Annotated in this window: 53 protein-coding genes, 2 tRNA genes and 2 pseudogenes (1 of these 57 cut by a window edge); 29 read left to right on the plus strand and 28 right to left on the minus strand. The window is 43.1% G+C overall.

The features are described 5' to 3' along the window. Nucleotides 1-334: 334 nt before the first annotated feature. The 6 genes from BACFIN_RS18210 to dnaN all read right to left on the minus strand — a co-directional run bounded on the left by BACFIN_RS18210 (nt 335) and on the right by dnaN (nt 7783). Nucleotides 335-2047: a serine protease gene (locus BACFIN_RS18210; RefSeq protein ID WP_032839089.1), complete on the minus strand. Its 1713-nt coding sequence runs from the start codon at nt 2045-2047 to the stop codon at nt 335-337. A 4-nt stretch (nt 2048-2051) separates the two neighbouring features. Next, the gene (gene rlmB / locus BACFIN_RS18205; RefSeq protein ID WP_007748020.1) at nt 2052-2795 is read right to left on the minus strand and encodes a 23S rRNA (guanosine(2251)-2'-O)-methyltransferase RlmB; all 744 of its coding nucleotides are present in this window, start codon (nt 2793-2795) and stop codon (nt 2052-2054) included. Between the two features lie 72 nt (nt 2796-2867). After that, complete coding sequence (gene recN, locus BACFIN_RS18200) at nt 2868-4529, minus strand: DNA repair protein RecN (RefSeq protein WP_007748022.1); 1662 nt, start codon at nt 4527-4529, stop codon at nt 2868-2870. Nucleotides 4530-4552: 23 nt separating this feature from the next. Then, entirely contained in the window at nt 4553-5770 is a 1218-nt protein-coding gene (coaBC, locus tag BACFIN_RS18195; RefSeq protein WP_007748024.1) for a bifunctional phosphopantothenoylcysteine decarboxylase/phosphopantothenate--cysteine ligase CoaBC, read from the minus strand. After that, complete coding sequence (locus BACFIN_RS18190) at nt 5770-6549, minus strand: 3'-5' exonuclease (protein WP_007748029.1); 780 nt, start codon at nt 6547-6549, stop codon at nt 5770-5772. Before BACFIN_RS18190 ends, coaBC begins: the two co-directional genes overlap by 1 nt. Before the next feature lie 109 nt (nt 6550-6658). Next, entirely contained in the window at nt 6659-7783 is a 1125-nt protein-coding gene (gene dnaN, locus BACFIN_RS18185) for a DNA polymerase III subunit beta (protein ID WP_007748031.1), read from the minus strand. A 152-nt stretch (nt 7784-7935) separates the two neighbouring features. Here dnaN and BACFIN_RS18180 point away from each other — a divergent pair, with 152 nt between their 5' ends. Then, nucleotides 7936-8310 (plus strand): DUF3127 domain-containing protein, encoded by a 375-nt coding sequence (locus BACFIN_RS18180; RefSeq protein ID WP_007748033.1) that lies wholly within the window; start codon nt 7936-7938, stop codon nt 8308-8310. A gap of 272 nt (nt 8311-8582) precedes the next feature. Here the strand turns inward: BACFIN_RS18180 and BACFIN_RS22475 are convergent, their stop codons facing one another. From BACFIN_RS22475 to BACFIN_RS18155, 6 genes are all read right to left on the minus strand, one after another. After that, nucleotides 8583-8741 carry a hypothetical protein gene (locus BACFIN_RS22475; RefSeq protein WP_007748034.1) on the minus strand — a complete coding sequence of 53 codons (159 nt, stop codon included), beginning with the start codon at nt 8739-8741 and terminating at the stop codon, nt 8583-8585. 26 nt (nt 8742-8767) lie between these two features. Continuing rightward, nucleotides 8768-10348 (minus strand): DUF3352 domain-containing protein, encoded by a 1581-nt coding sequence (locus BACFIN_RS18175; protein ID WP_007748036.1) that lies wholly within the window; start codon nt 10346-10348, stop codon nt 8768-8770. A gap of 82 nt (nt 10349-10430) precedes the next feature. Continuing rightward, nucleotides 10431-11189 (minus strand): MBL fold metallo-hydrolase, encoded by a 759-nt coding sequence (locus BACFIN_RS18170; protein ID WP_007748038.1) that lies wholly within the window; start codon nt 11187-11189, stop codon nt 10431-10433. A 6-nt stretch (nt 11190-11195) separates the two neighbouring features. Next, entirely contained in the window at nt 11196-12185 is a 990-nt protein-coding gene (gene murB / locus BACFIN_RS18165) for a UDP-N-acetylmuramate dehydrogenase (protein WP_007748039.1), read from the minus strand. 20 nt (nt 12186-12205) lie between these two features. Further along, the gene (locus tag BACFIN_RS18160) at nt 12206-13054 is read right to left on the minus strand and encodes a DUF4348 domain-containing protein (protein WP_007748043.1); all 849 of its coding nucleotides are present in this window, start codon (nt 13052-13054) and stop codon (nt 12206-12208) included. Next, nucleotides 13054-14007 (minus strand): NAD-dependent epimerase/dehydratase family protein, encoded by a 954-nt coding sequence (locus BACFIN_RS18155; RefSeq protein ID WP_007748052.1) that lies wholly within the window; start codon nt 14005-14007, stop codon nt 13054-13056. The genes BACFIN_RS18160 and BACFIN_RS18155 overlap by 1 nt, the downstream gene beginning before the upstream one ends. A 135-nt stretch (nt 14008-14142) precedes the next feature. Between BACFIN_RS18155 and kbl the strand changes: the two genes are divergently transcribed. Next, complete coding sequence (gene kbl, locus BACFIN_RS18150; protein WP_007748055.1) at nt 14143-15330, plus strand: glycine C-acetyltransferase; 1188 nt, start codon at nt 14143-14145, stop codon at nt 15328-15330. An 84-nt stretch (nt 15331-15414) separates the two neighbouring features. Continuing rightward, the gene (locus BACFIN_RS18145) at nt 15415-15828 is read left to right on the plus strand and encodes a DUF2721 domain-containing protein (protein WP_007748058.1); all 414 of its coding nucleotides are present in this window, start codon (nt 15415-15417) and stop codon (nt 15826-15828) included. Between the two features lie 110 nt (nt 15829-15938). Here BACFIN_RS18145 and BACFIN_RS18140 read toward each other — a convergent pair whose 3' ends face one another. From BACFIN_RS18140 to purU, 9 genes are all read right to left on the minus strand, one after another. Next, nucleotides 15939-16418, minus strand: a complete 480-nt coding sequence (locus tag BACFIN_RS18140; RefSeq protein WP_022276627.1) for a ferritin — start codon at nt 16416-16418, stop codon at nt 15939-15941. A gap of 141 nt (nt 16419-16559) precedes the next feature. Beyond that, nucleotides 16560-17720, minus strand: a complete 1161-nt coding sequence (lysA, locus tag BACFIN_RS18135; RefSeq protein WP_007748064.1) for a diaminopimelate decarboxylase — start codon at nt 17718-17720, stop codon at nt 16560-16562. Nucleotides 17721-17796: 76 nt separating this feature from the next. Continuing rightward, the gene (locus BACFIN_RS18130; RefSeq protein ID WP_007748065.1) at nt 17797-19116 is read right to left on the minus strand and encodes an aspartate kinase; all 1320 of its coding nucleotides are present in this window, start codon (nt 19114-19116) and stop codon (nt 17797-17799) included. Nucleotides 19117-19129: 13 nt separating this feature from the next. Further along, nucleotides 19130-19858, minus strand: a complete 729-nt coding sequence (locus BACFIN_RS18125; RefSeq protein WP_007748066.1) for a cell division ATP-binding protein FtsE — start codon at nt 19856-19858, stop codon at nt 19130-19132. A gap of 42 nt (nt 19859-19900) precedes the next feature. Then, a complete protein-coding gene (gene hisIE, locus BACFIN_RS18120) occupies nt 19901-20512 on the minus strand; it encodes a bifunctional phosphoribosyl-AMP cyclohydrolase/phosphoribosyl-ATP diphosphatase HisIE (protein WP_007748067.1) in 612 nt (203 codons plus the stop codon). A gap of 21 nt (nt 20513-20533) precedes the next feature. Further along, entirely contained in the window at nt 20534-21289 is a 756-nt protein-coding gene (gene hisF / locus BACFIN_RS18115) for an imidazole glycerol phosphate synthase subunit HisF (RefSeq protein ID WP_007748068.1), read from the minus strand. Nucleotides 21290-21420: 131 nt separating this feature from the next. After that, on the minus strand, nt 21421-22140 hold the full coding sequence (hisA, locus tag BACFIN_RS18110; protein WP_007748069.1) for a 1-(5-phosphoribosyl)-5-[(5-phosphoribosylamino)methylideneamino]imidazole-4-carboxamide isomerase: 720 nt from the start codon (nt 22138-22140) through the stop codon (nt 21421-21423). Nucleotides 22141-22220: 80 nt separating this feature from the next. After that, a complete protein-coding gene (hisH, locus tag BACFIN_RS18105; RefSeq protein ID WP_007748070.1) occupies nt 22221-22817 on the minus strand; it encodes an imidazole glycerol phosphate synthase subunit HisH in 597 nt (198 codons plus the stop codon). After that, nucleotides 22817-23674 carry a formyltetrahydrofolate deformylase gene (purU, locus tag BACFIN_RS18100; RefSeq protein WP_007748072.1) on the minus strand — a complete coding sequence of 286 codons (858 nt, stop codon included), beginning with the start codon at nt 23672-23674 and terminating at the stop codon, nt 22817-22819. The genes hisH and purU overlap by 1 nt, the downstream gene beginning before the upstream one ends. A gap of 442 nt (nt 23675-24116) precedes the next feature. Here purU and BACFIN_RS18095 point away from each other — a divergent pair. Further along, a tRNA-Asp gene (locus BACFIN_RS18095) sits at nt 24117-24190 on the plus strand. A 55-nt stretch (nt 24191-24245) separates the two neighbouring features. Further along, a tRNA-Asp gene (locus BACFIN_RS18090) sits at nt 24246-24319 on the plus strand. Between the two features lie 211 nt (nt 24320-24530). On the opposite strand, the gene BACFIN_RS18085 is transcribed toward BACFIN_RS18090, so the two are convergent. The 3 genes from BACFIN_RS18085 to BACFIN_RS18075 all read right to left on the minus strand — a co-directional run bounded on the left by BACFIN_RS18085 (nt 24531) and on the right by BACFIN_RS18075 (nt 26607). Further along, nucleotides 24531-25097 (minus strand): flavodoxin, encoded by a 567-nt coding sequence (locus tag BACFIN_RS18085; protein WP_007748077.1) that lies wholly within the window; start codon nt 25095-25097, stop codon nt 24531-24533. Between the two features lie 76 nt (nt 25098-25173). Then, nucleotides 25174-25740 (minus strand): sugar O-acetyltransferase, encoded by a 567-nt coding sequence (locus BACFIN_RS18080; RefSeq protein ID WP_007748079.1) that lies wholly within the window; start codon nt 25738-25740, stop codon nt 25174-25176. A gap of 42 nt (nt 25741-25782) precedes the next feature. Beyond that, on the minus strand, nt 25783-26607 hold the full coding sequence (locus BACFIN_RS18075) for a carboxymuconolactone decarboxylase family protein (RefSeq protein WP_081449057.1): 825 nt from the start codon (nt 26605-26607) through the stop codon (nt 25783-25785). A gap of 176 nt (nt 26608-26783) precedes the next feature. Here BACFIN_RS18075 and BACFIN_RS18070 point away from each other — a divergent pair, with 176 nt between their 5' ends. Both BACFIN_RS18070 and BACFIN_RS18065 read left to right on the plus strand, forming a co-directional pair. Beyond that, nucleotides 26784-27680 (plus strand): helix-turn-helix domain-containing protein, encoded by an 897-nt coding sequence (locus BACFIN_RS18070; RefSeq protein WP_007748083.1) that lies wholly within the window; start codon nt 26784-26786, stop codon nt 27678-27680. A 246-nt stretch (nt 27681-27926) separates the two neighbouring features. After that, nucleotides 27927-28160, plus strand: a complete 234-nt coding sequence (locus tag BACFIN_RS18065; RefSeq protein WP_007748087.1) for a PspC domain-containing protein — start codon at nt 27927-27929, stop codon at nt 28158-28160. Nucleotides 28161-28237: 77 nt separating this feature from the next. Here BACFIN_RS18065 and BACFIN_RS18060 read toward each other — a convergent pair whose 3' ends face one another. Then, on the minus strand, nt 28238-30094 hold the full coding sequence (locus tag BACFIN_RS18060; protein ID WP_007748090.1) for a DNA polymerase III subunit gamma/tau: 1857 nt from the start codon (nt 30092-30094) through the stop codon (nt 28238-28240). 158 nt (nt 30095-30252) lie between these two features. Between BACFIN_RS18060 and BACFIN_RS18055 the strand changes: the two genes are divergently transcribed. From BACFIN_RS18055 to BACFIN_RS18045, 7 genes are all read left to right on the plus strand, one after another. After that, the gene (locus BACFIN_RS18055) at nt 30253-30552 is read left to right on the plus strand and encodes an FtsB family cell division protein (RefSeq protein ID WP_007748091.1); all 300 of its coding nucleotides are present in this window, start codon (nt 30253-30255) and stop codon (nt 30550-30552) included. A 3-nt stretch (nt 30553-30555) separates the two neighbouring features. Next, nucleotides 30556-30900 carry a hypothetical protein gene (locus BACFIN_RS18050; protein WP_007748095.1) on the plus strand — a complete coding sequence of 115 codons (345 nt, stop codon included), beginning with the start codon at nt 30556-30558 and terminating at the stop codon, nt 30898-30900. Nucleotides 30901-31718: 818 nt separating this feature from the next. Then, entirely contained in the window at nt 31719-31985 is a 267-nt protein-coding gene (locus BACFIN_RS23130) for a hypothetical protein (protein WP_007748106.1), read from the plus strand. Beyond that, the gene (locus BACFIN_RS23135; RefSeq protein WP_050761233.1) at nt 31957-32580 is read left to right on the plus strand and encodes a hypothetical protein; all 624 of its coding nucleotides are present in this window, start codon (nt 31957-31959) and stop codon (nt 32578-32580) included. The genes BACFIN_RS23130 and BACFIN_RS23135 overlap by 29 nt, the downstream gene beginning before the upstream one ends. Continuing rightward, nucleotides 32573-32776 carry an aspartyl aminopeptidase gene (locus BACFIN_RS23565; protein WP_007748112.1) on the plus strand — a complete coding sequence of 68 codons (204 nt, stop codon included), beginning with the start codon at nt 32573-32575 and terminating at the stop codon, nt 32774-32776. Before BACFIN_RS23135 ends, BACFIN_RS23565 begins: the two co-directional genes overlap by 8 nt. 17 nt (nt 32777-32793) lie before the next feature. Then, nucleotides 32794-33399, plus strand: coding sequence for a zinc-binding metallopeptidase family protein (locus BACFIN_RS20415; RefSeq protein WP_255467645.1), 606 nt, complete (start codon nt 32794-32796; stop codon nt 33397-33399). Nucleotides 33400-33593: 194 nt separating this feature from the next. After that, nucleotides 33594-34520: a tyrosine-type recombinase/integrase gene (locus tag BACFIN_RS18045; protein WP_007748118.1), complete on the plus strand. Its 927-nt coding sequence runs from the start codon at nt 33594-33596 to the stop codon at nt 34518-34520. 67 nt (nt 34521-34587) lie between these two features. On the opposite strand, the gene BACFIN_RS18040 is transcribed toward BACFIN_RS18045, so the two are convergent. Both BACFIN_RS18040 and BACFIN_RS18035 read right to left on the minus strand, forming a co-directional pair. Continuing rightward, entirely contained in the window at nt 34588-34959 is a 372-nt protein-coding gene (locus tag BACFIN_RS18040; RefSeq protein ID WP_007748119.1) for a DMT family protein, read from the minus strand. A 3-nt stretch (nt 34960-34962) separates the two neighbouring features. Beyond that, nucleotides 34963-35709 carry an ATP-binding protein gene (locus tag BACFIN_RS18035; protein WP_007748120.1) on the minus strand — a complete coding sequence of 249 codons (747 nt, stop codon included), beginning with the start codon at nt 35707-35709 and terminating at the stop codon, nt 34963-34965. Between the two features lie 183 nt (nt 35710-35892). On the opposite strand from BACFIN_RS18035, the gene BACFIN_RS18030 reads away from it, so the two are divergent. The 4 genes and pseudogenes from BACFIN_RS18030 (at nt 35893) to BACFIN_RS18020 (ending at nt 39882) form a co-directional block, all read left to right on the plus strand. Further along, nucleotides 35893-37317, plus strand: coding sequence for a tetratricopeptide repeat protein (locus BACFIN_RS18030; protein WP_022276614.1), 1425 nt, complete (start codon nt 35893-35895; stop codon nt 37315-37317). Between the two features lie 12 nt (nt 37318-37329). Beyond that, a pseudogene (locus tag BACFIN_RS20420) lies at nt 37330-37801 on the plus strand (NfeD family protein). A 43-nt stretch (nt 37802-37844) separates the two neighbouring features. Further along, entirely contained in the window at nt 37845-38846 is a 1002-nt protein-coding gene (gene floA / locus BACFIN_RS18025; RefSeq protein WP_007748127.1) for a flotillin-like protein FloA, read from the plus strand. A 157-nt stretch (nt 38847-39003) separates the two neighbouring features. Then, nucleotides 39004-39882 (plus strand): nucleoside phosphorylase, encoded by an 879-nt coding sequence (locus BACFIN_RS18020; RefSeq protein ID WP_007748128.1) that lies wholly within the window; start codon nt 39004-39006, stop codon nt 39880-39882. Nucleotides 39883-39940: 58 nt separating this feature from the next. Here the strand turns inward: BACFIN_RS18020 and BACFIN_RS20425 are convergent. Further along, a pseudogene (locus tag BACFIN_RS20425) lies at nt 39941-41331 on the minus strand (histidine kinase dimerization/phospho-acceptor domain-containing protein). 130 nt (nt 41332-41461) lie between these two features. Here BACFIN_RS20425 and mnmE point away from each other — a divergent pair. The 11 genes from mnmE to BACFIN_RS17965 form a co-directional block, all read left to right on the plus strand. Further along, complete coding sequence (gene mnmE, locus BACFIN_RS18015; protein ID WP_032839092.1) at nt 41462-42859, plus strand: tRNA uridine-5-carboxymethylaminomethyl(34) synthesis GTPase MnmE; 1398 nt, start codon at nt 41462-41464, stop codon at nt 42857-42859. A gap of 271 nt (nt 42860-43130) precedes the next feature. After that, nucleotides 43131-44009, plus strand: coding sequence for a helix-turn-helix domain-containing protein (locus BACFIN_RS18010; protein WP_007748141.1), 879 nt, complete (start codon nt 43131-43133; stop codon nt 44007-44009). Nucleotides 44010-44397: 388 nt separating this feature from the next. Beyond that, nucleotides 44398-44961, plus strand: a complete 564-nt coding sequence (locus BACFIN_RS18005; RefSeq protein ID WP_005848474.1) for a helix-turn-helix domain-containing protein — start codon at nt 44398-44400, stop codon at nt 44959-44961. Next, nucleotides 44958-46247 (plus strand): site-specific integrase, encoded by a 1290-nt coding sequence (locus BACFIN_RS18000; protein ID WP_005848472.1) that lies wholly within the window; start codon nt 44958-44960, stop codon nt 46245-46247. The genes BACFIN_RS18005 and BACFIN_RS18000 overlap by 4 nt, the downstream gene beginning before the upstream one ends. Nucleotides 46248-46611: 364 nt before the next feature. Further along, nucleotides 46612-46989, plus strand: a complete 378-nt coding sequence (locus BACFIN_RS17995) for a helix-turn-helix domain-containing protein (protein ID WP_007748151.1) — start codon at nt 46612-46614, stop codon at nt 46987-46989. Next, nucleotides 46982-47620, plus strand: coding sequence for a BT4734/BF3469 family protein (locus BACFIN_RS17990; RefSeq protein ID WP_007748166.1), 639 nt, complete (start codon nt 46982-46984; stop codon nt 47618-47620). Before BACFIN_RS17995 ends, BACFIN_RS17990 begins: the two co-directional genes overlap by 8 nt. Then, entirely contained in the window at nt 47577-49454 is a 1878-nt protein-coding gene (locus tag BACFIN_RS17985) for a DUF3987 domain-containing protein (protein ID WP_005848462.1), read from the plus strand. Before BACFIN_RS17990 ends, BACFIN_RS17985 begins: the two co-directional genes overlap by 44 nt. 196 nt (nt 49455-49650) lie before the next feature. Beyond that, complete coding sequence (gene mobV, locus BACFIN_RS17980; RefSeq protein ID WP_007748177.1) at nt 49651-51684, plus strand: MobV family relaxase; 2034 nt, start codon at nt 49651-49653, stop codon at nt 51682-51684. 186 nt (nt 51685-51870) lie between these two features. After that, nucleotides 51871-52323: a hypothetical protein gene (locus tag BACFIN_RS17975; RefSeq protein ID WP_005848458.1), complete on the plus strand. Its 453-nt coding sequence runs from the start codon at nt 51871-51873 to the stop codon at nt 52321-52323. A 72-nt stretch (nt 52324-52395) separates the two neighbouring features. Then, on the plus strand, nt 52396-56280 hold the full coding sequence (locus BACFIN_RS17970) for an AAA domain-containing protein (protein WP_007748179.1): 3885 nt from the start codon (nt 52396-52398) through the stop codon (nt 56278-56280). Then, nucleotides 56277-57671, plus strand: the 5' portion of a protein-coding gene (locus BACFIN_RS17965; RefSeq protein WP_005848454.1) for a hypothetical protein. 1056 nt of this gene lie beyond the right edge of the window; only the first 1395 of its 2451 coding nucleotides appear in the window; its start codon is at nt 56277-56279; the stop codon falls past the right edge of the window. The genes BACFIN_RS17970 and BACFIN_RS17965 overlap by 4 nt, the downstream gene beginning before the upstream one ends.

Consider the following 57671-nt stretch of genomic DNA (forward strand, 5'->3'; position numbering starts at 1 on the left):
GAAAAGGTCGAAAAGTAAAAAAAAGAAAAGGCAGCATAATCGGACTAAAATAACAGGAAAAACAGGAGAGGTTTTAACTTCCCCTAAAAAAGACATGTACATAATGCATGGGTGGGAAGGAAAAAACAAGAATATGTAAACAATATTCTACAAAAAAGATAGAAGACTGGGAGAGTTGAACGAAAAAATCAAGAGAAAAGCTTTGCTTTACGTGAGCTTTTCTCTTGATTTTTTAGAAAGAGGAACATTTACTGAATATCCCTAATTAACGTCCCCAAATGAAAGGGGAAGGTTTGAAACCTTCCCCTTTTCCCTTTCATCAAAATCGAGGGTGTCAAAATGAACTGCAGTATTTTTGAATCAGCTCATCCACATTCGGATCTCCCAGTTCCTTAGCTTTCTTAAAGTTCCCGCAAGCCTCGTCCTTCTTCTGCAACTGTATCTGACAAAGCCCCAACAAGCGATAGGCTTCGGCATATTTCGGATCTGTTTTCAGTATGTCATTCAGAATACGAACCGCCTCTTCATAACGGCCTACGCGCAAATTCACCACTGCGTGTTCCGCCTGATAAGTCAAGTCGGCAGGATTCAGCTCGATAGCCTTAGCGATATCATCCAACGCACGCTGATACTGGCGGGCTTTCAGTGCCGCCTGCTCACGGTAATAATAGAATACATCATTCACTTGTCCTTTCACTGCGGTATGATAGGCGTCATAATCAAGCATGGCATTCCGTGCCTGACCGGCCGCCATATTCATTTGCGCACGTTCCAGCAGATAAGGAGCCAACTCAGCGGTTATCGGCTGCGGACAACGGGCAATGCAACTATCCATCAAGGTCAAGACCTCTTTCGGGTCGCTTTTCATCAATTCCTTTGTCTTGGCGGCACTGAAGAAGGTAGCGGGAGAAGCAAGATTGCTGGCGTTTACTTTCTCATAAGCAGCCAAAGCGCCTGCATAGTCTTGCTTGGCAAACAGGATATCGCCTTCCATCTGAATGTAAACAGGCAACGGATCAATAGCTATCGCCTGACGGACATTCTCCAAAGCGGTATCATACGTCCAATCCTTATACGTCTTTTCCGGCTTGGACAGTTGGTAAGAATACATCATCTTACCTATATTATAATATGCATCGTCTTTCTTCTGAGCCACCTTCAACGCGCGGTTAAAGTCGTCAACGGCTTTATCATACCAAGACTGGTCATCCTTGCCTTTGGCTATATAGTAATTCGCACGGCGGAGATACCCGTCCGCGTTGTTCGGGAACTGAGCGATAAAATCATCCAAGAGTTCTCCATAGTCGTCTCCCGACATCTGAGAGGAAGCCATAAACAAATAGACCAATGCCTGGTCTTCCGTTTCGGGCAATCCCTTCCGGATACCAATGCTTCTCAACGTTGCATCCCCCAGAGAAAGGGCATTGATCTTCTGCGCCATCGCAAAAGCCGCCCCTGCCGCATAACAAGTGGTTATCGTGTCCAGCCCCGATGACTTCTGCGCAATGCCGAACACCTGTCCTTCCTCGTTCATCACCGGACAGCTCACCATCTTGTCTTTCATCCGCATACTCAATGTATAATAATGGTGCTCTCCCGCCACTTTGGATACCTCCTTCACCTTGCCGGAAACGCAGGCGATACTCTTCTGCGTGGAATAAGGAAGCATCCACGCATCACTTCCCACTGCCGGAGCAGCAGTCGCCACCACCAGCGCAGGCACTTTCTTTTCAGTAATTCCTACACGGAACTTTATGACATCATACATATCATTCGCTCCCAATATCCGGCTGACCGGCATTTGCTTACCGTCCGCCGTCACGACCACCGCACGCTCCGCTCCCTTGAAAAGAGAAAAATCGGATAATGCCAGTCCGTCTTCGGAGACAAAAAATCCGTTACCGGTATTCAGCATTTTATCATTCTTATCGTAGGTCACGACCGAGAAGACCGCACGTTTCGCCTTCTCTACCCATTTAGGGGTCTGCGCCATGCTTCCCTGCACCAGAAAGAAAAGCGCCAAAGGTAGAATTAAAATCTTCTTCATAATATTACTCATTGTTTCTTTGTTTCACCGCCTCGTAAATCAAGATACCCGCAGCTACGGAGACATTCAATGACTCGATAGTGCCCAGCATCGGTATCTTCACCCATTCGTCGCAGAGCGCCAGGTTATCGTATGACACCCCTGTATCCTCCGCTCCCATAATGATACACAACGGTCCCGTATAATCAGCTTTCGTATAATCGTAATCTCCCTTTTCGGTAGCCGCCACAATACGGAAGCCACTGTCTTTCAGATACTGAAGCGTCGAGCGCAAGCTCTGTTCACGACATACGGGAAGCGTATGCAACGCTCCCGCCGATGTTTTCACCGCATCGGCATTTACCGACGCGCTGCCACGCGCGGGAATAATCACCGCATCTACGGCGGCACATTCGCAAGTACGGGCAATCGCGCCGAAATTGCGGACATCAGTCACTCCGTCCAACATTACAAAAAACGGATTCTTGCCTTGCTCAAACAGGAAAGGAACAAGATCCTCCGTCTTCTGATAAGTCACGGAAGAAATGAAAGCGATCACACCCTGATGATTCTTCCGGGTGATACGGTTGATACGCTCCACCGGAACACGCTGAACGGGTATCAGCGTACCTTTCAAAGCTGCAAAAAGCTCTTTGGAAAGATCACTCTGAATATCTTTCTTCACGAGGATTTTATCTATTTCTTTTCCAGCCTGAATGGCCTCTATCACGGCACGAACGCCGAAAATCATTTCACTTTTGTCAAGCATCTTATTTATTTACTATTGTACTATATTTACGAATTACTATTTATACATTACCGTAACGGCAATGACACACCGCTAATCGCTGTTCAACAGCGCCTTAGCGTTGCTGAGCGCGGCTTCGGTCAAAGTGGCGCCACTCAACATATGGGCTATCTCCTCCACCCGCTCCTCATCAGTAAGACGGCGGATATGGCTGTTGGTTTCCGTATCGCTATCTTTCTTGTACACCTTATAATGCGCCCGTCCACGAGCGGCAATCTGCGGCAGGTGGGTAATGCTGATCACCTGACGGTTCTGCTCGCCCATCTCCTGCATCATATCCGCCATGCGGTCGGCTATCTCACCGGAAACTCCGGTATCTATCTCGTCAAACACGATGGTCGGCAACTTCACGGCTCCCGCAATCATAGCTTTGATGGAAAGCATGACACGAGCTATCTCACCCCCCGAAGCCACAGAAGAAATATTCTGCAATGTACCGTTCTTGTTGGCGGAAAACAAGAAGCTGACCGTATCTTCTCCCTGCAATCCGGGTTCTTTCTTCAATCCCATCTCCACCTGGAAACGGACATTCGGCATTCCCAACGGAATCAGGCGGGTGGCCAACTGTTTTTCCACCTCACGGGCAGCCTTGACGCGGGCTTTGGTCAGCAAGGCAGCCTGCTGCTTCACCTGTTTGAACTGTTCCTCCTTGCGGGCGGTCCATTCGGCAATCCGTTCATCGTATGAAGTGATGTCGGACAGTTTGACACGGTATTCTTCCGTCAAAGCCAGCAACTCATCAAGCGTCTGTACCCGATGTTTCTGCTGCAAGGAATAAATCAAGTTCAGACGCTCGTTCACTTCCTCCAGCCGTGCCGGGTTGAACTCCACCGATTCACCCTGCGAAGAGATTTCATGCGCGATATCTTTCAGTTCGATATAAGCGCTCTCCATACGTTCCGCCAGTTCTTTGGCAGGCTGGTAGACTTTTTGCAGATTGTTCAGCGTGTTCAGATTGTCCTTCAGATAAGAAAGCAGTCCGCCTTCGTCTGAGGCGAACACCTGCTCCACCCGGTAAAGCCCTGCCTTGATTTCCTCCGCATGACTCAGTATTTCAGCTTCCTGTTCCAACTCCTCCTGCTCTCCTTCCACAAGACGGGCTTCTTCGAGTTGCTCCAATTGGAAACGGATGTAATCTTCGTCCGAACGGCTTTTCTCGGCAAGCGAGACTAAGTCCGCCAATTCACGTTCCGTCTGCTTCCATCCGGCATAACAGGTGTGGTATTTCTCCAACGCAGTGTCGTTATGCGCCAGAATATCAAGCACATTCAACTGAAAGCCTTCCTTGTTGAGCAACAGGTTCTGATGCTGTGAGTGCACGTCAATCAACCGCTCTCCCAACTCCTTCACCTGCGCCAACGAAGCGGGCGTATCATTGATAAACGCCCGACTCTTACCGGACGCCTGCACTTCACGACGCAAAATGCACTCTTCATCATATTCCAGCTCATTGTCTTCAAAAAACGGGCGCATCCCATAAGCCGATATATCAAAACGAGCTTCTATGATACATTTAGAAGCTCCGCGACGAATTGACTTTACATCGGCACGCTGTCCGAGCAGCAGCCCGATGGCTCCCAGAATAATTGATTTCCCGGCTCCCGTCTCACCTGTAATAACGGAAAAGCCGGTGTCGAAACTAATATCCAGTTTCTCTATCAATGCGTAATTCTGAATGTATAGTGAACGTAACATTTGAATAAGTTGAGAGTTGAGAGTTAAGTGTTGAGAGTTAAGTGTTTTAATTCATCAGACAGGCGGTCGATGATATCCCGTGCCACTTCTGTCTTCGACTTGAGCGGATAGTCGGTACGGCCTTTCCGGTCGATGATACTGATTTTGTTGGTATCATGACGGAAACCGGCTCCCGCGTCGTTCAGAGAGTTGAGCACGATAAAATCGAAATTCTTCCGTTCGAGTTTTCCTTCGGCATTCTGCTGCTCGTTGTTCGTTTCGAGGGCAAAGCCTACCAACAACTGGTCTTTTCTTTTGACAGCCCCCAGACTGGCGGCAATATCTTTGGTTGCCCGAAGATGCAGCGTCAGCTCTTCTTCTTTCTCGCGCTTGATCTTCTTGTCGGCCACCATTTCCGGACAGAAATCAGCTACTGCGGCACACAGTATGGCTGCGTCGGAATCGAAGAAACACGCTTGCGAAGCCGCATACATTTCCTCCGCCGATTCCACATCGATCCGGCGAATACGGGAGTGCCGCGTTTCCAGTTGCACAGGACCCGCAATCAACGTCACCTCCGCACCACGACGGGCGCATTCTTCCGCCAAAGCAAATCCCATCTTTCCGGAAGAATAGTTGCCGATGAAACGGACGGGATCAATCTTCTCGTACGTCGGTCCGGCTGTAATCATGACCTTCTTTCCTTTCAACTCACCGTTTGCGGCAAAAAACTCGTCCAATACCCGGATGATATTTTCCGGTTCTTCCATCCTTCCCTTCCCCACCAAGTGGCTGGCAAGCTCTCCCGTGCCCGGCTCGATGATATGATTGCCGAACGAACGGAGAATATCCAGATTCTTCTGGGTAGAAGGATGCGCATACATATCGAGATCCATTGCCGGAGCGACAAACACCGGAGCTTTGGCCGAAAGATAGGTTGTAATCAGCATATTGTCGGCTATCCCGTTTGCCATCTTGCCGATGGTAGAGGCGGTGGCGGGAGCAATCAACATGGCATCCGCCCACAGCCCCAAGTCTACGTGGCTGTTCCACGTTCCGTCGCGCTGTGCAAAGAACTCGCTGATGACCGGCTTGCTGGTCAACGCCGAAAGAGTGATGGGAGTAATAAATTCTTTTCCCGCCGGAGTAATCACGACCTGCACTTCCGCTCCCTGCCTGATAAGCCCACGAATGATGTAGCAAGCCTTGTACGCGGCAATACTGCCGGTAATTCCAAGAATTATCTTTTTTCCTTTTAGCATTATTTCGTTATCAGATTGCTCATTTCACGCAGACGGATTTTTGTCAATACCGCTTTCGTATTCAGCGTGAAATCACTATTCAAAATCCAACTGTAATATCCGGGATCTTTCTTCAAGACCTCAGCTACAGACATTCCTTTGTACTTTCCGAAGTTGAACACTTCCACTCCATTATCATCATAGACCATGCGACCGGCAAAGTCTACATTCTTGGAATAGCTGGAGTAGTCCGCCAAAAACGCAATATCGTTCTGCAACTCGTCATAGCGGTCGAGCTGCGCTTTCAGTACCTCATAAGTGGCACGTGTGTCCGCCTCCGCCGTATGCGCATCCTCCAGATTCTTTTCGCAGTAGAATTTGTAGGCTGCCGAAAGGGTGCGTTGCTCCATTTTGTGGAAAATCACCTGCACGTCCACAAATTTGCGCTTCGTCATGTCGATATCCACTCCCGCACGCAGAAATTCTTCCGCCAGCACAGGAATGTCGAAACGGTTGGAGTTGAATCCTGCCAAATCGCATCCTTCAATGTCACGGGCAATGCTCTTTGCCACTTCCTTGAAAGTAGGGCAATCCGCTACGTCCGCATCGTAAATGCCATGCACGGCGGAAGAGGCTTCGGGAATATGCATCTCCGGATTGATACGCAAAGTCTTGGATTCCTCATTCCCGTTCGGATAAACTTTCAAATAACAGATTTCAACAATACGGTCTGTGTTGATATTGGTTCCGGTCGTCTCAAGATCGAAAAAGACGATGGGATTTTTCAAATTTAATTTCATTTCTGGTTATTTTTTCGTTTCACCACAGAGGACACAGAGGACACGGAGGGTTGTTTAATAAATATTCAAAATTTTCCTCCGTGTCCTCTGTGCCCTCTGTGGTGAATAATTAATCATTCAACATCATCGGCATCAGCAACATCAGCAAGTCTTCGTTCTCTTCCTGCTCTACGGGAATGATTACTCCGGCTCGTGAGGGATCGGCCAATTCGATAATAACTTCGTCTGCGGAAATGTTGTTCAGGATGTCGATCAGGAACGTAGATTTAAATCCGATACTCATGGCAGCTCCCGCATATTGGCACACCTGTGTTTCTTCGGCAGAGGTGGAGAAGTCGATGTCCTGTGCGGAAATGACAATCTGGTTTTCCTGCATACGGAGTTTAATCAAGCTGCTTGCCTGCGAGGAGAAGATAGACACACGGCGCAAAGCTCCCATCAGCTGCTGGCGGTCTACGGTCAACTTATGAGGGTTATTTTGAGGAATTACCGAGTTGTAGTTCGGATAACGCCCTTCGATCAGACGGCAAACCATGCGATAGCTTTCGAGCATGAACACGGCGTTGCGTTCGTCGAATTCGATTGTCACCATGCCCTGTTCTTTCGGCAGAAGATTCTTGAGCAGCGTAGCCGGTTTCTTCGGCAGGATGAACGCCGCACGCTCGTTGCCTTTAGCCGCCAATGTCTTGCAACGCACCAGCTTATGACCGTCCGATGCGACCATCGTGATGTCTTCTGTCGTAATATCAAAATAAATACCGTTCATCACCGGACGGAGTTCGTCGTCAGCAGTTGCGAATACCGAGCGGTTGATACCTCCCAGAAGCACTTCCGCTTCCATCTCCACGCGAACTGCATTGTCTCCCAATGTAGCCGACTGAGGGAATTCGTCCGCATTCTGTCCCATCAGACTATATTTTCCGTTCTGATACTGCACCGTAATTTCATAATTGTCCGGGTTGACATCAAACGTCAATGGCTGTTCCGGAATCTCTTTCAGTGCATCCAGCAACGTTTTCGCCACTACGGCAAAACGTCCGTTCGTATCGCTTTCATTCACTTCTACGGTAGTAACCATCGTTGTCTCGCTGTCGGATACGGTGACAGACAATGTTCCATCTTCCAGTTCGAAGAGAAAACAATCGAGGATAGGCAATGCGTTTTTCGAATTGATCACGCGGCTTATAGCCTGTAAATGGCTAGAAAGAGCAGTACTTGAAACGATAAATTTCATATATTTTCGTGTATTTAAGTTTTAAATATTCTAACGCACAAAGTTACGAAAAAAGATTCGGGCAGCCCAATAAAACAAAAGAAAAAACAGTCTTTGTGTGAGGGATATTCCTAAAAAGTCGTAACTTCGCCGCAGAATTTAAATTAATCGCAATGGAATTTACAGGAAAAATCATCGCTATTCTCCCTCCGAGAGGTGGAGTATCAAGAACAAGCGGCAACGAGTGGAAATCGCAAGAGTTCGTTATCGAAAATCACGACCAATATCCGCGTAAAATGTGTTTCGACGTATTCGGCGCGGACAAAATCGAGCAGTTCAATATTCAGATGGGCGAAGAACTGACCGTATCATTTGATATTGACGCCCGTCAATGGCAGGACCGTTGGTTCAACAGTATCCGTGCATGGAAAGTCGAACGTGTAGGCGCAGGCGCTCCAATGGCTCCGGGTGCTCCCGTTCCTCCTCCGGCTCCGTCCGCTACTCCGGAATTTACTCTGGGCGACGCGAAAGACGATCTGCCTTTCTAAACAAAAAAATCAAGGCGTAACGATACGCACTGAAAAACTCCCGGTGAATTTGATTTCTGCCGGGAGTTTTTTTATGCCCGCACTTTGTAAAGATTCCGCCCACAGGTAAACACTTCTCAGCCCACAGATGAACAACACCCGGACACGGGCTCAGGGGAATAAGCCCACAGGTGAAAAAAGGTCAGCAATAACGTCGGCAACCAAAACCCAGAAATACTATCGCTGATAGTATTTCTATTCTCTTCTAATCTCTTCTTTTCTCTTCTCTTGGGTTATGGTTGGGTTATGGTTGGGTTTTTGCGCCCTGCCAGAAGGCGTTTCAGCGCTTTTAGTTTTTGCAAAAACAGTGTTTTTTCGCAGGTAGTTTTTTCACCTGTTTTTCCTCTTTTCAAATCCGGTTTTTCTCCGTTCGGAAATCTTTTTCCAATCAACCCGAAATGATTTTTCCAGCTTGTCTTTAGTCGGCTTTATACTTCAAAACGATGGTGGGATATGCCACTTCATCAGCACAAGTAAACTGAGCAAAAAGTATGAAATTGCGAAAAAATTCCGCATTGCGCACAAAGAAATCGGGCACGAAACAGACCTGTTTTTCCACTTGCCGGAAGAGGTGTTCGAAATCTGCCATCAGCATAAAATGATAAGAATCGGACAGGTTACTCATCCCCGCTTTATAGGTAACAGCACTGTCAAGCACTTCGCCTTTATCCAACCGGAGTATATAGTCCGACAGACTGTCTTCGTCCGGTGCTAATAATAAACGACCGGCATAAAAGGCAGCGTACAGCTCCGAAGCCGGCTCCACGAAACTAGAAAGTTGCGTAAACAACGTTGTCTGAGGCAGCCGGTAGACAGGATAGGCTTTATCCGCAGTATAACAAAAAGTTATACGGGGATTCTTATGCCTTTCTACAGAGGATGCCGTATTTGTCAGGGAGCGCATCATCCTCTCAGCCTCCGTCACATCGGGCACAGAAAGACTCAGCACAGACGCCGCGTCCCGCAATGTATCTTCCCGTTGGAAAAGACAGGTCACCAAATCATGCCCGGTGTTTTCCATCAGATAACGCGAGATTTCACGGTTTCTTTCCTGCATTCCGCTATCATCGTCCACCCCTGCCGGTATATATTCACGACTGTCGCCATAGGCAAGCAGAGAGTTCCAGTCCGTGACACTTTGTTTGCTAAAATAGAAAGTGGTGGAAGGCAACACTTCGCCCGGAAATCCTTTGACAGATTCTTGTTGCCGAAGCTGGTTGATAAAGGCGATACAGGTATCCGGATCATGACTGACACCTGTAAAATAGACATAATCGTCCTTCATCTTCATGTCAAACTCCGTCCACCCTATCATGCCGTTCACACGGGTATAAATGGTAGCGACCGCTCTGCTTTTTTTCGGTGCGTTTATCTGCATGAAAGCAGGATCATCCGCCAGAGAATCTCCCTTCTTGCAGGTATCAATGACTTCTTCTATCAGTTTTTTCTGGAAGCTCAACACCATGAAATCGGACGTGAGATAGCAAGCGAGGAAATCACCGTCCGCCATCGGGTAGATTATTATCTTTTCTCCTTTGTAATCGAAGGTTTTCGGCGGATAGAGTGATGAAATGTATTTTTGCACGAATCTGTCTATCAGCTCTTTATCACCTTCTCCCAATCTGCAATAGAGCACTTGGTCGCGTTCGCTGTCCGGAGCATGGAAACTTATCAGCATTTGATTCATTTGCCGACTCAATCCGTGGGGACTATCTTCGGAAAGTTCGTACAGGGAATGTTTTAAGTAGGAAAACAGCTTGGATACATACAGGTATTGCCGTTCTTTGCTGCAAGTCAGATTATCGGTTTCAGTCACAAACTCAAGCACATCATCGGTAGCAAACACTGCCGAAGTAGTGGCGGGAACCAGCTCGTAAAGATTGAAATTTCTCTGTCCGTCAGCCGCCGACAGCCTGAAAAAAGAGTACATGACGAAACCTGCGCACAGAAGTACAACAGAAGAAGTGACCGCTATTTTCACTATCGTACGAAGTTTCATAATATTTGCTGTTTATCTGCTCGGTGCAAAAATAATAATTTCTACAAAGAAAACAAAACTTTTACTAAAAAACCACCGGTAATTAAAGAAGGATTTCCAATCCGTCAAATGCCAGGTGAATATTCTCCGGAAGTCTCCGTTCAGCTTCGGCATGCAAGCCCATATCATGACTCATGTGTATAAAGTATGTCTTCTTTGCCTGAATGCGCCGCGCAACCGCCAAAGCCGCCTCCAGATTCTGATGTGTAGGATGCGGGGCTATGCGGAGTGCATTCACAATCAGAACATCCACGCCTGCCAATTGTTCATAGGATTCTTCGGGCATGGTCAGCATATCGGTGATATAACCGAGTTTTCCGATCCGGTATCCGAGAATCGGCAACCGCCCGTGCATCACACGCAGGGGAAGCACTTCGGTATGGTTTATGTAAAAGGGTTGTCCCGCCACAATCTCTTGCAAAGGAATATTAGGGACACCGGGATACGAATGTTCCACAAAACAATAGGGCATACGCGAACGCAATCCGCGTGCTACGTATTCTTCCGCATAAATAGGAACTGAACCAAACTGGCAGAACGGACGAAGATCGTCCAGACCGCCCACATGATCGTAATGCTCATGCGTAATGAGCACTCCGTCTATCTTCTCGAAAGGGAGATGCAGTACTTGCTCCCGAAAGTCGGGACCGCAATCTATCAATATGCGCGCATCTTCCGTCTCTACAATGGCAGAGGCACGCAACCTGTTATCTTTCGGATCGGCAGAAGTACAAACTGCACATGTGCAACCAATCTGGGGCACTCCTGTCGATGTTCCACTTCCAATGATTCTTACCTTCATACTTCATTAAATTACGTTTACTTCCGGGTGGATATCGATACCGAATTTATCGCGTACTGAAGCCCGCACCGCATCTGAGAGTGCGACAATGTCACTGCCTTTCGCTCCACCCCGATTCACCAGCACCAATGCTTGTTTATCGTGGACGGCGGCAGGTCCTAAGGATTTTCCTTTCCATCCGCATTGGTCGATCATCCATCCGGCAGGGATTTTCACACGCCCGTCAGGAAGCTCATAGTAAGGTATGCGGGGATAGTCCCGCTGCAAGGCTTCCAGCTTTTCTTTCGCCACAATGGGGTTCATAAAGAAACTGCCTGCATTTCCCATCACTTTCGGGTCGGGCAGTTTACTTTCGCGAATCTCAATAATCACTTTACGGACAATGGGCAACGTCGGTGCAGGATACTTTGCAAGTTCCTGGCGAATCGTTCCATAGTCCAGCGTGTACCGTTCTTCTTTACTAAGACGGAAGCGGACATAGGTGACAAAAACGGATTTGTTCTCAGGACGCTTGAAAATGCTGCTGCGATAGGCATACTCGCATTCTTCGACAGAGTAGACACGCCCGTATCCTTGAACGTTCACTGTCTCTACCGCCGTTATCAGGTCTTTCACCTCCACTCCGTAGGCTCCGATATTTTGCACGGCACTCGCTCCCACCTCACCGGGAATCAACGAAAGATTCTCCGCTCCATACCATCCATGCTCCACGCAACAGGCTACAAAATCATCCCACACAACTCCCGCACCGACACGCAGGGATACGGTCTGAGAGTCTTCGGCCGTCACTTCGATACCTCCGATGCGGGAATGCAGTATCAGCCCGTCGTAGTCTTTGGTAAACAGCAGATTGCTGCCGCCGCCAATATGCAAAAAAGGTGTCGTAACGGCACCTTGCGCAATATACTCCTTCAGTTCCGCTACTGAGGCGTATTCCAGAAAACGGGAGGCACTGACATCAATGCCGAAGGTATTGTAGGGCAAAAGAGAATACATAGTCTATCTGTTTAAAAAAGTTATATACTGGTGTCTTCAAACTTATACAGCTCCCATCCTCCGGCTTTCCGACGGAAGTACAGGATGTTGGAGAAACCGTTGCCGATACCTTTCAACGCAAGAATCTTCGTTGTCGAGTTATCATCGTTTCTCTGTCCGTAGTTGATATTGGAGAGACGTTCGGAAGGAAGTTCCGGTTTGAAGGCAAACCATTGGTCCCGGTCGAGCGTTGTCTCCAAAATGGAGAAGTCGTCATCCGGATCGCAGGTAACAAAAATCAACGGTTCGCGTATGCGCCGACTCTGGAAAAGGCTGTCGACGGCAAAACGGCCGAAGAACTCCACAAAGTCCTCATTGTCGTCCTGCTCGATAGGACGCAAATTGATGGCTTCCAGCATCCACGCTCCTTTGATGCGTTCAAAGTAATACTTTTTCATCATCCGTGTCTTCACGAATATCCACTCCACTTGCACAGAGGTAAGCGCAGTATCTCCTACTAAATCCATATCTTCTTCTTTATCAAACAGGAGCGTATAGTAATGCTGCTTGGTAAATAAGTCGTCATGCTTCCAACGGTGTTCGTCGATGTTCAGCTTCTTGTCTCCATTGTAGTAGGGCAACGGAAACTTCACACGCTGACGCTGCAACACGTCGTCGGAGGCAAAATTATAGATGAAATCGTCGAAAGACTCGTCGGCCTGTATAGGCTGCGGCTCTTCCGGCAATTCTTCCTGGTGGACTGAATCGGTTTTGTACCGGATGGAATCCACCTCTTTTGTAATAGATGCGAAGGGGTCAATCTTAGCTTTCTTGTTTCCACAGGAACTCAGCATACCGAGCAGTATGACCCCTGCAATTAGTTTTTTCATTATTTTAATTTCTCTCGTAACTTTTCAAGCATATCCACCGTCATGCTTTCCAAATCGTAGGCGGGCTTCCATCCCCACTCTTCGCGAGCACAGGTGTCGTCCAGACTGTCGGGCCAGCTATCGGCTATGCGCTGCTTCAAGGGGTCTATTTCATAAACCATCTCAAACTGCGGCACGTGCTTCTTGATTGCCTGGTATATCGTTTCCGGGTCGAAACTCATGGAAGCGATATTGAAAGCATTGCGGTGTATCAGTCTTTCCGACTCAGCTTCCATCAGTGTGATCGCCGCGTTCAGCGCATCCGGCATATACATCATATCCATCAAAGTGCCTTGCTTAATGGGGCACACAAACTTCTCTCCTTTCACTGCCGAATAGTAAATATCGACAGCATAGTCGGTCGTACCTCCTCCCGGAGGGGTCACATTCGAAATAATGCCCGGAAAACGGACAGCACGGGTATCGACACCGTATTTATTAAAATAGTAGTCACTCAGCAACTCTGTCGTTACTTTCGTGACTCCATACATGGTACGCGGACGCTGGATCGTGTCTTGCGGCGTCTTGGTGTGAGGCGTACTTGCACCAAACGAGCCGATAGAACTGGGAGTGAACACCGCGCATCCTTGTTCACGTGCCACTTCCAGCACATTCCATAATCCATCAATACCTATCTTCCAAGCCAATTTGGGTTTCGACTCGGCAACTACGGACAACAGGGCAGCCAAATTATAAATCGTATCAATGTGATACTCTTTTACCACAGATGCCACCGCCTGCGCATCCGTCACATCAGCAATTGCCGAAGGACCGGACTCTTTCAATTCTCCTTTAGGCTCTGCACCCGGTATATAACCTGCTACAACATTTGTATTTCCATAGCGTTTACGTAACTCCATTGTAAGTTCGGACCCGATCTGTCCGGTAGCTCCAATAATCAAAATGTGTTCCATTTTTTTTCTGACTTAGAATAATAAGCTTAAATAGTGCGCAAAGTAAGCACTTTTTTTTCAGATTTTAATCAAAAAGACATTGTTATTCCAAGAAAAATTGTGTCCTTTGCAATATAACTTAATCACATAAACACCATGTACGGTAAAATGCAAGAATTCCTCAGCCAGACACTGGCTGAAATCAAGGAGGCCGGACTTTACAAAGAAGAACGCCTGATTGAGAGTGCGCAGCAAGCTGCCATTACAGTAAAAGGTAAAGAGGTACTGAACTTCTGTGCCAACAATTACTTGGGACTGTCCAATCACCCCCGATTGATCAAGGCTTCCCAAGAGATGATGAATCGCCGCGGATACGGTATGTCGTCCGTCCGTTTTATCTGCGGGACACAGGATATTCATAAAGAACTGGAAGCGGCTATTTCCGACTATTTCCAGACAGAAGACACGATTCTATATGCTGCCTGCTTCGATGCGAACGGCGGGGTATTCGAACCGCTCTTCACCGAAGAGGATGCGATTATCTCGGACTCGCTGAACCACGCTTCCATCATCGACGGCGTGCGTCTGTGTAAAGCGAAACGCTATCGTTATGCCAATGCCGATATGAAGGATCTGGAAAGATGTCTGCAAGAAGCGCAGGCGCAACGTTTCCGTATTGTCGTGACGGACGGTGTGTTCTCTATGGATGGCAATGTAGCTCCGATGGATCAGATTTGCGATCTGGCCGAGAAATATGATGCGCTGGTGATGGTAGACGAGTCTCACTCGGCAGGAGTGGTAGGCGCCACCGGTCATGGGGTCAGCGAATTGTATAAGACACACGGCCGCGTGGATATCTACACCGGAACGCTGGGCAAAGCTTTCGGTGGTGCGCTGGGAGGATTTACGACAGGCCGCAAAGAGATTATCGACCTGTTGCGTCAACGCAGCCGTCCGTATCTGTTCTCTAATTCATTGGCTCCGGGCATTATCGGCGCCAGCCTTGAAGTATTCAAAATGCTGAAAGAAAGCAATGCGCTGCACGACAAGCTCGTAGAGAACGTGAATTACTTCCGCGACAAGATGACCGCTGCCGGATTTGATATCAAACCGACGCAGAGTGCGATATGCGCTGTGATGCTGTATGATGCGAAGTTGTCTCAGATTTATGCTGCACGTATGCAGGAAGAGGGTATTTACGTGACCGGTTTCTATTATCCGGTGGTTCCGAAGGAACAGGCGCGTATCCGTGTGCAAATCTCTGCAGGACACGAGAAGGCTCATCTCGACAAATGTATCGCTGCCTTTATCAAAGTGGGTAAAGAACTCGGCGTATTGAAATAAAACTTTTTCATATCTTCCATTGTTATTATCGGGGTGCATTAGAAGTGCCGACAAGATAACAATGGAAGATTTTTTTATTTATATATGGAAGAATTGACTCTCACGACTCCTGCCCTTCTTTTCTCGGCAGTCTCACTGATTTTATTGGCTTACACCAATCGTTTCTTATCGTACGCACAGCTTGTGCGGCAGTTACGCGACCGCTATATGGAGAATCCTACGGATATCACGGTAGCACAAATAGAGAACTTACGGAAACGTTTGAATCTGACCCGCACCATGCAAGGACTGGGAATTGCGAGCCTGTTTCTCTGTGTGGTCAGTATGTTTTTCATTTATATCGGACTGCAACTGCTGTCCGCCTATGTATTCGGAGTGGCTCTGCTGTTGCTTATCGCTTCATTGGGCGTGTCTTTCCGCGAAATACAGATTTCCACCCGTTCGCTGGAGATTTATCTGGGAACGATGGAGAAAGGAAAGAATAAAGACAGAAAATGACCTGTAAACAAAAAAGAGGGTGTGTCGAAACCCTCATAAACTAAAAGGGGAGTTTTGACACATCCCCTTTCATAACTTTTATTTGTAGCTTATTAAGTATGTGTAACTTATTAACGCTGTCCCAATTGTGAGTCTACAAAGAAAATTCCGGTATCACCGGCTTTCTTGATTTTGTCAACAATGCCTTGCACTGTAGCTTCTTCTTCTACTTGTTCGCGAACGAATCCCCACAAGAAATCCTGTGTTGCTTTGTCCTTCTCAGCAGCAGCTACATCTACCAGTTTGTCTACCAATTGAGAAACATGGCATTCATGTTTGTAAACGTGCTCGAATACTTCCAGCGGACTACCCCAACCGTTAGGAACAATATCTATTTTATCAACTTTAGCGGTTCCTCCACGTTTGATAATATAATCTGCCATAGCATAAGCATGCGCCATCTCTTCCTGAGACTGCTTCTTCATCCAATGGGCAAAACCACTGAAACCTTCTTTCTCGAAATAGAAAGACATTGCCAAATACAGGTTAGCAGACCACATCTCAGCAGTAATCTGTTCGTTAATTGCATTTTGTAATTTTTCTGAAATCATAATCGTATCTTTTATTAAGTTGTTAATGTAGTTTCTTTTTGAACTCATTACAAAAATAACAAGATTTCAGTTCAGATTGTTCCATGTACCCCGTATTTTTAAACTACATTCACACTTTGATTGTAGCGGTTTATTTTTTATTTACACCAGCTCGTCGGAAGTATATCCTTTCGGAAGCTCACGACAGTTATAGCCGGAAGCCATTATTTCACCGTATGCACCGGCAGAACGAAGGGCTATCAGGTCTCCACGCTTGACTTTGTTCAGATCAATCGCCTTTCCGAAAACATCGGACGACTCACATATCGGACCTACTACATCGTACGCTTCCATCGGTTCTTCGGAGGTCAGGTTTTCCATCTTATGGTATGCCTGATACAAAGCCGGACGGATCAAATCGGTCATACCTGCATCGAGGATGGCAAATTTCTTCTTGGCTCCTTGCTTCACATACAGCACTTTAGATATCAACGTACCGCACTGCCCCACGACGGCACGCCCCAATTCAAAATGAAGTGTTTGATAAGGACGCAGTTTCAGTTGTCCGGCATAGGTGGCAAAATAATCTTTGAAGTTCGGGATAGCCTGACGGTTGGGATGGCCGTAATCTATCCCCAGACCACCACCGACATTTATATGTTCTACCAGAATCCGATGCGCTTCCAACTTGTCCTGCAATTCATTGACACGATTGCACAAAGCGACGAAATCGCCCATATCGAGAATCTGCGAACCGATGTGGAAGTGAAGGCCGATAAACTTGATATTCTTCATTCCCAAAGCCACGTCTATCACTTTATCCATATCCTGCATACTGATACCGAATTTATTTTCGGCAAGACCGGTAGTGATATTGGCGTGAGTATGCGCGCCTACATCCGGATTGATGCGGAAAGCGACATTGGCTATTTTGTTTTGAGCGGCTGCCAGCTCGTTGATTACTTCAAGCTCGGGAATAGATTCTACATTAAAACAGAAGATTCCATATTCTAATCCGAGATTGATTTCCCAGTCTGCTTTACCCACTCCCGCAAAAACGACTTTATTGGCCGGGAATCCTGCACGGATAGCGGCACGGATCTCTCCACCGCTCACACAGTCGGCTCCCATTCCGCTTTCACGGATGATGGCAAGTACCTTCGGATTGGCATTCGCTTTGACAGCATAGTGTACTGAATAATTAGGATATTTGGCAACCTCATGGTTAATAGCCGACAATGTATCACGCAGCACTTTGGTATCGTAATAATAGAAAGGTGTCTGCAAAGTGCGGAATTTATCGATTGGAAATATTCCCTTCATAATTCAAAAACTTGTTTAGTTGGTTAAAAAAAGCGCTTTTATCAGTTCGGTAAAAGCGCTCATATTATTGATGGAATTATTTGCCGTTGAAAAGCATATCGCTCAACGACTGTAAAGCCGCCTTCTTGTCACACTCCCGAATGAGGAAGGAGATATTGTAGTTGCTTCCTCCGAATGAAATCATTCGCACCGGTATGTCGCGCATCGCATCAAGCGCTTTGGCTTCAAAACCGACATTTTCCCATTCCAAGTCACCTACAACGCAGATGATACACATTTCTTTATCAACGGTTACCGTTCCATATTTCTTCAGGTCATCCAGAATTTCATTAAGATGTTTCGTGTTATCTATCGTTACAGAAACACCGACTTCTGACGTACAGATCATATCGATGGATGTCTGATAACTTTCGAAGATTTCGAACACCTTACGCAAGAAACCGTGAGCCAATAACATACGGCTGGATTTGATCTTGATAGCAGTAATGTTATCTTTGGCGGCTACTGCTTTGATTTTTCCTTTCTCTGTATCATTGGAAATCAATGTGCCGGGAGCGGTCGGATCCATCGTATTCAGCAAACGTACAGGAATATTGGCATATTTAGCCGGCTGGATGCAGGTAGGATGCAGAATCTTCGCACCGAAATAAGCCAATTCGGCTGCTTCTTCGAAATGTAGCTGACGCACCGGAGCTGTCTTGTCAACGATACGCGGATCGTTATTGTGCATACCGTCAATGTCTGTCCAGATCTGAATTTCGGAAGCATTCACCGCTGCTCCGATCAGAGAAGCCGTATAATCGCTACCGCCACGTTGCAGATTGTCTATCTCACCATAAGCATTGCGGCAGATGAAACCTTGCGTGATGTAGATATCCACATCCGGATAAAGTTCGAGCTGTGCCTGCAACTTCTCCTTAATATATACGGGGTCCGGCTCCGCGTTCTTATCAGTACGCATGAATTCCAAAGCCGGAAGCAGTACGGACTTCGCACCGCATTCCTGCAGGTAGAAGTTCACCATTGCCGTAGAGATCAGCTCTCCTTGCGCCAAAACCACTTTCTCTTCAAACAAAGTGAAAAGGTCTTTCGTATAGGAGCGGATGTAGTCGAAGTGAGACTTGATGACTTCGAGACCTTTCTGTTTATATTCCTGAGTTGCGAATAGCTCATCAACGTGCTGTTTATATTTAGCTTCCAGCTTATTGATAATCTCGTTGGCACCCTCCGGATTCTTCTTATACAGATAGTCCGAAATTTCCACCAATGTGTTTGTTGTTCCTGACATAGCAGAAAGAACAACAATCTTCTGTTCACCATCGGTAATCAATTTGGCTACTTCCTTCATGCGCTGAGCAGAACCTACGGAAGTTCCTCCAAACTTTAAAACTTTCATTTTCGTTACTGTTTTAGTTATCTATATTTAAATCTATTTCTATTGTTCTCTGCCGGGGCATATATTCATCGGTCACATCTACAATCTGATGGTTGGCACAACGATACACCCGACCCGGATATTCTTTCAATAATTGCAGATTGTGCGTGGTCATCACAACGGATGAACCGGAACTGCAAATATTATGCAACAATTCAACAATCGATTTCCCCGTTTCCGTATCCAGGTTTCCGGTCGGTTCATCCGCCAGGATGATGGACGGAGAATTGAGTACGGCACGTGCAATCACAATGCGCTGCTGTTCGCCACCGGAAAGTTCGTTCGGCAGCTTGTATCCTTTATTGGACATTCCTACCAAATTGAGCACTTCTTCAATACGTTCCTTGATTTCCTGTTTGTTCTTCCAGCCTGTGGCACGAAGTACAAATTCCAGGTTATTGTAAACGGTACGGTCCGTCAGTAACTGAAAATCCTGGAATACAATGCCTAACTTGCGGCGCAGTTGCGGGATATGCTTACGTTTGATAGACCGCATATTATAATCCAGTACTTTAGCCTCACCGTCAATTACATCCAGTTCGCCATAAAGGGTCTTGAGCAGACTCGTCTTTCCCGAACCTACTTTTCCGATCAGATAGACAAACTCTCCTTTGTGCAATTCCAGATTTACATCACTCAGCACACAGAGTTCCTGTTGATGGATTTCTACGTTCTTATATCGTATCAACGCCCCGTCATCCATGCCGACTCCCGCTTTAATTTTTAATTATTAATTTTTATTTATTTAATGCTTCTTCCATGTACTGCTATGCCTTTCCTGCAATTCACGAGCAAGATCTTCGATACGATAGCCTTTTGAAGTCAGCAATACAATCATGTGATAAATAAGGTCGGCTCCTTCGTAGATCAGGCGTTCGTCAGTGCCGTTGGTTGCTTCGATCACTGTCTCGACTGCTTCTTCACCTACTTTCTGCGCCATCTTATTGATTCCGGACTCAAACAGGCTGGTTGTATAAGAGCCTGCGGGCATTTCTTCGTGACGTTTGTCGATAAAGTCTTGCAATGCTTTCAGGAACATCACAGGTTCTTCATTCTTCTCGCCCCAACAGGTATCTGTACCTGTATGGCACACAGGCCCTGCCGGATTAACCTGGATGAGCAACGTATCATTGTCGCAATCGGCCTTGATAGAAACAACATGAAGGAAATTACCGCTTTCTTCGCCTTTTGTCCACAGACGATTCTTTGTACGGCTAAAGAATGTCACTTTTCCGGTTTCTACCGTTTTATCATAGGCTTCCTTATTCATGAAGCCCAACATCAAGACTTTGCGCGTCTCATTGTCTTGTATGATAGCCGGAACAAGTCCATTCATTTTCTCGAAATCCAATTCCATTTTATTCAATATCTTAATTTACTATTTACGCATTATAATACCTTCGCCGCAAAGATACGATTTTAAATCGGGAATTTTAATTTCTCCGAAATGAAAAACGCTGGCTGCCAATGCCGCATCTGCTTTTCCTTGCAAAAAGACGTCACGGAAGTGTTCTTTACTGCCTGCTCCCCCCGATGCAATGATAGGAACAGAAAGCTGTCCAGCCAAAACGGCAAGTGCTTCGTTCGCATAGCCGGTCTTCACACCATCATGATTCATACTCGTGAAGAGTATCTCTCCCGCTCCGCGTTCCTGCGCTTCCTTAGTCCACTCGAACAGGTCTTTATCCGTTTCGATGCGTCCTCCGTTCAAGTAACATTTCCAACCGTTCTCGGTCTGTTTCGCATCTACCGCCAACACACAGACCTGTGAGCCGAAATTCTTTGCAATCTCATCAACCAATCGGGGATTACGGATAGCGGAAGAATTGATGGAAATCTTATCCGCTCCCGCATTCAGCAGACGGTCCACATCACTCAATTCATTGATTCCTCCCCCTACGGTAAACGGGATATTGATATTAGCAGCAATCCGTTTTACCAATTCCGTAAAAGTCTTACGTCCCTCATGGCTTGCAGTAATGTCCAGGAAAACAAGTTCATCTGCTCCCTGTTCACTGTAAGCACGACCCAACTCCACCGGATCACCGGCTTGGCGCAAGTTGACAAAATTCGTTCCTTTCACGGTTTGTCCGTCTTTTATATCCAGACAAGGTACTATTCTTTTTGCTAACACAATCTTATTTTATTTACTATTCAACAATTTACAATCTATATGCCTAAGCTTGCTTCTTAAATTTTTCTTATTACATCAAATCCTCTTATATAACTTCTCCTTATTATATAAGGTATATTCTGATATGCGAATTATAAAAAGATTCTCAAATCTTGTAAGGTGATATGGCCTTCATACAATGCCTTACCGAAAATAACTCCGGGAACACCGGCCTCATCCAAAGCAACAATATCATCCACCTTGCTTACCCCGCCACTGGCCATCAGATAGAGATCGGGGAATTTAGCCAACATTTCTTTATACAAATCGATAGAAGGACCACTCAGCATTCCATCACAGCTAATATCCGTACAGATTACTTTTCGTATACCTTTATCCATATAATTTTCCAGAAACGGAAAAAGCTCACAGGCGCTTTCGTCTTTCCAACCATTGACGGCTATCTTATGATCTTTTACATCTGCTCCCAAAATGATCTTCTCACTGCCGTATATTTCCAGCCAATGACAGAATAATTCCGGGTCTTTCACCGCAATGCTTCCTCCGGTTACCATCTGCGCACCGCTCTCAAAAGCAATTTTCAAATCTTCATCGCTCTTTACTCCACCGCCAAAATCTATAACGAGAGAAGTACGTGTCGCAATCTGTTCCAACACCCGATAGTTAACGACATGATGAGAAGCAGCACCGTCCAAGTCTACCACATGAAGCCTGCGAACACCGTTCGCTTCAAACTCTTTAGCTACTTCCACCGGGTTCTCATTATATACCTTTTTACTATCATAATCTCCCTGGGAAAGACGTACGCACTTTCCATCAATAATATCAATGGCTGGAATAATTTCTATCATCTATTTATTTACTATTTGACGATTCACTAAATATTTATTTCAAACATCGAAATGTTTTTCATGACACATCATCCATACTGTTACCGGCAGAGGTTCAAGAAATTTGTCAGAATCTTCTCTCCTGTCTTGCCGCTTTTCTCCGGATGGAACTGGGTAGCATAAAAGTTATCTTTATGCAACGCAGCACTGAACGGATGAATATAGTCAGTTATAGCAGCAGTAAAGTCGCAGGTCGGCACATAGAAGCTATGCACAAAATAGACAAACTCCTCTTCGGTGAAGCTTTCAAACAATTTGCTATTCGTTTGCCCAATGGTGTTCCATCCCATGTGAGGCACTTTATCTTCATGTTTCTGCGGGACAAAACGTTTTACGTCCACATCGAAGATATTCAAACAATCGACTTCTCCTTCTTCGGAATACCGGCACATCAACTGCATACCGAGACAAATTCCCAATACAGGCTGACGGAGATTCTTTATCAGTTCGTCCAGTCTCGTAGCTTTCAAGTGGTTCATGGTAGTTTCCGCCTCTCCCACTCCGGGAAAAATAACTTTATCAGCCGATTGGAGTTCTTCTTTATCAGCAGTAATCACCGCTTCTACACCTAACCGCTTTAAGGCATAATCTACAGAACGAATATTGCCGGCATTGTATTTTACAACTGCTACTTTCATCAGCTAAATATTACAGTTTTATTTTTGTAAGTCAAGACTTTGCGCTCGATGTGCTTCTGCACTGCACGCGAAAGAACGATTTTCTCCAAATCCTTTCCTTTATTTACGAGGTCTTCAATGGCGTCTTTATGAGTGATGCGCACTACATCCTGTTCAATAATCGGTCCGGCATCCAGCTCGGTCGTTACATAATGACTGGTTGCACCAATAATTTTTACTCCTCTCTGGAAAGCTGCATGGTAAGGCTTCGCCCCTACAAACGCGGGAAGGAAAGAGTGATGAATATTGATAATCTTATTCGGATAAGCGTTAATCATCTGTTCGGAGATCACCTGCATATAGCGTGCCAATACAATAAATGTAATCTTATGTTTGGCAAGCAGTTCCATCTCTTTGCGCTCCTGTTCTTCTTTCGTCTCCTTGGTGATAGGGAACAGATAGAAAGGAATTCCGAAACGTTCTGCCACGTGCTGCAAATCCGGATGGTTACTTATAATAAGAGGTATCTCTACATTCCACTCTCCTGCCGTATACCGGGCCAGCATATCGAAAAGACAGTGCGACAGCTTGGATACGAAAATAGCCATACGTGGTTTTACATCAGAGAAATAAAGACGAAAATCCATTTCATATTTTTGCCCGTAGAGTGTTCTGAAATAATCTTCAATTTTTTCCTGTGGAACCAGAAAATCTTTCAGTTCCCATTCAATACGCATGAAGAAGATGTTCTCTACATGATCTACATACTGATCCAGATAGATAATATTTCCTTTGTTTACCGTAATAAAGTCTGTCACTTCCGCAAGGATTCCCGGTTTGTCGGGACAGTGCAATAACAGTTTGGCTGTTGTCATCATTCTTTTTACTAATTAACGATTCCAGGCAGAATCTTTTCTACCTTTTTAATTTTAGTCCGCAAAAATAACGATTTATTGCAAAATTACGAATTATTCAAGCAGAAAGTTGATATAAAAACGATGATTTCTTACAGATAGAAAGATATCGAGAGTTATTTTCAATGAAAAGAATGATAAACTTTAGGATAGTGATGCCATTGCTTTCGGATAGTGACGGTATTCCATCGTGATAGCGTCACTATAACGATCAGATACCGTCACTATCCGAAGAGAAGAAAAACGAATATTTTTTTTCATTACAAAAGTACTCAAAATGAGACACTAAGCATTTTTCTTGTTTTTTCTTGAAAAAAACTTTTCTCAAAACGCTTGCAGGTTTACAAAAAACAACTACCTTTGCACCCGCAATCGAGAGAGATGCAGATTAATAAATTGAAATTTTGGTGCGTTAGTTCAGTTGGTTAGAATACATGCCTGTCACGCATGGGGTCACGGGTTCGAGTCCCGTACGCACCGCTTCTTTCACTAAGAAGCAGAGAGAAATATAAATGAGTTAATCCAATTAAAATTTGGTGCGTTAGTTCAGTTGGTTAGAATACATGCCTGTCACGCATGGGGTCACGGGTTCGAGTCCCGTACGCACCGCAATAGATACTGATTATCAGCAAATTACAAAAGACACACCCGATTTTACCCCCATAAGTAAAATCGGGTGTTTTGTTTTATTTATCTCGCCATTTGTTTGAAACAAGATAAAGAGATCCCCAGCAACTTACCTGCCATTTGCCGTACAGCATTACATCAATCTCATAGAATAGATTTGAAACAGACAGTAATTCTACGCTCTTCCATGCAGTTACCTGATTACTTGTCTTGCCCACTCTCCCGCTTCCTTGCCACTTCCGTTCAGCAACTGGCTTTCTCCCCATACGATTTTGGGATAAAGTTTCTTGAGCTGTTTTACACTGTTAGCTATCGAGCTTCCTCCGGAAGTAGCGAACGGAATAACGGTTTTACCGGAAAAATCATATTTCTCAAGGAATGTATTGACCGGACGCGGGCATAAATTCCACCATATCGGGTAACCGAGAAATACCACATCATAATCTTTCAAATCAAGCACATCTCCACCCAATTCCGGACGTGAATTTTCAGTCGTCATTTCAATTGAACTACGACTACTTTTGTTGTTCCAGTCGAGATCTGCCGAGGTATAGGCTGTAGCGGGAGTTATCTTATAAAGTTTGCCGCCAACCGTTTTTACAATGACATCAGCTACTTTTTCTGTAGTTCCAGTACAGGAAAAGTAGGCGACTAGGATTTTCTTATCAGATCGTACATTGGCATCTGCTGTCTGGTTTTGCGCTTTTGATGAACAGCTAAAGCAAAGGAGACTCATAAATATGAATATAATCTGTTTCATTTTATTTAAATTTTAAATATTTCTTATCACTAATTAGTTTAAACATTGCCACGATGGAGTAACCCCACAGACATTTTCATTCTTCTATTACTTTGATAAAATGTGCAGGAACACCACCTACAACCGTATTCGCTGCCACATCTTTCGTTACCACAGCTCCGGCACCTACAACGGCATTATCACCGATAGTCACTCCCTGAAGAATCGTCGTGTTAGAACCTATCCATACATTCCTACCGAGTACAATAGGTGCAGGATAAGTCGTTTTACGGTCTTTCGGAACCAACCCGTGATTAAGTGTAGCAAAAACGACGTTATGCCCGATTTGGCAACCATCGCCAATAGTCACGCCACCATGATCCTGAAAATGACAACAAGCATTAATAAACACACCCTCACCAACGACAATATTCTTACCGAAATCCGTATAAAACGGTGGAAAGACACGGAGCGACGAGGGAACCTGATAACCGAACAACCCGGAGAGTAATCGGCGCACTTCGTCCGGTGTATGATATGCTGTATTCAGCTGAAAGGTGATACGTCTTGCCTCATTGCTCATATCATCCATCAAACGATGTATTTCTTCTGTATTGAGCGCCTTGCGCGTCTTTACATATTCCTTAAATTCCTCGGTAGTCATATTATTACTTTTCAAAAGATAAAACAGGATTAGCAAAAATCATTACTTAGTCCGTTCGATTTTATCGTACTCTTCATCCGTAACTAATTCAAGCCACTCATTGGAAGTGTTTTCGCCGGAAACCTCGAAAGCCAAATGAGCAAACCAACTGTCAGCAGCAGCTCCGTGCCAGTGTTTCACGTTAGCAGGAATATGAATAACCGTGCCAGGCAGAATCTCCACCGCCGGTTTGCCTTCTTCCTGATACCAGCCGCGACCAGCTACACCGATAAGCATCTGTCCACCACCTTTCGTCGCACGGTGGATATGCCAGTTATTGCGGCAACGCGGCTCAAAAGTAACGTTAGAGATGTTCACCTGTTCGCGCGAAACCGGAGCAAGATAGCTGTTACCAATAAAATACTGCGCATAGGCTGTATTAGGTTCCCCGATGGGGAAAATCATCTCACGCTGGAAAGCTGCTTTGGCATCTTCACCAGCAGTATCTTCAGACCATACTCCTTTTGCCAAATTGAACGCCGCCCACGCCTTCGGCCAACCTGCATAGAAACCTATGTGAGTGATAATCTCTGCGATCTCCGTACGGGTGATGCCGTTCTTCTTTGCTGACTGAAGATGATATACGAGCGAATTGTCCGTGATTCCCTGACTGATAAGAGAGGTAATGGTTACTAAACTGCGGTCACGCAGACCGAGTTTGTCAGTGCGGCTCCAAACTTCTCCAAAGAGGACATCGTCATTGAGTTCCGCAAACTTGGGGGCAAACGTTCCTAACTGGTCGCGTCCTGCCGTCTGTACAATTTTTTCCTGTGCCATAACATTGAGTGTTAAAATACTGAATACTGAAAATAATAGGAGTTTATTCATAATCATTTCGTTTTTTCATTGTTAAACTTCTGATTGCAAATTTACTGCGATAAAACGAGTGAGCTTGTATATGATTTACTGATATTTGTACCCAAATCCTCGATTCTGTAATAAAGTCATACATAATTCAAATGAAATAAGTTATATTTGCGATAAAGAAAATTAAAGAAAGGATTATGGAAGAGGTTATTAAACTTGATGAGATAGATAAATACAACAAACTTTTCGGACTTGAAACACGACACCCGTTGGTTAGTGTTGTTGATCTGTCAAAAGCAACGCAATGGCCGGAACATTGCAAAATCAACTACGGCGTATATGCTCTTTACCTGAAAGATACCTACTGCGGGAATATCATGTATGGGCGTCAGAGTTACGACTATCAGGATGGTACGATTGTCAGCTTTGCTCCAGGCCAAATAGTAGAGACAAAGATGATTAAAGATGTCCAACCAAACGCTCATGGCATCCTGTTCCACCCCGATCTGATTCGTGGCACGGCACTCGGTCAGGAGATCAAGAACTATTCTTTCTTTTCCTACGAAACCCGTGAGGCACTACACCTTTCAGAGGAGGAACGGGAGACCGTGATGGATTGCCTGCATAAGATTGAAATAGAACTGAAACACAATATAGACAAGCACAGCCGTCGGTTAATTTGTGCCAATATCGGACTACTGCTCGATTATTGTATGCGTTTCTACGAACGACAGTTCACAACACGCGAAGAAGTGAACAAAGACATCATCGTCCGTTTCGAGCGGTTGCTGGATGAGTATTTCGACAACGAGACTCCACTACGAGAGGGATTACCTACCGTTAAATACTTTGCCGACAAAGTATTTCTATCAGCCAACTATTTCGGAGATATGATTAGAAAACAGACGGGACAAACCGCCTCGGAATATATCCAAAATAAACTGATCGAACGCGCTAAAGAGGATTTGCTGGCAACAGACAAGACTACAAGTGAAATTGCTTACAGATTGGGATTCCAATATCCGCAGCATCTAAGCCGGATGTTCAAACGGGTTACGGGCTGTACTCCCAATGAATTCCGCTCACAGAATTAGTCTTTATACGAAAATAACATCTATGAGTAACTCGCTCCCATATTTATTTATAGAATTTATATAGAGGGCATCAGGCAGAAGAAAAATATAAGAAATAGAATTATACCAACTAATTATTATATCTTTGCGCAAAGCACTTTTATCGATTAGAGCATGGAAAGAACTCATCCCCATAAAAGTCATAAACAATAGATAAAGTAAACTCTGATAAGTAACAAACTTATACTAAACAATTATACAATAAATATGGAAAATGAAAAGAAACTGACCCGATCTTCCAATCGAATGATTGCAGGTGTATGTTCCGGAATAGCCGAATATTTTGGATGGGACCCAACTTTATTAAGAATCGTATACGTATTAGCCACATTCTTCACAGCTTTCGCTGGTGTAATCATCTATATTATCTTGTGGATTGTCATGCCTTACAAAACGCCTTCAGACGGATATGAAAACCGCATGAACAACAGATTACATTAAGACCAAGAGCCCATCCGATTTCTTATCAAACAATAATCAATCGAATGTGGCTCATTTTTATACCCCTCCATTAAGGACTAGTACAATTCCAATCCGAACTCGTCTTTCAACTGCATTAATGCCTGATTCTTTTGAGCCATCATCTGAAACTTTTCTACACGGCCGACGGGACGTACCGTTTCTGTTGGTTCACTAACCCGCACTGTCATCACCACTTTACTATTCTTTAACTGGACACGAAGATAATTCTGCAATTCAGGAATCAGATTTCTGAAATCCTTTGCAGCAATCTCATTGTCCACTACTACCTCAAAAGTCGTCGAGTTATTGAGCAGTACCGGATGAAGCATCTGCATACGTTTCGTAAGAGAATCTTCCTCTTTCGGTAACTGACCGGCATACTGCTGCCAATAGAAATTCAAATCACGGTCATTAAAGATAAAATCCTCTTCTACAGTCTGTTGTACTTTACCAGGCTGTGGCATCATTTCTTTCTGAGTAACCTGATCACGCTGCGGATTCTTGATAGATACCCCCAGGCTGGACATCTTCATGACAGGAATCTTCCGTTCTCCCTGCCCTCTCTGAGCAATTCCCGCACTTTGAGACGGAACGGAAGTAGTGGAATTCGAAGAAGAAGAAGATGATGATGATGTAGACGATGATACCACCTGCGCTGCCACAGGTGTCTGCGGCTGACGAACAGGCGTTTGTTGATGAACAGCAGTCTGAGACGCTGAAGCAGCAGAAGTCACCTGCGGTTGCTGTGCTGCGGCAGGTTGGGTGAATACGGGTTTTATAGTCTTTTTAGGGCTACGCCCACCACTCACATCATCCCCCTCAATGGTAAGCTGCGCAACCTGTATTAAGGTCAGTTCTACCAGCAAACGCTTATTTTTGCTGACACGATAATTCAAATCACACTCATTACAGAGCTTCATCGCCCGATACAAAAAAGGCAACGGACATTTCTGTGCCTGCTCCTGATAGCGTTGGCGTATGCTCGCTCCTACTTCCAACAAAGGCAATGTCACTGCATCTTTAGCTACCAGCAAATCACGGAAATGAGAAGACAAACCGGTTATAAAATGACTCCCGTCAAAACCTTTGTTCAACACATCATTGAAAAGTAACAATGCATCACTTACCTTATTTTCAAGAAAAGAATCGGTCAGACGGAAATAATATTCGTAATCAAGTACATTCAGATTATCAATTACACTCTTGTATGTGATATTACCTCCGGTAAAACTTATCACCTGGTCGAAAATAGACAAAGCATCGCGCATACCACCGTCCGCCTTCATGGCAATCACATTCAATGCTTCCGGCTCTGCCGTAATTCCTTCTTTTGAAGCGACATAAGAAAGGTGATTCACAGTATCTTCCACGCTAATCCGGTTGAAATCATAAATCTGGCAACGGGAAAGAATGGTCGGAAGAATCTTATGTTTTTCCGTTGTAGCCAAAATAAAGATGGCATGACGGGGAGGCTCTTCCAGCGTTTTCAGAAAAGCATTGAAAGCAGACGCGGAGAGCATATGTACCTCATCGATAATGTATACCTTATATTTACCGATCTGTGGCGGGATACGCACCTGCTCCACCAATTGGCGGATATCGTCCACCGAATTATTGGAAGCAGCATCCAGTTCATGGATATTGTACGACCGTTGTTCATTAAAAGCCACACAAGACTCACACTGATTGCAAGCTTCGCCATCAGCAGTAGGTGTTATGCAGTTAATGGTTTTGGCAAAGATACGTGCGCACGTAGTCTTTCCGACTCCGCGTGGCCCGCAGAACAAATAAGCATGAGCAAGTTTCTGAGTAGCAATCGCATTTTTCAGCGTAGTGGTCAGCGCCCGTTGTCCCACCACCGATTCGAAAGTAGACGGACGATATTTACGGGCTGATACAATATAGTTTTCCATATCCGGGATTCCTCTATTTTTCTTTATTTTTTGCTTTCAGTGCAAAAGTACATAAAAAAGTGATAAGTAATAAGGGATAGAGAAAGAAGTTTTAAAGCGGAAGAGATAAGTTTTTAAGTTATTAGTTTTATCTTTGCGGATATTTATAAAGGTAGGTTATGAGTAAGCTAATCAGTATTTGGAATTTCATATGCAGACGGAAGTATCTTATTACCATTGTCGCATTCGCTGTCATCATAGGTTTTCTGGATGAGAACAGTTTGGTGCGCCGTCTCGGATATGAACGCGAAATCAGTCAGCTAAAAGAAGAAATAGAAAAGTATCGCACAGATTATGAAGAGAATACGAAACGCCTCAACGAAATAAGTACCAATCCGGATGCAATCGAACAGATAGCCCGCGAAAAGTACTTGATGAAGAAACCCAACGAAGATATTTACGTTTTTGAAGAAGAATAGAGAATGAAACAATTAATACCCGCACTGTTCGTTGTCGGCGCTATAATGACTCTTGCCGGAGCTGCCGTATTTATCACCGGATGGGCGTATGCTCCCTACATATACACTGTCGGTGCCGGTTTTATCGCACTGGCACAAGTGAACACACCCATCAAAGGTAAAAGCAAAACTTTGAAACGTTTACGCATTCAACAAATATTCGGAGCATTAGCCCTGATTCTCACCGGAGCATTCATGTTCACAACACGTGGTAACGAATGGATTGCTTGTCTTACAATTGCCGCCATACTCGAACTTTATACAGCTTTCCGCATCCCGCAGGAAGAAGAGAAAGAAAAAGCCAACTAAAAAAAGTTTTGCGCATTTTACCCTCATACTCTCATAAATCACCTGCATTCCTTTATTCATCGGCTTTTCAGTTATGATAGCAAGCCTGAGGGTTACACTTATGCTCTCAGGTGTCTCATCATTTAACATATAGTCATTCCACAGATACTTTCTTAACATTCTCAGTAAAAGCTCTTGATATTTACAAGAGCTCACTAATGTGAACAAATAAGCTAACATCAATGGACATATATATCCACTAGTGTTAGCCTTTCAGCTCACAATAGTGAGCTCATAGAAATAACTAATATCCAACCAAAGAACAATGCTGTATTATCACAAGAATGTAGGAAGAATAAGGCAACAAATACCCTTATTGCAAGTGAAATGACCGCTCATTCAACTATAAAGTAAAGGTCATAAAGAAAGACTTGCACAAGTAAGGAAGGAAAAACGACAACGGACTGTTGTGTGGCTAACCCAGCGTCTGTCATGCAGCAGAACAAACGTATATAAAATATTCGATAAATATTCAGTGGACACCGACACATTAGCTAGAATATCCACTATTTTAGAATTTGACTTCTTCTCGCCCTATTCAAAAGAAATAAAAAAGATGCGAAGCAAGAATAAACACATACATAAACGCTTTTATTGGGCAATATGCACTAAAAGTGTCCCCGATTGATTAACGAATCGGGGACACTTTTTATTATACATCATGGCAGAGTATTACTGATTTTAGGCATCATTTTAGTCGCATTGGATATTTTCACAGCCATCCTGCATGGAAAAATATCCCGGTATCCAAACGGATAAAAGTACTCAGTTGCATAGCCATGCTATTTCTCGGTTGGGTAGCAATGATAGCCTATTGGCTTATATATTTTCTCATTATCAAAAAGAATAACAGTACTGTCCAATATGGCACAACGCTTACATCTCATGTCCCGATAGACACTACAGTCAACCCTTTCAATCCACCGGAAGAAAACAATGACGAAGACGAGAAAGCCATGCGGTCTTTATTCAACGAAACCATGAATGGTTCGGAAGGGAAAAAACTATTTAAAAGTTATGATGGAGAGAGGGGACAAACTACTTGAAATCTCCGGTACACTCGAATATATGCAGAATCACCGTATAGATGATGTAACGACATTGATAGAAAACGTAACACTTACAAACAAGAAAGGAAAAGCGGTCAAAAGATGCACATATACCCTTTATATGACGGAAGCCCGCAATTTAAACCGCATTTATTGCAACGAGCACATAAAAGGGAAAGCCGTAATGTCGATAGACATAGACCAAACAGGTATCAAATCGACTTTTGAACGTGCCATAAAGGAAGGAATAGACTATGTCGAAATACTATTTCACAGCGAAGAACCGTTCATGACATCCCGCAAATTTAAAAAATTTGCGAATGGTTATGGGCGCAAACATAGCCGACCAAATATATCTGCTACGCAACAACCAACGGTACGCTCATACATGGAGCTATTAAGGACTGGTCTTCTCATGAACAAAGAAAAAGAGAAAGGTATAAAAACGGACAACATCGATCTATCCTCCCCTTGTTATCTGTCGGATACGCGATGCAAAGGTTGGATACTTGAACCGGTATGCCCTACGTATTCTGGTGGAAATTTATTACGAACAGAGATATATACAAACGTAATTCCTATACGTGTATGATTACAAAAATCCGTGCATTGACAACTTCATGGATGATAGGACGATGGTTTACGCAGCCCATCATGCCCTGATGGAAACAAATGCAAAAAACAACGCAAGCAACATGGTAGCTTTCTTCGATGCGGAAGAAGAAACAAATTCTGCATTAGGAGGGGCGGATACTCCATTCTTTAGGAATGTATTGACTAAAGCATGAACGGAGACGAGGATGATATGATAAAAATGCTGCATAATTTTTTTACCGTATCGCTGAACGTATCTTTTGCTACTCATCCCAATTATAGGGAATGTGAAGATCCGACTTGCTCACCTGTAATCAACAAAGGTATAACGATTAAATATGACGCCAATATGCACTATGCTACCACTGCTTTATCCTCAGCAGTATTTCAAGACTTATGTAAACAGGCAGGTATCCCTTTCCAAAAAGAAACATCCCACTCTGATTTCAGAACAGGAAGAACAATTAGCGCCTTTTTACAGACCCAGACAGAAATGAGATGGGTAAAAGTGGGAATTCCTTGTTGGGCTATGCACTCTTCTCGAGAGAGTTGTGGAACAAAAGATTTCTATAATCTAATCCGTTTTTTAGTTGCTTTTTGGAAGCATCCAACAAAAAATACGGTTAATTATCCTTACCATAAACAGGATATATCATCATTAATACTCAAAGAAATGAACTTTAAATTAACAAATCTTGCTGCCATCAATGAGAAATATGGTAGGACAATGGAACAATTGAAAGACACAACTTGGGAAGTATGCACCAACAGTTGCGGCTGCTCCGGTGATTGTGGTTCTAACTGGATGCGCAGTTAATTCTACAAAACCATTAAACGAAAATGGAGATGAAAGAAAACATTCTCTTTTTTCTCCATTTTTCACATTTATTCACTTCGAAGTAAAACAAGAGATCAAGAAATGTACCTTTCTATAAAAAATAGCATTACATCTAAATATTTGGATATTATTGTTATCTTACAAGAATATTAATCTATTTAAATTATGAAAGCATGACAGCAAAGAAAACGATTAAAGAAATTACCATTATGTGGAAAGAAGACAAACGTAAATATGTGAAAAGCTCAACATATTCAGCGTATGCCCTAATCTTAGAAAATCACATACTTCCTACATTTGGAGATAAGTATGAGTTACTCGAAAACGAAGTACAAGAGTTTGTCTTACAGAAACTTCAGCAAAGACTAAGAGCAAAAAGTGTAAAGGATATACTCATTGTACTAAAAATGGTTATGAAGTTTGGAGCAAAACTTGGTATATTGTCCTATCAGGATTGGTGTATCAAATTCCCGCCACCACAGGAAAACAAACAACTAAATGTACTCAACATCGCTAATCACAAAGCAATTCTACAGTATATAAGCAATCACTTCACTTTCCGCAACTTAGGCATCTATATTTGTCTGACTACAGGAATTAGAATCGGTGAAATTTGTGCACTAACTTGGGATGATATAGATATTATCAATGGAGTAATATGTATTCGGAAAACAATTGAACGAATTTATATATTGGACGGAGAAAAAATACATACGGAAATCATTATCGGCACACCTAAAACTCAGAATTCTATTCGTGACATTCCTATGAACAAGGAATTATTAAAGATGCTACGCCCGTTAAAAAAAATCGTAAATGGCAAGTTCTATGTACTTACTAATGAAGAGAAACCAACTGAGCCGCGTACCTATCGTAACTATTACAAACGAATGATGGAACAACTCAATATTCCCCCACTAAAATTTCACGGACTGCGCCACAGTTTCGCCACACGTTGCATTGAAAGCAATTGCGACTACAAAACTGTAAGTGTAATACTTGGACATTCAGATATCACTACTACATTAAATCTCTATGTTCATCCAAACATGGAACAGAAGAAGCGATGCATTGATAAGGTTTTTAAATCTATCAAGTAATACGAAAATAGGATAAGTCTAGCAAGTATAGCACTTATCCTATAATCTTATATTCTTTAAAAAGGACTCATTTCATAAACACAAAATACACCGCCGCAATCAGACACACAAATGCAGCTAAATGATTCCAATGCAACGCATCTCCTTTAAAGAACACAGTAGTAAACAATGTGAAGATGATTAAAGTGATAACTTCCTGAATCACTTTCAATTGCATCAATGAAAAAGGGCCACCATTACCTATAAACCCAATGCGATTCGCTGGAATCTGACATGAATATTCAAAAAAAGCGATTGCCCAACTGAATGTAATTACTCCTATCAAGGGCAAAGCGGCAAACCAATTATACTCCTGTCTCATTTTCAGATGTCCGTACCAAGCAAAGGTCATAAATATATTGGACACAATCAGTAGTAAAATAGTATAGAATCCTTTCATAACTCAATCAATTTTATTCGGTAATAAATCTTCCTGTATATTCGCCATACTTCCCCAAAGGCTATAACGCGCTTCCGGGTTCATCGCTTCCAATTGCCGTAAAATGCCTTTCATATCACTACGGCTGGATTGCGATTCATAAGGGCAGTTCTTCATCTGCTTCAGATAATGATGCAAAGCTGCCAATTCTATTAAATCCGATTCGTGAACCAGACACATCGGACGGATAATCGTCATATCGAATTTATTCATCACCAATCGGGGCGGCATTGTACTGAATGCCCCTTGATAAGTAATATTCATCAATAAAGTTTCCAAAATGTCGTCCATGTGGTGTCCTAAAGCAATCTTATTGCAGCCATGTTCTTTGGCCACCGTAAACAATGCTTTACGGCGATTCCAAGAACAAAGAAAGCAAGGAGATTTACGGGTGTCTGTAGAAGGATCAAAAGAAGTTTCATATTGCACAAAAGCCACTCCATTCGCTTCGCAATGCGCTTTCAGGTATTCCGTATCACTCTGATAAGGAATATTCGTCATCACCACATGAACTGCAATGACAGAAAAGCGAGGTTTGTAGATACGTGCGCGTTTTCCCAGCAGCTCTACAAGCGCCAACGAATCTTTCCCGCCCGACAGTCCGATGAGTATTCTATCCCCCTCTTCTATCAGCCCATATTGCACCACTCCTTTGTTAAACCGCCGTTCAATGCGGCGAATGGCTTTCTCTTCTTCGGTAAATTGTGTCATATCTTCAAAAATCGGCTGCAAAAGTAAGCGAAAAGAATGATTTAAAGAAGAATTAACATAATAGAATCTCTGAAAAAGGGTTTATTTCTAATAAATTTGTACTTTTGAGCAATTGATTAGTTGGCAGACTTCCAAAAGCAACAATACTTTTAAATAATCTGCCACCCATAAATGCTAAAAACGATGAAAGGAAAATATATTCTATTTCTATTTTGTAGTCTCTTCTTATGCGAAGTTTCTGCGCAAACATTGGAACAGGCACGCGCTTTGTTCACAAAAGGCGAATATGAGAAAGCCAAACCTGTCTTTAAAAGGTACGTAAAATCTCAACCGTCCAACGGAAACTACAACTATTGGTATGGCGTGTGCTGCCTGAAAACCAGAGAAGCCGAAGAAGCGGTGAAACCTCTCGAAATGGCAGTCAAGAAGCGTGTAGCTAGCGGACAGCTTTATTTAGGCCAGGCTTATAACGGAACATATCGTTTCGAAGAGGCAGTAGAATGTTTTGAAGAGTATATCGCTGATTTGAAGAAGCGTAAAAGAGCAACCGAAGAAGCAGAGAAACTACTGGAAAAGAGCAAAGCTGATCTCCGTATGTTGAAAGGTGTTGAAGATGTTTGTATTATCGACAGTTTCGTTGTAGATAAAGCAACGTTTCTGAATGCTTATAAAATTAGTGAGGAATCGGGAAAACTGTTTACTTTCAACGAGTTCTTCCAAACAGGAGGAGATCACGAAGGTACTGTCTACGAAACTGAAATCGGGAATAAAATCTATTACAGCGAGAAGGGTGAAAGAGGTAGTCTGGATATACTTTCCAAAAACAAGTTGCAGAATGAATGGAGCAACGGACGACCACTGCCGGGTAGTATCAATGATGCAGGAAACGCAAACTATCCTTATGTAATGGCAGATGGTGTGACTATTTATTATGCCAGTGACGGTGAAGGATTGGGAGGTTATGATATTTTTGTCACCCGTTACAATACCAATACCGATACTTATTTAGTACCGGAAAACGTGGGTATGCCGTTCAATTCTCCATACAATGATTATATGTACGTCGTTGACGAATATAACAATCTAGGCTGGTTCGCTTCCGACCGTTTCCAACCGGAAGGAAAGGTATGTATCTATGTATTCATTCCCAATAATTCAAAACAGACTTACAACTACGAAGCGATGGATCGGAAGCAGATGATTCGGCTGGCACAAATCCATTCTTTGAAAGAAACCTGGAAAGATAAACAAACGGTTGCAGAAGCCCTGCAACGTCTGGAAGCCGCTATCAGCCATAAGCCCAAAGAACGTCGAAAGGTCGATTTTGAATTTGTCATTGACGATAATACAACTTATTACCTGATGACTGACTTTAAGTCCGCCAAAGCCAAACAGCTTTTCCTGCGTTACCGACAAATGGAAAAAGATCATCTGCAACAGGAAGAAAAACTGAACAACTTGCGACAACAGTATTCCACTGGCAATAAACAGGAAAAAGAGAGAATGGCTCCTGCTATCCTCGACCTGGAAAAGCGGATATTGCAGATGTCAGAGGAATTGGCAGCTCTCGAAATAAATGTGCGTAATGCAGAAAAACAAAATAATTAATAACCCTGAACTATGGATATACTCATTATCGCCGTTCTCATTATTACCGCAGTTATACTGTTCCTGGTAGAACTGTTCGTTATTCCCGGCATTAGTCTGGCTGGAATCTCAGCACTGGGATGCATTATCTATGCCAACTATTATGCGTTTGCAAATATTGGAATGGCGGGAGGATTTATCACTTTGGGCATATCGGCTATTGCCTGTATCGGTTCACTGATCTGGTTTATGCGCTCAAAGATGCTAGATAAGCTGGCTTTAGAAAAAAGACATCGATTCGAAAGTAGACCGCAGCGCAGAACAAAGTGTAAAAGTAGGTGATACAGGTATAAGTACTACCCGCCTCGCACAAATCGGTTATGCGGAAATCAATGGAAACATTGTGGAAGTAAAGTCGATGGACGGTTTTCTGGACGAAAAGACTCCGATTATCGTCAACCGTATCAGTGACGGGACAATTATGGTTGAGAAACACAGAAAATAATTATTCTTTTGCAGAAATAATATTCACTTAATACAAACTATCAATGGAAACATCTTTCTATTTGCCTATCTTTCTGATAGCCGGAGGTATTATCTTCCTGATAATATTTTTCCATTACGTGCCGTTCTTCCTGTGGTTGTCGGCCAAAGTATCGGGAGTACACATCTCGCTGATACAATTATTTTTAATGCGTATCCGTAATGTTCCGCCGTATATCATCGTACCGGGCATGATCGAAGCTCACAAGGCCGGTTTGAAAAACATCACACGTGATGAACTGGAAGCACACTATCTAGCCGGTGGACATGTCGAAAAAGTGGTCCATGCGCTTGTATCCGCATCAAAAGCGAATATTGAGCTGCCTTTTCAGATGGCTACCGCTATTGACTTGGCAGGACGTGACGTATTTGAAGCTGTACAGATGTCCGTTAACCCGAAAGTGATTGATACTCCTCCGGTAACGGCTGTCGCAAAAGACGGTATCCAGTTGATTGCCAAAGCTCGTGTTACGGTACGTGCCAACATTCGTCAATTAGTGGGCGGTGCCGGAGAAGATACAATCCTCGCCCGTGTAGGTGAAGGTATCGTTTCATCGATCGGTTCTTCCGAGAATCATAAATCGGTACTCGAAAATCCGGATTCTATCTCCAAACTTGTACTCCGTAAGGGACTGGATGCTGGAACTGCTTTCGAAATTCTATCTATTGATATCGCGGATATCGATATAGGTAAGAATATTGGTGCCGCTTTACAGATTGACCAGGCTAATGCAGACAAGAATATCGCTCAGGCAAAAGCAGAAGAACGCCGTGCTATGGCTGTAGCTTCCGAACAGGAAATGAAAGCGAAAGCACAAGAGGCACGCGCAAAGGTAATCGAAGCGGAAGCGGAAGTTCCGAAAGCAATGGCAGAAGCTTTCCGTAGCGGTAATTTGGGTATCATGGATTATTACCGGATGAAGAATATCGAAGCTGACACCTCCATGCGTGAAACGATTGCCAAACCGGCAGCAGGCAATGCAGGGAATCAGCCTTTGAGCAAATAAGTTACAACAAACACCGGAATCTGATTTCATTTCAGTCTCAAGATGTACTCCCCTTTCCTAACGGAAAAGAAAGAGTCTTCTTCTGAACTTAAATCCGGTTCCGGTGTTTTTATTTTTATAGCAACAACATATTGTAAAACTAAAGCCTTTTAATAGCATGAAAAAGTACTTTCCATCCTCTGAATTAATTATCAACGAAGACGGTTCGGTATTCCACCTTCACGTAAAACCTGAATGGTTGGCAGATAAAGTAATCTTGGTAGGCGATCCGGGACGTGTAGCACTCGTAGCTTCTCACTTTGAAAATAAAGAATGCGAAGTGGAAAGCCGCGAGTTTAAGACGGTTACAGGTACGTATAAAGGAAAACGAATCACCGTAGTTTCCACCGGAATAGGTTGTGACAACATCGATATTGTCATGAATGAGTTGGATGCACTGGCTAATATTGATTTCAATACACGAGAAGAAAAGGATGAGTTCCGTCAATTGGAATTAGTACGCATCGGTACATGCGGCGGTTTGCAACCCAATACTCCGGTAGGTACATTCGTTTGTTCCCAGAAGTCTATCGGCTTCGACGGTTTATTGAATTTCTACGCCGGACGCAATGAGGTATGTGATCTGCCTTTCGAGCGTGCTTTTCTTAATCACATGGGATGGATGGGAAATATGTGTGCTCCTGCTCCCTATGTAATTGATGCAAGCGAGGAACTGATTGAACGGATTGCCCAAGACGATATGGTACGTGGCGTTACAATTGCCGCCGGAGGGTTCTTCGGTCCACAAGGACGTGAGCTGCGTGTTCCTTTGGCAGATCCGAAACAAAACGACAAAATCGAAGCATTTGAGTATAAAGGATTCAAGATTACCAATTTCGAAATGGAGAGTTCGGCTTTGGCTGGTCTCAGTCGGCTGATGGGACATAAAGCTATGACTGTCTGTATGGTGATTGCCAATCGACTGATTAAGGAAGCCAACACCGGATATAAAAATACCATTGATACGTTGATTAAGACTGTTCTTGACAGAATATAAATATATAAAAAGTCAGCGCCACCATTCTGCTATGATGGTGACACTGACTTTTTATCGTTTATCCGATATAAGATTCAATTGTCTCTTTCAGTTTTTCCAAAGAATAAGGCTTGGAGATCACAGCATTGCATCCGGCTTGAATGGCTTGTTGCTGTTCCGTATAAAAAGCGTATGCCGTAACCGCAATTAATAGGTACGGAAAGGGAAATGGTACGTATCTTTTCAGTAGCTTGAATACCGTCCATCACCGGCATACGGATATCCATCAGAATCAAATCCGGCTTTTCACGAACTCTTTATGGCATTCGACAAAAAATTGAAAAGTACCTGCATCACCCGGTTACGATCGGTAGATGTCCAATATTCTCCTTCCGGGCGGATAACTTTCAATAAGTGCATTTCCGATTTTCCGGATTCTATACGTGACAAGTCCAGAATATCATTAATCAACTGTAACAGTAAATTGCTATTCTTTTGAATGATCTCCAAATATTGCAGCTTTTCTTCTTCGTTCTCTGTCACCGCAATTATCTCCGAAAAACCGACAATAGCATTCAACGGAGTACAAATCTCATGACTCATATTTGCCCAAAAGACAGACTTCATCTTGTCAGCTTTTTCCGCCCGCCGTTTAGCTTCGATCAACTCTTGCGAACGACGAATCCGATCACCGATATCGTGTATCAGAGCAAGTACCTTATTCCCTTCAAAGGGGGCGATACGTGCCTGAAAATAATTCGGCTTCCATCTACTTCAAGTGGGTATTCTATTTCTTTTAATTTTCCATCTTGCAAGCACTCCCGAATATTACACAGAAACAGATCACTGACTTCGGGAGAATAAATATCTTGCCCATCTACACCACGTAACACTTCCACCGGATGAAGCAAAACGGTATCCGGTGTCATCAGCACATCGGTAATAAAAAAATTATCATCAAAAATAAAAAATGAATTCTGGCAACGCCTCTATTATCTTACGATTGTGCTCTTCCAGATGATTGATATACTGTTCTTTCTCACATTGCGAAGTGACGTTTACCGTATATGCCAATAATTTATCAGCAAGACGTCCGTCCTGAGTACCCTTATAAGACAGAAAATGATCTTCCAGCCAGATCACTTCACCATGCTTGCCTACACAACGTACTTTAATCTGTGATATTTTTGAATCCGATGCGAGCATCTTGGAAAAAGCAGTTTGATAGGCCTTCACATCCTTCGGATAGGCAAAGCGATAAAAGTCATCGATATCTTTAAAAACAATTCCAGCTTCTTTCAAGCCTAATGTACGAAAATAGTCATCCGTGAAGGAACACTTTCCTGTAGATATATCATATTCCCACAAAGCAATTTGGTGTGCAGCAAGTACAGAGAGTATTTTCTGTGAATTTTCCCGTATGATTTCACTATTCTCACTTTGGGAATATAAATTTGTGTCTGGCTCCATAAGCATTATATTATTTCATTTGGCATATCACCGCACACAGCAAATATAAACAAATAAAGTACAAGTTGTACAGAATCTTATCTTTTTTACTCAGAAACAATTATCTTTGCAGTCTCCAAAAAGAAATATGATGAACCAAGATACTATCTGTGCTATTGCTACCGCTCAAGGCGGTGCTATCGGAAGCATCCGTGTTTCCGGTCCGGAAGCAATTTCCATCACCAGCCTTATATTCAAACCGGCAAAACCGGACAAATTGTTTAGTGACCAAAAGCCATATTCTTTGACTTTTGGACGTATATACGACGGAGACGAAATTATCGACGAAGTACTTGTCAGCCTTTTTCGCACGCCTCATTCCTACACGGGAGAAGATAGCACGGAAATTACTTGTCATGGTTCTTCTTACATTCTTCAACAGGTGCTACAACTGCTGATCAAAAAGGGTTGCCGCATGGCTCAACCGGGAGAATATACGCAGCGGGCATTTCTCAATGGAAAAATGGATTTAAGTCAGGCGGAAGCCGTTGCCGATTTAATCGCATCCTCATCTGCCGCTACCCATCGGCTAGCCATGAGTCAGATGAGGGGTGGCTTCAGCAAAGAATTAACTGATTTACGCAACAAGCTATTGAACTTCACTTCTATGATTGAGCTGGAATTGGATTTCAGCGAGGAGGATGTTGAATTTGCAGATCGGTCGGCATTAAAAAAGTTAGCAGATGAGATAGAACAAGTCATTTCTCGTCTAGTACAATCCTTTAATGTGGGTAATGCTATCAAAAGTGGTGTTCCCGTAGCAATTATCGGTGAAACGAACGCGGGAAAGTCTACTTTATTGAATGTTTTATTGAATGAAGATAAGGCTATCGTCAGTGATATTCATGGGACAACACGCGATGTTATTGAGGATACTATTAGTATTGGAGGAGTTACTTTCCGGTTTATTGATACTGCCGGAATCCGGGAAACTAATGACAAGATCGAAAGTTTAGGTATTGAACGTACTTTCCAAAAGTTAGAGCAAGCAGAAATTGTACTCTGGATGGTGGATTCTGTAAACGCCGCATCTCAAATTGAACAGTTATCAAAAAAGATTATCCCACGTTGTGAAGGAAAGCACTTGATCGTAGTATTCAATAAAGCTGATTTAATTGAAGATGTACAAAAAAGTAATTTATCAGCTTTATTGGAGAATTTCCCACAAGAATCTACAGAGCATATTTACATCTCAGCTAAACGAAGAGAGAACACTAATGAATTACAAAAAATGCTTATCAATGCTGCGCATTTGCCAACAGTAACACAAAATGATGTCATCGTAACAAATGTAAGACATTACGAAGCCTTAAGCAAAGCTTTAGATGCTATTCATAGAGTACAAAATGGACTTGACTCACATCTTTCAGGGGATTTCCTTTCACAAGACATACGTGAATGTATCTTTTTCATTTCCGATATTGCAGGAGAAGTGACTAACGATATGGTACTGCAAAATATCTTTCAGCACTTTTGCATCGGCAAATGATGGCTTAGAAACAGCCGTAACCAACTATAACCATTTAGAATAAAGTCGTTGTATATCAGCGACTTTTCTATTTTAACACTTTCCAATCCGTATTTGGAAGTAACGGTTTTTATCCATATTTTTCCTACATATTTCTACCGCGACAGAAATTCACGGTTAGCCCGAATGTCACAGTGACGCATTAGTTGACGTGTGTTGACAGTGGTTTACATGTGTTGACAAAATCCGGGAGAAATAAGGCGAAATTATCCCCGATATAAAGGAGGAAAATATGGAAGTAAGAAAGATTTGCCAATGGTGTGGAAAACCATTTATAGCTCAAAAGACAACGACTTGTTATTGTAGCCACCAATGTTCCAATCTTGGCTACAAGGAACGTATCCGGGAACGTAAGCGGCAGTTGAAACGGTCGCAAGAATTATTGCAACCTCGGCAAGCTGCCGAGGGGCAGGATTTCTTCTCTTTTGCCCAAGCAGCAAAGTTAATGGGCGTAACCAGACAGTACATATATAAATTGGTAAAGGAATCGAAACTTCGGGCTTCACGTATTAGCGGCAAGAAGTCGCTCATCCGCCGTGCGGACATCGAACTGATGATGAAAACCAAACCTTATGAGCGCATCATGCCCAAAGAGGACTTCGACATCACCGAGTATTACACTGCCAAAGAGATTGCCGATAAATATAAGGTCAACGCCAAATGGGTGTGGACTTATACACGGCAGCACAAAGTCCCGAAAGTGCGCATCCGCCAGTTCAACTATTACAGCAAGAAACATATCGATGCTGCCTTTGCCAAATACGAGGTGGATTCCGACCTGACCGAATGGTACACGCCCGAAGAGATTCAGGAGAAGTACGGCATGACACGTGTCGCCATCCGTTCGCAGGTGTATCGGAATAACATTCCATCCAAGAAAGAGCATGGGCAGATATTCTACTCCAAGCTCCACTTCGACCTATCGAAAAGTTCCGAACAGGAGAGCAAGGCGGAATACTACACCGTCAAGGAGGCAATGGAGAAATTCAATCTATCCCGTGATTCGGTTTACGGTATTCTGCAATTCCATCAGATTAATCGTGAGAAGAACGGACGGTTCGTCAGATTCCTGAAAGTGGAGTTTGACAAGGTAATGGGTGTCCGTAAGTAACCAATTATAGACTTCTGTAAATTATTCCAAAATTAATCCCTGATGAAGGATTTCTGCATGGTTACATTACAGAGTTTTGCCAGCGAATTAATAATAACCATAAAAATATATCAGTATGCATGAGTGTAAAACCGTAACATTAAGGACACGTCCTTTAAAGAACAGGATGCTGTCTTTCTACTTGTTAAGTAAACTTGACAAGCAAACAATAAACAAACATATGAAATCCGTGTAACTCATGCAGTTACACGGATTTTTCTTTGTGTTAATTTATGTCACTCTTGGCTTGTTTTTTGGATTTTTAACGTAAATTTGCGCCAAATCGTTCACGCGACACTTTGGTCGGTGAAGTTCAACAAAAGATAAATACACCTTATTATATAACTATATGGCACAGGCAAAATACGAGATTCGAAGGAAATGCCCTATCTGTGGTGCGGTGTTCCAAATTCGCACCATTGATGCTGTGTATTGTTCGAAGCAATGTTCCGATGTTGCTTACAAGAGGAAGAAAGACAGAGAGGCAAAAGAAGCCAAGTACGAAGAGTTGGCAAAAGAGATACCTGACATACGAGAATATCTTTCGGTTCAGGAGGCCGTTGCCGTTTATTGCGTTGAACGAGACACTTTGTATCGTGAGATTCGTAAGGGTAAGATTCCATCAGTCAATCTTGGCACGAAACAACTCAGATTGAATCGTGCAGACCTTGAACTGCGTTACCCAAGAAGAAAGAAGGTAAGGAAGGCTGCCAAGAAGCCTATACCAAAAACATACAACATGGAACCAGAGAATTGCTATACCATCGGAGAAATCTCAGAGAAGTTTAGGATTCATGATTCATCCGTATGGGCACATATCCGCAAGTTCTCCATCCCTACCCGACAGATAGGTAACTATGTTTACGCTCCAAAATCAGAAATCGACAAACTCTACAAATCCATCAAACTATGAAGACTCCGATGAAACGCACAGTATTCAAGGTAATACTCCGCAAATCCGAATACAAAGAGCAGTGGTCATTGCTCATTGAAAGTTTTCCTGTCTTTGAGTCTGGCAAGGATAAGCCTCTCCGCAAGCATGAACCACTTGGGCGGTTTATAACTACTCCTATCTTTGATAAGAATAGTTCTGGTAGGACATTGGCCGATGGCAAGGCCTACTATCGACCCAAGCGTGATGCCAATGGAATCATCCTGTGCCGTTCACAAAAGGACCAAGAGGCTTGCATCTTTGCAGATAAGGTTCGTGACCTTCGTCAGCACGAATACGATAATCAGTCATTGTACACAGATAGTGAGGCAGAACAAGCAGCACAAAACGAAAGGTCAAAGTGCGATTTCATCAAGTACTTTGAAGAGTTAAAGGACAAACGTCACAAGAACAGTTCCAAGTCCATTCAAGTCAATTGGAATCGTGAACTTGCACTTCTGAAGTTATATACAGATGGGAAGCCGCTTCTATTTGGTAGCATAGACCTGAATCTCATCGAAGACTACAAGGATTACCTTATCAATGCGCCCCAAGGAGGCAGTAAGACAGGAACCATATCAGCCAATACTGCCTCGACCTATTTCTCGATATTCAAGGCAGGTCTTCGTCAAGCCTTCATAGATGGCTATTTGACCATCGACCTTGCAGCCAAAGTTAAGAACATATACTACGAGGAAAGTCAACGCGAGTATCTGACATTGGAGGAACTCAACCAACTGGCAGCAACACCATGCGATAGCGAAATTCTCAAAAGAGCAGCCTTGTTTTCTGCATTGACAGGATTGCGCCATAGTGACATCAAACAGCTAAAGTGGCGCGATATTGTGAAAGACAAGGAACATTACCAACTCCATTTTACCCAACAGAAGACCAAGGGTGTAGAGTATATGCCAATTTCTGATCAGGCATATTCCTTATGTGGTGAACGAGGCGATGCAGACCGACTTGTCTTTGAAGGGCTACAAGACCCATCATGGATTAACCGACCTGTAAAACGATGGGTAGAAGCCTCTGGTATCACCAAACATATAACCTTTCACTGCTTTCGCCATACCTATGCTACCTTGCAGTTGACAAATGGCACGGACATCTATACTGTCAGCAAGATGCTTGGTCATAAGAAGGTAACAACAACTCAAATCTATGCCAAGATAGTTGACGCAAAGAAAAATGCTGCCGCTGATGCCATCCAGATCACCCTCTCTGACGACATGATTGGAACTCCCATCGACTCCAAAAAAGAATAGTTCATATTCCACCACCATAGGTCTAAGAAAACAGTAACTATTACGTTGTTCACATCCATAGCCATTCACATTCATTTGTGAGTGGCTTTCTTCATATTTGCCCATTTGTTGCCGATTTCCATTATGACAAGGATATGATACCAATCATAACGATGCCATAACGAAATTATTTTTCACCACCGTTATTCTTGTTTTCGCTGATTATCAGTAATATATACAAGATAATGTTATGATAGACATGTTTCTTTTATGCCCTGAATCATGCCCAAATCACCATTGCTTTTAACGATACTTTTGCAGTCGCTTTCTTACCAAAGAGAGTGACTGTAGCATAAGCTGCAGCCAACTTAAACACACATTTTTTATGCGTACAGAAGTACCCACATTCGATGCAATGCCACAGATGATGGCTAACATCCTTGAGAAGTTGGAGACGCTTGAACAAAAGTTCGACGCTCTGCAGTCAAACAACAATGTAGAGGCAGATGCATGGTTCTCGCTGCAAGACTTATGCAATTACCTCCCTAACCATCCAGCCGAACAAACGGTTTACGGTTGGACGAGTAATCGCACCATTCCCTTCCACAAGAATGGGAAAAGCATCATCTTCCGCAAGTCGGAGATTGATGCATGGCTCATGCAGACCTCTCGCAAGTCAGTCAATGACATTTACGATGAAGCATGTGCGTATGTAGCCAATAATCCCAAAGGCAGAAAGGAGGTGACACGCAACCATGTATAACCACCTTTCTATCTATGAGGAGTTTTTCGGAGTTAAAGAGGGAGAACTGCTGTCTTTTTCCTTTTTCCGAAAACCCATCCGCAACACGGAGCCATTGCGCTGCATCGGCATTCCTGACATCTACCGCTACATCGTTGGCCTGTATGCAAAGAAGCAAACAGAAATGTTGCGTTCCATTACGGGCAAAGACCAGGCACGCAAGTACAAAGCTGAGAATTTCGACTTCTGCACATTCTCTGGTATCTTTCATACTCGAAACAAGGACGGCCTGTTGCAGCAATCCGATCTGCTTTGTATTGACTTCGACCATGTGGCTGACATTCCTTCGTTGTATGAAAAACTGCTCAATGACCCTTGCTTTGAGACCGAGCTACTCTTTCGCTCTCCTTCGGGCGTTGGGCTAAAATGGATTATTCAGGTATTCCGCAAAGGATGGGAGCATAGCCGTTTCTTCAATGCAGTGCTCAACTATCTCGTAGCCAATGGCTATCCTGAGCCCGACAAATCTGGCAGTGATGTTTCTCGCTCCTGTTTCATTCCACATGACCCAGAAGCTTATATTAACCCTAAGTACAACAACGTTAAAGATGAAAACTTTTTCACCAGAAGAATGGGAGAATGTCCCTTCTAACACAGCGAACAGCAACACAAGCAATACACCGTCTGCATACTCCAACACAAGCGAAGACACCCGAGCCAAGGTAGAGCGTGTCCTTTCTCTTATTGAACAAAAGGGAATAGATATTACAAATGGCTATGACAACTGGCTGAAAGTCGGGTTTGCTCTTACAAGTGAGTTCCAAGAGGCAGGAAGAGGATTCTTCCACCGTGTCAGTCGGCAGAACCCCGAGTATAAGGCAAGTGATACAGACAAACAATACAATAAATGTCTGTCTGCACATGGGGACGGCATATCTATAGCCACATTTTTTCAGATGGCGAAAGATGCTGGTATTGACATTTCCAATCCCAAAGAAATCCAAAAGTCATCCGTTGGAATTTCGGATATTTGGACTTATGGTTCTGACAACCAAATATCCAAAAAACCAAATATCCAGCCTATCGAAGTGGACTCCAAATGGATTTTGGATGAAGAATTTCTTCCTCATTTCTCTGCCTTCATATACGACATGCTTCCACCTTTCCTGAAGGAAGTGTTGGGCAACTGCATCTCCGAAGATGACCGAGACATGATGCTGATGGGCACGCTGACTTGCATTTCAGCCACTCTCCACAATGTAGTCGGTGAGTACAATCACGACGATTGGCACCCTATGCTATACTTCTTTGTTATGGCCGATGCCGGCATGGGCAAAGGCTCGCTGAAATACTGTCGCGAGATTGTGGCTCCCATCCATAACGAACTGCGTGAAGCTTCCGAGCGGCTGATGAAAGAATATAAGGAGAGTAAAAGCGAGTCCAAGTCTGGCGAGAAAGATACATCCAATGTCGATGAAGCACCACACCGTCGCACACTCTTCATTCCTACCAACAGTAGTGCTGCATCCGTCATACAGCAATTGGACAACAACGGAGGTGTCGGTCTTATATTCGATACGGAATGTGATACGCTGAGTGCCATTCTTAAATCGGAATATGGTGACTACAGCACCATCATCCGCAAGAGCTATCATCATGAACCTATTGACCTGAGCCGCAGAAAGGATGATGAATATCGTGTCATTGAGAGGCCGATGCTTGCTATCTGTCTTTCTGGAACGCCTGGACAGCTCTACACTTTGACACCTCAGGCTGAGGATGACACCTTCTCACGTATCACCTGTTATCACATGCCATTTAAAGCAGAGTTCCGTGATGTCCTTGTCGAGAGTGCCAGCCACAATTCTGACAACTACACTTTGCGAGAGAGATTCTTCCAGTTCGGTAAGCTATACAAGCAACGTCGCGAGTCATTCTTCCGTGGTGGCAGTTACCGCATTGTCATCCCTCAAGAATACTGCAAGATGTTCAATGAGCATTTCAGGCAGATGAACCAAGAGGTGGTCGATGACATCTCGCATGATATGCAGAGTGTGGTACGCCGTCTGGCCTTCACTGTGTTTCGCATTATGATGGTACTGACCACTATCAGGTTCATGGACGAAACTCCTAATCTTTCTGCACTGACTCCAAAGGACGGTAGTCGAATCGTATTACGATGCAGTAAGGATGATTTCGACATCGCCATGGCGATAGGTGATGTACTCATCTATCATACTATCTATTGCTATGCCCATCTGCCACAGAGCAAAGTCACCACCAATGGACAGGGCGAGATTGTCACGAAGAAGAGTAAAATGGAGCAGCTATTGGCCGCTCTGCCAGACACATTTGACAGAGAGGTCTATCGAGCTGTATCCATGAAACAGAGCTATCCAGTGAGCACTACTGCCAAGTGGATCAATGACTACATCCGTCAAGGTCGTCTGGAACATGTGAGCCAGAACAGCTATCGGAAATTGTAACCATGGAGGAGCCTCGCCCGCGCGGTGTGACGGACTTTTGCAAAAGTCCTAAACATAATAGGGACTTTTAGATTCACTTGCTATCGCCGTTCACTTAAAAAGTCCTTCTATTATGCTCAGGCACCGCCCGAGACCTGGCATCCTCCACCAATAGAAATTATAAATAATGTAGAACCTTCAAACAAAAAAGTATTCAATGGAAATGAACATACCACGCGCCTCTATCCATGTTGGCGCAGACAAAAAATCATTCTCGGCTCAGATGGGCCACGAGGCAGAGCGCAGAGGGTGGGACGAGAAACGCTACCAGTCAAAGAATGCTGAGACGGAGAAGAATAATCACTACAACTTCTCACGCAAGCATCTCAACTTTGAAATCACCAAGGGATGCGAGGTCATGCCCCTTGGCTCCAATCCTATTCCACTTCATCAACGCCTCCAACAGCGCCACGATGAACTTGGCTTCAAACCTTACATGGATGCAAAACATCCCAATCAAGTTGCTCAAAACAGTCCGAACGGATTGGTGAATATCATTTTCGGTGGAGACCATGAAGTGATGAAGAAACTTGCCTTTGGCGAACAACAGATAGACACCTCTGACCCATACGCTGACAATAGCAGTATCAAACTGATGCCAGCTATCTACGAATGGGCAAAGGATACGTATCAGTTCTGTTGCCGTATGTGGGGCGAGGACAACATCATCGGCTTCGACGTGCATTGTGATGAGGCTGGTGTTCATGCTCATGCCTTGACCGTTCCTGTAGAGCAAGTCAAGAAGCGTGGACGCATCGGCAGTCAGTATGTTAACAAGGACAATCCCGACAAGGTCCTGTCAACGAAAGAGTGGAAGGCCTTGCCCAAGGAGGAACGCAGCAACTACATCAAGACTGAGTCAACAAAAGGTGTGGTAGAGCGTGTGTCGTATGCTAAGGTATGGGGTGAAACGGCCAAAGACAAGTCCGAGTACCTCTCTGACCTCCACACAAAGTACTATAATGAGGTGGGCAAGAAGTATGGCTTGGAGAGAGGCATCCCATATCATGAACTATCCGAAGAAGAGAAACGGGAACGCAGACACAAGAGCAAGGTTGTGTTGGAAGCTGAACGTCAGGCGAGACAGGCAATAGCAGAGGCAGAGAAACTGAAAGCAGAGATTGAAGCAGAAACATCTATTGCTACTCAACAAAAAGAGGAAGCCTTGAAGGATTTGAAGACTGCTCAATCTGGTTTCCTTGCCAAGATCTTCCAGCCCGGCAAGTACAAGAAGGAGGAAACTGCGAAGTTCAAAGAGTCGTATGATGCTGGTGTCAAGGAAACCATCGGCAACTTTATCAAAGCAACGGGACTGAAATGGAAGAGTGAACCCACAGCCGAGATCCTGGGACGACAGTACCGCATGTTATGGGACACGAACAAGGACCTTTCCAATGAATTGAAGACCAAGGAAGAAATCATCTCATCAAAGGATGTTGTAATCCGAGGACTTCGTGCTAAAGTAACCACTCTCACAGAAGAAGTGAATGGACTCAAATACCGCTTGACACTCATCGATGAGAACGCCGTAGAGCGATTGCGCAACGCCAAGAATGCCGAAACCGCTCGTGCCGACAGGGTTGAGAGTGAACTGAACTCGCTTCGTTCAACTTACCAGAACCTCTTGGGGAAGTGGAATACCCTTTGGATTGAACCAGAGTACAACGAGGCAGCAAGGAAGGTCAAGGAGCGCAAAGAGCATGAGGCTCGACTTGCTGCTGAGAAGCAAGATCGATACCAGAACATTCTCAATCGTTTCATCGCAGAAGGACGTGCTACCCTCAGAGCATTCGCACTTACAACCAGAACTAATTTCAACGACAAAGAGGCTACATCCATCTACTATGGCATCATGGCTGTTGCCTGTAAGATGAAATTGAACCTTGGTACAAAGGAAGGTATTACCTCGGCCGTCAACAACTTCCTTAGTGGTGTGTCATGGAGTGACTGCTCAAAATTCAATAAAGAGTGCGTCACTAACTGGACACATCTATTTGCGGAACGGGATGTGACCTACGAGCCATCTATCATAGACAACTTTATCTCTTTCGTTGATTATATGTCATGCAATGCAGAAACCTACACTTCTCTTGGCGGCTCCAATGGCTGTGCCGACCAACTGACGAATTGGGATGGCACGAAGAAACTTGGCCTCGACTCACCATCCAAAAAGAAAGGTCAGTCCTATTGAGGCACACAAGGCATATAAGCTAGAGCGATTTGCAGCAAATTGTACCTGCAAGTCGCTCTCATCTGTTAAAATGTAGCTAAAAACGAAGAATCCTTTGCAAAATTGGCCGTATTTCAAAAATTGTGATTATCTTTGTGGTCAAAATATGACAATTCTCATAAGGAAAAGTTTAATATCAGCCAGCATATGGAAAAAGACTTCATCAATTACATAATTGAGGGGAACAATTATCCACCCGATGGGTACGTTTCTTTTGATACTTCCGACCACATCCGTTTCCAAAATGGAATGGATGTGTCTGGTCACAATTACGGGTGTAATAGACGCTTCGTGATTGAGAAAAACATCGAAGGAGGTGAGGGCTATACTGTTACTCTGTATAATCTTGATGGGCTTCACCCTTTATGGAAAGACAATATTCAGATGGCTCCAAAGCGTATGCGAATAATTTCAACGAGTGACAATATCGTTGAGCTGCGTGGATATGGCTATGACGAAAATGCCATGGCACTAGGTGCACCCTTAGCGGATGCATCATTTGATAGTTATGGTATTATGCTCTTAATAGAAAACGCTGAAATAAGAAGAATACAACTAAATATGTACGATAGAAATATTAGCATTGTTTATCTAAAATAAGTATGCATTTACAATTTGTATAGACTAAATTACCTTTAGGAATAAAGTTAAACATCATATTATTAATTCGCTATGGCAGAATTAGAAATTAGACAACCAGAGTCCAATATCTACAGCAACGTTGAAGATTGTGAAGCTCTTCCTTTGTTTGTAAGATACACAAGTGACGATGCTAAATTTTATGACAAAGATGCGACGATCTCTTTTGAAGACACTGTTGCGCAATTGTCGGGTACCCATGTGTGCTACCTTATTCACCGTCGTCAAAAGGGACGAAATAAGGTATATGAAGAACTCGCAATAAAGTTCGACGAACTTCCTTTTTGCATGACTGCACAATTAGCAAGGGATGAATGCACTTTACGCGCCCCTCATTTCACTGTCAAGAATATGGTCTTGCCTGAAGAAAAAGACCAATTTATAGTTAAAAAATGTGAGGTCCGTTTTGTCGATTTATATGAGGATTCATTCAAATTGATAAACGGAGCTGGTCCTTATTGGGTTGGTCATGTTCAAGAGATTACTCAATTCATGAAGGATTGTTTCTCGCTTCCTATACCCCCCATTGAGATTCAAATAGAGGAGGATAAAGAAATGTGGCAGGCTTATCTTGACGGCCTAAATGCTCTGTTAGAGAACAAACGAGATTTAATCAAGATTCAAAACATTAGTAAACAAAAAGGAGGTTTGCTAAAATTGGATTTTGATATGGATAGCTATGCTCAGAATTTAAATAATGCTATTACTGAAGAATTAAAAGGCAAATGCGAGATGGAAGCGAGTGTTTCCATTGATGATGGAGAATGTCTTATATCATTTGATAGTTACCAATCCATTCCCGAAGATACTATAGAAAGTATTAAGACAATAGGAAGAGACTATTGCTATCAGGCTGATTCTGAACCTACCAATACGGTAAGCGGAAAAATTGCAATCATATCAGATTCAGAAGAGTTAGCAGGCATAACCTCTTCCATTGATTCGGAATTGACAGAGTTCGGAGTTGATTTAAAGAAGGATGAGTCGGGGGAGTTTCTTTTAACTTCTGATAAGGATATTGTATTCCTTCAGAAAATTGTAGATACTCATCACAAAGGTATTGCGGAGGTTGTTTGTACGACCAAATTAATCATGCCTTTATTACCTTCTGCTGAATCTATTGATATAAACAACTATATTAAGGATCTTCCTGATGATACTCAGGTTATACCACATGGGAAACATTTTGTAATAACATCTAAGCGTCCTCTTAATACTGAACTTTCAATATTCAAAAAACTTCGTTTCGCAAGTTGCATGGTATCTGTTTCACCCAAACAAATAGATACAAGGATTGAGATTGAAGGTGCTAACATAAAAGGAAACACCTATACTTGGATTGTAAATAATCCAAGCGAACTGCCAAGAGTTGATCGTTATTTTAATATGGTTAGAAAAAGCTATTCCGACCAATATATTAGCAGTACATTCCACTATGCCTTTGCACCTCAGATTGAGAAGTCTGTTCTTGCAGATTTGAAGCTCCAAAATTATGGCAAATCTTCACTGCAAGTAGATGTGCCAAGATCGTGTGTCGTTTTCTATCCAAAATCTCAAGAGGACTATTCAACTCTTAAAGAAAATATTTTCTCACAGTTAGATGACTCTATATGTGCAGAAGCTCCTGAATATGAACCAACAGCGCGAATAGAATTCCTTTGCGAAAATGAAGAATATCGTAGAAGCGTATTTGAAAAGGTCAATGTGGCACTTGCTGACAAACGTAGCAATTTCACTACAAACAGGCTCAGCAAAGATGCTAAAGAGTTGAATTTTGCTTTCAATTTTGTGGACATTGAAGAAAGAGATAATATTGAGACTATTATAGAAGGAGCACTTGCTTCTATTCATGGAATAAAGATTATTTATGATGACAACAACAATAAGGGTGTTACACAATGGTCTCTTTCAGAAGACCTTTCTTTATTGCAGGAATTAGATCGCAAGCTTCAATCTGACTTTAGAAATGAGAACGTCAATTATATTAACGGCTCAAAATATGACAAATTAAGCGAGGTCGATGAAGAAGAGTTAGCACATAGTCAGTACTCAAAGGAAAGTATAATACGTCGCCGCCGTCGTCAGTATCTTCAAAAAAACAGTCTGAATATTGGTAATTGTGTACGAAGAACAAGAGACTATGCCATCATAGAACCTAATGATGACGTTTTAGAATTATTATCATCAAAAGAACTGAAAATTGTTGCAGGCGACTATATACAATTCCCTGCCATGGGTGAAACCATGGAATTAATGCGCCAAAGCAAGGCTATGAGCCGTATTTTAAAGCCAGAAAGCAAATACAATCATAGGCCTATAAATCCGAACCTTCCAAATTATATATTTGACCCAAAGTATGCAGGAGAAACGGTTGTTGACATTAATACAGCAATGGAAGACATTCGTACTCACAAGATTGGGAATCTGAACGAAAAGCAATTGGAGGCTGTCACAAAATCTGTTCTTGCTAAAGATTTAGCACTAATACAAGGTCCTCCTGGTACTGGTAAAACAACTGTTATTGCCGAGATAATATGGCAAGAAATCCGAAAGAATCCTGATTGCAGAATCCTATTAACATCACAAACAAATCTTGCAGTTGACAATGCTCTTGAAAGACTGCAAGGCCAAGCTGGTATTCGACCTGTTCGTATAGGGAAACCTGATAAATTGGAACCAGAAGGAAGAAGATTCTCTTTGCCTGTAATGGATAGTTGGGCGCAAGACTCTAAGAATGGCGAAGACAATGCAACTCGTATTTGGATTGATCGGATTGTAAGTAAAATATCTAATGACCCTAAATATTTGTCTGCAATCAGCTCTTGGAAGAACGAACTTGAAGCCAAGGATAAACATTCCAGGACAGAATTTAGTCGTTTATACAGAAGTAATGTAAATCTCGTGGCTGCAACATGTAGTATTTGTGGATCTCGTGATTTTATGGAGTCTTATTCTGACATGTTTGGGGGAAACGAACGTTCTGACATGTTTTTTGATGTGGTAATTATGGATGAAGCAAGTAAAGCCACACCATTAGAAATGGCAGTACCACTTGTCTTAGGTAAAAAAATCATCGTCATTGGTGACCACAAACAGTTGCCTCCAATGATGGATGAAAATACAATTGATAGCGCTCTGGAAAAGATCGGCAAAAAAGAAATTGCTGAGAAATTACAAAAGGCAGAATCTCAATTCAAACGCTTGTTTGAAGCTGCAGCAAAAGTTAGGAAGACAATCGTTGCCACACTTGACACACAATATCGTATGCATGAACAGATCATGAATACAATTAAACAATTCTATCAAGAAGAACTTGCCGCGACTGGTGGATTAAAGTGTGGAATAACTGAAACTATGGACATTCCTGATTTGGCAAATAAGGGAAGTAGATGGCATGGTATAACATTAAATCCTATAATTCAACCCAGCACTCATGCAGTATGGATTGATGTTCGTACCCCAGAAACATACTTAAGCCCTGGTTACAAAAACGAAGGAGAACTTAAAGCCATAGATTTAGTTCTTAAGGCTCTCCAACAGGCAGATGGATATTCTGAATTCGTTAATGCACAGCAAAAACCAGAAGACAAAGAAATAGGCATCATTACATTCTATAGTGCTCAAAGTCGGGAAATCCGAAAAATGTACAAAGGAAAGAACTATAGAATGGATGTAGTCGACAGATTCCAAGGTATGGAGCGCAACATTATTATTGTTTCAACAGTTCGAAGCAACCCTAAAAACAATATTGGTTTTGCAAAGGAAATCGAACGTATTAATGTCGCTTTCTCTCGTGCCAGACGCCTTCTTATTGTCGTTGGTAATAAACGTCAATTTGAGAGTAATAGTAATTATGCTGCTTCCATTGCAAATATGGAAACTGTTAGTTTTGAGCAACTTAAAGATGCTGTAAGATGAGCAAGATAAAAAAACAAAAAAATGCAGTGCCCCAAAAGGTACAGGAACCTATTGGAACTCGTATAGCCAGGGCCGTATTCAAAGAAAAGAAAATTTCTGAAAGAATCTTTGGATATATTTCTTATGACATTAACTTTATCAAAGCTACATATGCTGGTAAAACTCAAAGACCTGCAAAGATAACATCGCTTGAAAAGGGTATTGTCGGCATACTTCTTATCGATGAAACATCGTCATTTGAAAAAATAGGACTGATTTTGGGGTTGGACGTAGTAAACGACAAAGCTGAACAGTCAATATTGCGGACAGCAATTGATACACTTCGAGGCTTCAATGCTATTGAAGGTGATGATTCATGTATGGCTCTTACTGATGCTGGTCGCACATACGCAGACAAGGGAGAACGGCCTGATACCTATACAAAATCGTTTGATATATACGTTGATAAGTCCCATTTATCTTGGCTGAATATAAAAAATTGTATAGGTGACAATCTCTCAAAAATCAACGAGATTAACACGCCTTGTGACAATCTAAATCTTTCCTTAGAGCAGATTAAGCAATATGCAGAATGTCAAGCACAAGATGTGCATTTCCCACAGAATCGTTATCTCTTAGAAAGTGCAATATGGAGTGAAGGACATGAGGCAAATTATAAGGTATATGTGTGCTTTGTACAAAGTATTGCTTCATCAGAAGAGGTTCGTGCATTTGTTTTCGACGAAAATTCAAATACACTAAATCCTGTAATGTCAGAGCAGATAAATTCCAACCCTGAATTGCTGTCGGAACTTCTTGAAAAGTGTATTAGGTTTGAGTGTGAAATTGACGAAGAAACCATAGTGCTCGAAGGAGATGCTATAGAGACTGCCAAATCAGAAATTTCTGAAGACATAAAAGAGGCAGAAAAGCAACTAGTACTTGAAGAAGAGAATGCTCAAAATGCACCTTTGTCAGATACAAAAGCAGATTCCTCTCTATCAGCAAATACAGAAAAAGAAAGACTTCATAAAAAAGCACTATACGATTCTTTATCTTTTGAGCTTGAACTTCAAAAGATTTTCAATGAGGATGATCCAGATGAAATATGGCTCATTAGCCCTTGGATTCGAAAGGGTGCATTTATGCACGATCGCGGTCCACTTATTGAAAATTTCCTCAAGGACGAGAACAAGAGAGTTTTCATTGCTTATTCTGAACCGGCATCTAATAACGATGGAAAACCTATGATGGATGAAGAGGTTGAACCCGGAATAAAATTGTTGGATGAACAATATCCTAATTTTTTTCATGTACAACTCCCAGAGTTTCATCTTAAAAATGTCATAGAAGTTAAAGGTGATCAGAAAGTTCTTTTCTCAGGAAGTTTCAATGTGTTGTCGTTCTCCGTA

The organism is Bacteroides finegoldii DSM 17565 (assembly GCF_000156195.1).
In the GTDB taxonomy this organism is placed as follows: domain Bacteria; phylum Bacteroidota; class Bacteroidia; order Bacteroidales; family Bacteroidaceae; genus Bacteroides; species Bacteroides finegoldii.

Bases quoted from the DNA above. Each gene is read 5' to 3' on its own strand.
- BACFIN_RS18175 (WP_007748036.1), bottom strand. From the start codon at position 10,348: ATGAAACTTCGTACGATAGTGAAAATAGCGGTCACTTCTTCTGTTGTA.
- BACFIN_RS18030 (WP_022276614.1), top strand. From the start codon at position 35,893: ATGAAAGGAAAATATATTCTATTTCTATTTTGTAGTCTCTTCTTATGC.
- BACFIN_RS17995 (WP_007748151.1), top strand. From the start codon at position 46,612: ATGCGTACAGAAGTACCCACATTCGATGCAATGCCACAGATGATGGCT.
- BACFIN_RS18210 (WP_032839089.1), bottom strand. From the start codon at position 2,047: ATGAAGAAGATTTTAATTCTACCTTTGGCGCTTTTCTTTCTGGTGCAG.
- recN (WP_007748022.1), bottom strand. From the start codon at position 4,529: ATGTTACGTTCACTATACATTCAGAATTACGCATTGATAGAGAAACTG.
- BACFIN_RS18040 (WP_007748119.1), bottom strand. From the start codon at position 34,959: ATGAAAGGATTCTATACTATTTTACTACTGATTGTGTCCAATATATTT.
- BACFIN_RS18065 (WP_007748087.1), top strand. From the start codon at position 27,927: ATGGAAAATGAAAAGAAACTGACCCGATCTTCCAATCGAATGATTGCA.
- hisIE (WP_007748067.1), bottom strand. From the start codon at position 20,512: ATGGAATTGGATTTCGAGAAAATGAATGGACTTGTTCCGGCTATCATA.
- dnaN (WP_007748031.1), bottom strand. From the start codon at position 7,783: ATGAAATTTATCGTTTCAAGTACTGCTCTTTCTAGCCATTTACAGGCT.
- BACFIN_RS18190 (WP_007748029.1), bottom strand. From the start codon at position 6,549: ATGAAATTAAATTTGAAAAATCCCATCGTCTTTTTCGATCTTGAGACG.
- BACFIN_RS18155 (WP_007748052.1), bottom strand. From the start codon at position 14,007: ATGGAACACATTTTGATTATTGGAGCTACCGGACAGATCGGGTCCGAA.
- hisA (WP_007748069.1), bottom strand. From the start codon at position 22,140: ATGATAGAAATTATTCCAGCCATTGATATTATTGATGGAAAGTGCGTA.
- BACFIN_RS17985 (WP_005848462.1), top strand. From the start codon at position 47,577: ATGAAAACTTTTTCACCAGAAGAATGGGAGAATGTCCCTTCTAACACA.
- BACFIN_RS18050 (WP_007748095.1), top strand. From the start codon at position 30,556: ATGAAACAATTAATACCCGCACTGTTCGTTGTCGGCGCTATAATGACT.
- BACFIN_RS18140 (WP_022276627.1), bottom strand. From the start codon at position 16,418: ATGATTTCAGAAAAATTACAAAATGCAATTAACGAACAGATTACTGCT.
- BACFIN_RS18080 (WP_007748079.1), bottom strand. From the start codon at position 25,740: ATGACTACCGAGGAATTTAAGGAATATGTAAAGACGCGCAAGGCGCTC.
- BACFIN_RS18160 (WP_007748043.1), bottom strand. From the start codon at position 13,054: ATGAAAAAACTAATTGCAGGGGTCATACTGCTCGGTATGCTGAGTTCC.
- BACFIN_RS18055 (WP_007748091.1), top strand. From the start codon at position 30,253: ATGAGTAAGCTAATCAGTATTTGGAATTTCATATGCAGACGGAAGTAT.
- BACFIN_RS23130 (WP_007748106.1), top strand. From the start codon at position 31,719: ATGCTATTTCTCGGTTGGGTAGCAATGATAGCCTATTGGCTTATATAT.
- BACFIN_RS17975 (WP_005848458.1), top strand. From the start codon at position 51,871: ATGGAAAAAGACTTCATCAATTACATAATTGAGGGGAACAATTATCCA.
- rlmB (WP_007748020.1), bottom strand. From the start codon at position 2,795: ATGCTTGACAAAAGTGAAATGATTTTCGGCGTTCGTGCCGTGATAGAG.
- BACFIN_RS18070 (WP_007748083.1), top strand. From the start codon at position 26,784: ATGGAAGAGGTTATTAAACTTGATGAGATAGATAAATACAACAAACTT.
- BACFIN_RS18010 (WP_007748141.1), top strand. From the start codon at position 43,131: ATGGAAGTAAGAAAGATTTGCCAATGGTGTGGAAAACCATTTATAGCT.
- lysA (WP_007748064.1), bottom strand. From the start codon at position 17,720: ATGAAGGGAATATTTCCAATCGATAAATTCCGCACTTTGCAGACACCT.
- BACFIN_RS18085 (WP_007748077.1), bottom strand. From the start codon at position 25,097: ATGAAACAGATTATATTCATATTTATGAGTCTCCTTTGCTTTAGCTGT.
- mnmE (WP_032839092.1), top strand. From the start codon at position 41,462: ATGAACCAAGATACTATCTGTGCTATTGCTACCGCTCAAGGCGGTGCT.
- BACFIN_RS18005 (WP_005848474.1), top strand. From the start codon at position 44,398: ATGGCACAGGCAAAATACGAGATTCGAAGGAAATGCCCTATCTGTGGT.
- coaBC (WP_007748024.1), bottom strand. From the start codon at position 5,770: ATGCTAAAAGGAAAAAAGATAATTCTTGGAATTACCGGCAGTATTGCC.
- BACFIN_RS18060 (WP_007748090.1), bottom strand. From the start codon at position 30,094: ATGGAAAACTATATTGTATCAGCCCGTAAATATCGTCCGTCTACTTTC.
- BACFIN_RS17990 (WP_007748166.1), top strand. From the start codon at position 46,982: ATGTATAACCACCTTTCTATCTATGAGGAGTTTTTCGGAGTTAAAGAG.
- BACFIN_RS18145 (WP_007748058.1), top strand. From the start codon at position 15,415: ATGGAAGAATTGACTCTCACGACTCCTGCCCTTCTTTTCTCGGCAGTC.
- murB (WP_007748039.1), bottom strand. From the start codon at position 12,185: ATGTATTCTCTTTTGCCCTACAATACCTTCGGCATTGATGTCAGTGCC.
- floA (WP_007748127.1), top strand. From the start codon at position 37,845: ATGGAAACATCTTTCTATTTGCCTATCTTTCTGATAGCCGGAGGTATT.
- mobV (WP_007748177.1), top strand. From the start codon at position 49,651: ATGGAAATGAACATACCACGCGCCTCTATCCATGTTGGCGCAGACAAA.
- BACFIN_RS18180 (WP_007748033.1), top strand. From the start codon at position 7,936: ATGGAATTTACAGGAAAAATCATCGCTATTCTCCCTCCGAGAGGTGGA.
- BACFIN_RS20415 (WP_255467645.1), top strand. From the start codon at position 32,794: ATGATAAAAATGCTGCATAATTTTTTTACCGTATCGCTGAACGTATCT.
- BACFIN_RS18000 (WP_005848472.1), top strand. From the start codon at position 44,958: ATGAAGACTCCGATGAAACGCACAGTATTCAAGGTAATACTCCGCAAA.
- BACFIN_RS18035 (WP_007748120.1), bottom strand. From the start codon at position 35,709: ATGACACAATTTACCGAAGAAGAGAAAGCCATTCGCCGCATTGAACGG.
- hisH (WP_007748070.1), bottom strand. From the start codon at position 22,817: ATGAAAGTAGCAGTTGTAAAATACAATGCCGGCAATATTCGTTCTGTA.
- BACFIN_RS18075 (WP_081449057.1), bottom strand. From the start codon at position 26,607: ATGAATAAACTCCTATTATTTTCAGTATTCAGTATTTTAACACTCAAT.
- BACFIN_RS23135 (WP_050761233.1), top strand. From the start codon at position 31,957: ATGATGGAGAGAGGGGACAAACTACTTGAAATCTCCGGTACACTCGAA.
- BACFIN_RS18020 (WP_007748128.1), top strand. From the start codon at position 39,004: ATGAAAAAGTACTTTCCATCCTCTGAATTAATTATCAACGAAGACGGT.
- kbl (WP_007748055.1), top strand. From the start codon at position 14,143: ATGTACGGTAAAATGCAAGAATTCCTCAGCCAGACACTGGCTGAAATC.
- purU (WP_007748072.1), bottom strand. From the start codon at position 23,674: ATGATGACAACAGCCAAACTGTTATTGCACTGTCCCGACAAACCGGGA.
- BACFIN_RS18130 (WP_007748065.1), bottom strand. From the start codon at position 19,116: ATGAAAGTTTTAAAGTTTGGAGGAACTTCCGTAGGTTCTGCTCAGCGC.
- BACFIN_RS17970 (WP_007748179.1), top strand. From the start codon at position 52,396: ATGGCAGAATTAGAAATTAGACAACCAGAGTCCAATATCTACAGCAAC.
- BACFIN_RS18170 (WP_007748038.1), bottom strand. From the start codon at position 11,189: ATGAAGGTAAGAATCATTGGAAGTGGAACATCGACAGGAGTGCCCCAG.
- BACFIN_RS18045 (WP_007748118.1), top strand. From the start codon at position 33,594: ATGACAGCAAAGAAAACGATTAAAGAAATTACCATTATGTGGAAAGAA.
- BACFIN_RS18125 (WP_007748066.1), bottom strand. From the start codon at position 19,858: ATGGATGACGGGGCGTTGATACGATATAAGAACGTAGAAATCCATCAA.